Origin of the sequence: Pseudomonas sp. NFACC04-2 (genome assembly GCF_900119265.1) — a bacterium.
GTDB lineage: Bacteria > Pseudomonadota > Gammaproteobacteria > Pseudomonadales > Pseudomonadaceae > Aquipseudomonas > Aquipseudomonas fluorescens_AA.
In genome coordinates this window covers 56,172-110,991 of sequence record NZ_FPJC01000006.1, presented here as the reverse complement: position 1 = coordinate 110,991, position 54,820 = coordinate 56,172, and the positions used below count along the sequence as shown (strand labels likewise).

The 54,820-nt window shown below is 62.0% G+C and carries 59 protein-coding genes (1 of these 59 running past the window's edge); 26 read left to right on the top strand and 33 right to left on the bottom strand.

Annotated elements, in window-relative coordinates; translation table 11 throughout:
* Positions 1–164: 164 nt before the first annotated feature.
* Complete coding sequence (gene icd / locus BT125_RS10870; protein WP_060741560.1) at positions 165–1,421, top strand: NADP-dependent isocitrate dehydrogenase; 1,257 nt, start codon at positions 165–167, stop codon at positions 1,419–1,421.
* Positions 1,422–1,497: 76 nt separating this feature from the next.
* Here icd and cspD read toward each other — a convergent pair whose 3' ends face one another.
* On the bottom strand, positions 1,498–1,773 hold the full coding sequence (gene cspD, locus BT125_RS10865; RefSeq protein WP_072406804.1) for a cold shock domain-containing protein CspD: 276 nt from the start codon (positions 1,771–1,773) through the stop codon (positions 1,498–1,500).
* Between the two features lie 227 nt (positions 1,774–2,000).
* On the opposite strand from cspD, the gene clpS reads away from it, so the two are divergent.
* A complete protein-coding gene (clpS, locus tag BT125_RS10860) occupies positions 2,001–2,363 on the top strand; it encodes an ATP-dependent Clp protease adapter ClpS (protein ID WP_003180089.1) in 363 nt (120 codons plus the stop codon).
* Between the two features lie 29 nt (positions 2,364–2,392).
* Complete coding sequence (gene clpA / locus BT125_RS10855; RefSeq protein WP_072406802.1) at positions 2,393–4,663, top strand: ATP-dependent Clp protease ATP-binding subunit ClpA; 2,271 nt, start codon at positions 2,393–2,395, stop codon at positions 4,661–4,663.
* A 241-nt stretch (positions 4,664–4,904) separates the two neighbouring features.
* Here the strand turns inward: clpA and infA are convergent, their stop codons facing one another.
* From infA to trxB, 4 genes are all read right to left on the bottom strand, one after another.
* Positions 4,905–5,123, bottom strand: coding sequence for a translation initiation factor IF-1 (gene infA / locus BT125_RS10845; protein ID WP_002553999.1), 219 nt, complete (start codon positions 5,121–5,123; stop codon positions 4,905–4,907).
* A 123-nt stretch (positions 5,124–5,246) separates the two neighbouring features.
* The gene (locus BT125_RS10840; RefSeq protein WP_072406798.1) at positions 5,247–5,954 is read right to left on the bottom strand and encodes an arginyltransferase; all 708 of its coding nucleotides are present in this window, start codon (positions 5,952–5,954) and stop codon (positions 5,247–5,249) included.
* A 57-nt stretch (positions 5,955–6,011) separates the two neighbouring features.
* On the bottom strand, positions 6,012–6,692 hold the full coding sequence (aat, locus tag BT125_RS10835) for a leucyl/phenylalanyl-tRNA--protein transferase (protein WP_072406796.1): 681 nt from the start codon (positions 6,690–6,692) through the stop codon (positions 6,012–6,014).
* Positions 6,693–6,772: 80 nt separating this feature from the next.
* On the bottom strand, positions 6,773–7,732 hold the full coding sequence (gene trxB / locus BT125_RS10830; RefSeq protein ID WP_072406794.1) for a thioredoxin-disulfide reductase: 960 nt from the start codon (positions 7,730–7,732) through the stop codon (positions 6,773–6,775).
* A gap of 261 nt (positions 7,733–7,993) precedes the next feature.
* Here trxB and BT125_RS10825 point away from each other — a divergent pair, with 261 nt between their 5' ends.
* The 6 genes from BT125_RS10825 (at position 7,994) to cysG (ending at position 15,650) form a co-directional block, all read left to right on the top strand.
* On the top strand, positions 7,994–10,399 hold the full coding sequence (locus BT125_RS10825) for a DNA translocase FtsK (protein WP_072406792.1): 2,406 nt from the start codon (positions 7,994–7,996) through the stop codon (positions 10,397–10,399).
* 58 nt (positions 10,400–10,457) lie between these two features.
* Positions 10,458–11,081, top strand: coding sequence for an outer membrane lipoprotein periplasmic chaperone LolA (gene lolA / locus BT125_RS10820; RefSeq protein ID WP_003203330.1), 624 nt, complete (start codon positions 10,458–10,460; stop codon positions 11,079–11,081).
* Between the two features lie 181 nt (positions 11,082–11,262).
* Positions 11,263–12,588, top strand: coding sequence for a replication-associated recombination protein A (locus BT125_RS10815; protein ID WP_072406790.1), 1,326 nt, complete (start codon positions 11,263–11,265; stop codon positions 12,586–12,588).
* Entirely contained in the window at positions 12,585–12,959 is a 375-nt protein-coding gene (gene crcB, locus BT125_RS10810) for a fluoride efflux transporter CrcB (RefSeq protein WP_018608522.1), read from the top strand. The genes BT125_RS10815 and crcB overlap by 4 nt, the downstream gene beginning before the upstream one ends.
* A gap of 15 nt (positions 12,960–12,974) precedes the next feature.
* The gene (serS, locus tag BT125_RS10805) at positions 12,975–14,255 is read left to right on the top strand and encodes a serine--tRNA ligase (RefSeq protein ID WP_025213005.1); all 1,281 of its coding nucleotides are present in this window, start codon (positions 12,975–12,977) and stop codon (positions 14,253–14,255) included.
* Positions 14,256–15,650, top strand: a complete 1,395-nt coding sequence (cysG, locus tag BT125_RS10800) for a siroheme synthase CysG (RefSeq protein WP_072406788.1) — start codon at positions 14,256–14,258, stop codon at positions 15,648–15,650.
* 138 nt (positions 15,651–15,788) lie between these two features.
* On the opposite strand, the gene BT125_RS10795 is transcribed toward cysG, so the two are convergent.
* From BT125_RS10795 to BT125_RS10760, 8 genes are all read right to left on the bottom strand, one after another.
* Complete coding sequence (locus BT125_RS10795; RefSeq protein ID WP_072406786.1) at positions 15,789–16,793, bottom strand: glutathione S-transferase family protein; 1,005 nt, start codon at positions 16,791–16,793, stop codon at positions 15,789–15,791.
* Positions 16,794–16,881: 88 nt separating this feature from the next.
* The gene (locus tag BT125_RS10790) at positions 16,882–17,883 is read right to left on the bottom strand and encodes a glycosyl transferase family protein (protein ID WP_072406784.1); all 1,002 of its coding nucleotides are present in this window, start codon (positions 17,881–17,883) and stop codon (positions 16,882–16,884) included.
* Positions 17,880–18,215, bottom strand: a complete 336-nt coding sequence (locus BT125_RS10785) for a TusE/DsrC/DsvC family sulfur relay protein (protein ID WP_072406782.1) — start codon at positions 18,213–18,215, stop codon at positions 17,880–17,882. Before BT125_RS10785 ends, BT125_RS10790 begins: the two co-directional genes overlap by 4 nt.
* Positions 18,212–18,505 carry a sulfurtransferase complex subunit TusB gene (tusB, locus tag BT125_RS10780; protein WP_072406780.1) on the bottom strand — a complete coding sequence of 98 codons (294 nt, stop codon included), beginning with the start codon at positions 18,503–18,505 and terminating at the stop codon, positions 18,212–18,214. Before tusB ends, BT125_RS10785 begins: the two co-directional genes overlap by 4 nt.
* Positions 18,505–18,867, bottom strand: a complete 363-nt coding sequence (tusC, locus tag BT125_RS10775) for a sulfurtransferase complex subunit TusC (RefSeq protein ID WP_060741571.1) — start codon at positions 18,865–18,867, stop codon at positions 18,505–18,507. The genes tusB and tusC overlap by 1 nt, the downstream gene beginning before the upstream one ends.
* On the bottom strand, positions 18,867–19,259 hold the full coding sequence (gene tusD / locus BT125_RS10770) for a sulfurtransferase complex subunit TusD (protein WP_060743167.1): 393 nt from the start codon (positions 19,257–19,259) through the stop codon (positions 18,867–18,869). The genes tusC and tusD overlap by 1 nt, the downstream gene beginning before the upstream one ends.
* Before the next feature lie 281 nt (positions 19,260–19,540).
* Complete coding sequence (locus tag BT125_RS10765; protein WP_072406778.1) at positions 19,541–19,870, bottom strand: DUF6388 family protein; 330 nt, start codon at positions 19,868–19,870, stop codon at positions 19,541–19,543.
* Positions 19,871–19,872: 2 nt separating this feature from the next.
* Positions 19,873–20,133, bottom strand: coding sequence for a hypothetical protein (locus BT125_RS10760; RefSeq protein WP_072406776.1), 261 nt, complete (start codon positions 20,131–20,133; stop codon positions 19,873–19,875).
* 140 nt (positions 20,134–20,273) lie between these two features.
* Between BT125_RS10760 and BT125_RS10755 the strand changes: the two genes are divergently transcribed.
* Entirely contained in the window at positions 20,274–20,624 is a 351-nt protein-coding gene (locus tag BT125_RS10755) for a hypothetical protein (protein ID WP_072406774.1), read from the top strand.
* A 128-nt stretch (positions 20,625–20,752) separates the two neighbouring features.
* Here BT125_RS10755 and BT125_RS10750 read toward each other — a convergent pair whose 3' ends face one another.
* On the bottom strand, positions 20,753–21,181 hold the full coding sequence (locus BT125_RS10750; protein WP_072406772.1) for a GNAT family N-acetyltransferase: 429 nt from the start codon (positions 21,179–21,181) through the stop codon (positions 20,753–20,755).
* A 164-nt stretch (positions 21,182–21,345) separates the two neighbouring features.
* On the opposite strand from BT125_RS10750, the gene ggt reads away from it, so the two are divergent.
* Both ggt and BT125_RS10740 read left to right on the top strand, forming a co-directional pair.
* On the top strand, positions 21,346–23,073 hold the full coding sequence (ggt, locus tag BT125_RS10745; RefSeq protein WP_072406770.1) for a gamma-glutamyltransferase: 1,728 nt from the start codon (positions 21,346–21,348) through the stop codon (positions 23,071–23,073).
* Between the two features lie 40 nt (positions 23,074–23,113).
* On the top strand, positions 23,114–23,647 hold the full coding sequence (locus BT125_RS10740; RefSeq protein WP_072406768.1) for a cysteine hydrolase family protein: 534 nt from the start codon (positions 23,114–23,116) through the stop codon (positions 23,645–23,647).
* A gap of 60 nt (positions 23,648–23,707) precedes the next feature.
* Here the strand turns inward: BT125_RS10740 and BT125_RS10735 are convergent, their stop codons facing one another.
* Positions 23,708–24,568 (bottom strand): CAP domain-containing protein, encoded by an 861-nt coding sequence (locus tag BT125_RS10735; protein WP_072406766.1) that lies wholly within the window; start codon positions 24,566–24,568, stop codon positions 23,708–23,710.
* A 212-nt stretch (positions 24,569–24,780) separates the two neighbouring features.
* Positions 24,781–25,746 (bottom strand): EamA family transporter, encoded by a 966-nt coding sequence (locus tag BT125_RS10730; protein ID WP_072406764.1) that lies wholly within the window; start codon positions 25,744–25,746, stop codon positions 24,781–24,783.
* Between the two features lie 216 nt (positions 25,747–25,962).
* On the opposite strand from BT125_RS10730, the gene BT125_RS10725 reads away from it, so the two are divergent.
* Complete coding sequence (locus BT125_RS10725; RefSeq protein ID WP_072406762.1) at positions 25,963–27,087, top strand: sensor histidine kinase; 1,125 nt, start codon at positions 25,963–25,965, stop codon at positions 27,085–27,087.
* Positions 27,088–27,183: 96 nt separating this feature from the next.
* A complete protein-coding gene (locus BT125_RS10720) occupies positions 27,184–28,275 on the top strand; it encodes an SMP-30/gluconolactonase/LRE family protein (RefSeq protein WP_072406760.1) in 1,092 nt (363 codons plus the stop codon).
* A 173-nt stretch (positions 28,276–28,448) separates the two neighbouring features.
* Here BT125_RS10720 and BT125_RS10715 read toward each other — a convergent pair whose 3' ends face one another.
* The gene (locus BT125_RS10715) at positions 28,449–29,453 is read right to left on the bottom strand and encodes a LacI family DNA-binding transcriptional regulator (protein WP_072406758.1); all 1,005 of its coding nucleotides are present in this window, start codon (positions 29,451–29,453) and stop codon (positions 28,449–28,451) included.
* A gap of 167 nt (positions 29,454–29,620) precedes the next feature.
* On the opposite strand from BT125_RS10715, the gene BT125_RS10710 reads away from it, so the two are divergent.
* The 3 genes from BT125_RS10710 to BT125_RS10700 all read left to right on the top strand — a co-directional run bounded on the left by BT125_RS10710 (position 29,621) and on the right by BT125_RS10700 (position 33,203).
* Positions 29,621–30,796: a Gfo/Idh/MocA family protein gene (locus BT125_RS10710; RefSeq protein ID WP_072406756.1), complete on the top strand. Its 1,176-nt coding sequence runs from the start codon at positions 29,621–29,623 to the stop codon at positions 30,794–30,796.
* A complete protein-coding gene (locus BT125_RS10705; RefSeq protein WP_139271713.1) occupies positions 30,760–31,884 on the top strand; it encodes a sugar phosphate isomerase/epimerase family protein in 1,125 nt (374 codons plus the stop codon). The genes BT125_RS10710 and BT125_RS10705 overlap by 37 nt, the downstream gene beginning before the upstream one ends.
* An 86-nt stretch (positions 31,885–31,970) precedes the next feature.
* A complete protein-coding gene (locus BT125_RS10700) occupies positions 31,971–33,203 on the top strand; it encodes a nucleoside permease (protein WP_072406752.1) in 1,233 nt (410 codons plus the stop codon).
* An 18-nt stretch (positions 33,204–33,221) separates the two neighbouring features.
* Here BT125_RS10700 and BT125_RS10695 read toward each other — a convergent pair whose 3' ends face one another.
* Positions 33,222–33,878 carry a polysaccharide lyase family 7 protein gene (locus BT125_RS10695; protein ID WP_072406750.1) on the bottom strand — a complete coding sequence of 219 codons (657 nt, stop codon included), beginning with the start codon at positions 33,876–33,878 and terminating at the stop codon, positions 33,222–33,224.
* A 246-nt stretch (positions 33,879–34,124) separates the two neighbouring features.
* Between BT125_RS10695 and BT125_RS10690 the strand changes: the two genes are divergently transcribed.
* Positions 34,125–34,460: a hypothetical protein gene (locus BT125_RS10690; protein ID WP_072406748.1), complete on the top strand. Its 336-nt coding sequence runs from the start codon at positions 34,125–34,127 to the stop codon at positions 34,458–34,460.
* A 163-nt stretch (positions 34,461–34,623) separates the two neighbouring features.
* Here the strand turns inward: BT125_RS10690 and BT125_RS10685 are convergent, their stop codons facing one another.
* The 6 genes from BT125_RS10685 to BT125_RS10665 all read right to left on the bottom strand — a co-directional run bounded on the left by BT125_RS10685 (position 34,624) and on the right by BT125_RS10665 (position 39,754).
* Positions 34,624–36,387 carry an L-lactate permease gene (locus BT125_RS10685; protein ID WP_072406746.1) on the bottom strand — a complete coding sequence of 588 codons (1,764 nt, stop codon included), beginning with the start codon at positions 36,385–36,387 and terminating at the stop codon, positions 34,624–34,626.
* A gap of 240 nt (positions 36,388–36,627) precedes the next feature.
* On the bottom strand, positions 36,628–37,179 hold the full coding sequence (locus BT125_RS10680) for a thioesterase family protein (protein WP_072406744.1): 552 nt from the start codon (positions 37,177–37,179) through the stop codon (positions 36,628–36,630).
* Between the two features lie 184 nt (positions 37,180–37,363).
* Entirely contained in the window at positions 37,364–37,744 is a 381-nt protein-coding gene (locus BT125_RS10675) for a RidA family protein (protein WP_072406742.1), read from the bottom strand.
* Between the two features lie 74 nt (positions 37,745–37,818).
* Positions 37,819–37,980, bottom strand: coding sequence for a hypothetical protein (locus BT125_RS28690; RefSeq protein WP_256573754.1), 162 nt, complete (start codon positions 37,978–37,980; stop codon positions 37,819–37,821).
* Positions 37,977–38,657 carry an SOS response-associated peptidase family protein gene (locus tag BT125_RS10670; RefSeq protein ID WP_072406740.1) on the bottom strand — a complete coding sequence of 227 codons (681 nt, stop codon included), beginning with the start codon at positions 38,655–38,657 and terminating at the stop codon, positions 37,977–37,979. The genes BT125_RS28690 and BT125_RS10670 overlap by 4 nt, the downstream gene beginning before the upstream one ends.
* Before the next feature lie 95 nt (positions 38,658–38,752).
* Positions 38,753–39,754, bottom strand: coding sequence for a LysR family transcriptional regulator (locus BT125_RS10665; protein WP_072406738.1), 1,002 nt, complete (start codon positions 39,752–39,754; stop codon positions 38,753–38,755).
* A gap of 100 nt (positions 39,755–39,854) precedes the next feature.
* Between BT125_RS10665 and BT125_RS10660 the strand changes: the two genes are divergently transcribed.
* Positions 39,855–40,718 carry an aldo/keto reductase family oxidoreductase gene (locus BT125_RS10660; RefSeq protein WP_072406736.1) on the top strand — a complete coding sequence of 288 codons (864 nt, stop codon included), beginning with the start codon at positions 39,855–39,857 and terminating at the stop codon, positions 40,716–40,718.
* Here the strand turns inward: BT125_RS10660 and BT125_RS10655 are convergent.
* On the bottom strand, positions 40,657–41,496 hold the full coding sequence (locus tag BT125_RS10655) for an MBL fold metallo-hydrolase (protein ID WP_072406734.1): 840 nt from the start codon (positions 41,494–41,496) through the stop codon (positions 40,657–40,659). The genes BT125_RS10660 and BT125_RS10655 overlap by 62 nt on opposite strands.
* Before the next feature lie 91 nt (positions 41,497–41,587).
* On the opposite strand from BT125_RS10655, the gene BT125_RS10650 reads away from it, so the two are divergent.
* Positions 41,588–42,556 (top strand): GlxA family transcriptional regulator, encoded by a 969-nt coding sequence (locus tag BT125_RS10650; protein WP_083564485.1) that lies wholly within the window; start codon positions 41,588–41,590, stop codon positions 42,554–42,556.
* A gap of 6 nt (positions 42,557–42,562) precedes the next feature.
* Here BT125_RS10650 and kefC read toward each other — a convergent pair whose 3' ends face one another.
* The 4 genes from kefC to BT125_RS10630 form a co-directional block, all read right to left on the bottom strand.
* On the bottom strand, positions 42,563–44,389 hold the full coding sequence (gene kefC, locus BT125_RS10645) for a glutathione-regulated potassium-efflux system protein KefC (protein ID WP_072406731.1): 1,827 nt from the start codon (positions 44,387–44,389) through the stop codon (positions 42,563–42,565).
* 1 nt (position 44,390) lies between these two features.
* Complete coding sequence (gene kefF, locus BT125_RS10640) at positions 44,391–44,912, bottom strand: glutathione-regulated potassium-efflux system oxidoreductase KefF (protein ID WP_060741595.1); 522 nt, start codon at positions 44,910–44,912, stop codon at positions 44,391–44,393.
* Positions 44,913–45,088: 176 nt separating this feature from the next.
* The gene (locus tag BT125_RS10635) at positions 45,089–46,435 is read right to left on the bottom strand and encodes a sensor histidine kinase (RefSeq protein ID WP_072406729.1); all 1,347 of its coding nucleotides are present in this window, start codon (positions 46,433–46,435) and stop codon (positions 45,089–45,091) included.
* On the bottom strand, positions 46,432–47,142 hold the full coding sequence (locus tag BT125_RS10630; RefSeq protein ID WP_072406727.1) for a response regulator: 711 nt from the start codon (positions 47,140–47,142) through the stop codon (positions 46,432–46,434). The genes BT125_RS10635 and BT125_RS10630 overlap by 4 nt, the downstream gene beginning before the upstream one ends.
* Positions 47,143–47,483: 341 nt before the next feature.
* Between BT125_RS10630 and BT125_RS10625 the strand changes: the two genes are divergently transcribed.
* The 4 genes from BT125_RS10625 to BT125_RS10610 all read left to right on the top strand — a co-directional run bounded on the left by BT125_RS10625 (position 47,484) and on the right by BT125_RS10610 (position 50,504).
* Positions 47,484–48,272 (top strand): MlaA family lipoprotein, encoded by a 789-nt coding sequence (locus tag BT125_RS10625; RefSeq protein ID WP_072406725.1) that lies wholly within the window; start codon positions 47,484–47,486, stop codon positions 48,270–48,272.
* Entirely contained in the window at positions 48,265–48,501 is a 237-nt protein-coding gene (locus BT125_RS10620) for a hypothetical protein (RefSeq protein ID WP_072406722.1), read from the top strand. The genes BT125_RS10625 and BT125_RS10620 overlap by 8 nt, the downstream gene beginning before the upstream one ends.
* Before the next feature lie 152 nt (positions 48,502–48,653).
* Positions 48,654–49,955 (top strand): Nramp family divalent metal transporter, encoded by a 1,302-nt coding sequence (locus tag BT125_RS10615; protein ID WP_072406720.1) that lies wholly within the window; start codon positions 48,654–48,656, stop codon positions 49,953–49,955.
* Positions 49,956–50,024: 69 nt separating this feature from the next.
* Complete coding sequence (locus BT125_RS10610) at positions 50,025–50,504, top strand: VOC family protein (protein WP_072406718.1); 480 nt, start codon at positions 50,025–50,027, stop codon at positions 50,502–50,504.
* 118 nt (positions 50,505–50,622) lie between these two features.
* On the opposite strand, the gene BT125_RS10605 is transcribed toward BT125_RS10610, so the two are convergent.
* Positions 50,623–51,024, bottom strand: a complete 402-nt coding sequence (locus tag BT125_RS10605) for a RidA family protein (RefSeq protein WP_060741601.1) — start codon at positions 51,022–51,024, stop codon at positions 50,623–50,625.
* Between the two features lie 133 nt (positions 51,025–51,157).
* Between BT125_RS10605 and BT125_RS10600 the strand changes: the two genes are divergently transcribed.
* Both BT125_RS10600 and BT125_RS10595 read left to right on the top strand, forming a co-directional pair.
* On the top strand, positions 51,158–52,084 hold the full coding sequence (locus BT125_RS10600; RefSeq protein ID WP_072406716.1) for a LysR family transcriptional regulator: 927 nt from the start codon (positions 51,158–51,160) through the stop codon (positions 52,082–52,084).
* A gap of 32 nt (positions 52,085–52,116) precedes the next feature.
* Positions 52,117–52,509, top strand: a complete 393-nt coding sequence (locus tag BT125_RS10595) for a GFA family protein (RefSeq protein ID WP_072406714.1) — start codon at positions 52,117–52,119, stop codon at positions 52,507–52,509.
* A gap of 54 nt (positions 52,510–52,563) precedes the next feature.
* Here the strand turns inward: BT125_RS10595 and BT125_RS10590 are convergent, their stop codons facing one another.
* From BT125_RS10590 to BT125_RS10580, 3 genes are all read right to left on the bottom strand, one after another.
* The gene (locus BT125_RS10590) at positions 52,564–53,517 is read right to left on the bottom strand and encodes an alpha/beta fold hydrolase (RefSeq protein WP_072406712.1); all 954 of its coding nucleotides are present in this window, start codon (positions 53,515–53,517) and stop codon (positions 52,564–52,566) included.
* A 221-nt stretch (positions 53,518–53,738) separates the two neighbouring features.
* Positions 53,739–53,972, bottom strand: a complete 234-nt coding sequence (locus BT125_RS10585) for a hypothetical protein (RefSeq protein WP_072406710.1) — start codon at positions 53,970–53,972, stop codon at positions 53,739–53,741.
* Positions 53,973–54,055: 83 nt separating this feature from the next.
* Positions 54,056–54,820: the 3' portion of a DUF6630 family protein gene (locus BT125_RS10580; protein ID WP_072406708.1), read on the bottom strand. It continues 36 nt past the right edge of the window; 765 of the gene's 801 nt are visible here — the last part of the coding sequence; its start codon lies off the right edge, out of view — the gene reads right to left on this strand; it ends in the stop codon at positions 54,056–54,058.

Here is a 54,820-nt window from a genome sequence, read left to right as displayed (position 1 = left end):
GCGGACTATGCTCATGTTTGGCGTTTTTCCCTTGGTTTTCAGGGTTGTACTCCGCCAAGTGCGACGCTTTGCCGTTGATGGGCCTAACGTAGGGTTTGCGCGCCGATTCAACTGGGGTACGCTCGAATGCAGCCAGATGTTCAATCCAAGCAATGGAGTTCAGCATGGGGTATCAAAAGATTCAGGTTCCAGCCGTCGGTGACAAAATCACCGTCAATGCAGACCATTCTCTTAATGTTCCCGACAACCCGATCATCCCCTTCATCGAAGGCGACGGCATTGGCGTCGATATCAGTCCGGTCATGATCAAGGTTGTGGACGCTGCGGTTCAGAAGGCCTACGGCGGCAAGCGCAAGATTTCCTGGATGGAAGTCTATGCCGGTGAGAAAGCTACCCAGGTTTACGACCAGGACACCTGGCTGCCCCAGGAAACCCTGGATGCGGTCAAGGACTACGTGGTTTCCATCAAGGGCCCGCTGACCACGCCGGTCGGTGGCGGTATCCGTTCGTTGAACGTAGCGCTGCGTCAGCAGCTCGACCTGTATGTCTGCCTGCGTCCGGTGCGCTGGTTCGAAGGTGTGCCAAGCCCGGTCAAGAAGCCTGGCGACGTGGACATGACGATCTTCCGCGAGAACTCCGAGGACATCTACGCCGGTATCGAGTGGAAGGCCGGTTCGCCTGAAGCGACCAAGGTCATCAAGTTCCTGAAAGAAGAGATGGGCGTGACCAAGATCCGTTTCGACGAGGATTGCGGCATTGGCGTCAAGCCGGTTTCCAAGCAGGGCACCAAGCGCCTGGCTCGCAAGGCTCTGCAATATGTGGTCGACAACGACCGCGATTCGCTGACCATCGTGCATAAAGGCAACATCATGAAGTTCACCGAAGGTGCCTTCAAGGAATGGGCCTACGAAGTGGCGGCCGAAGAGTTCGGCGCGACCCTGCTCGACGGCGGGCCGTGGATGCAGTTCAAGAATCCGCGGACCGGGAAGAACGTCATCGTCAAGGACGCCATCGCCGATGCGATGTTGCAGCAGATCCTGTTGCGTCCGGCCGAGTACGACGTGATCGCCACCCTGAACCTCAACGGTGACTATCTGTCCGACGCCCTGGCGGCGGAAGTGGGCGGTATCGGTATCGCGCCGGGCGCCAACCTGTCCGACACCGTGGCGATGTTCGAAGCCACCCACGGTACCGCGCCCAAGTACGCTGGCAAGGACCAGGTCAACCCGGGCTCGCTGATCCTGTCGGCGGAAATGATGCTGCGCCACATGGGTTGGACCGAAGCGGCCGACCTGATCATCAAGGGCACCAACGGCGCGATTTCGGCCAAGACGGTGACCTATGACTTCGAACGCCTGATGGAGGGCGCCAAGCTGGTATCGTCCTCGGGCTTCGGTGATGCCCTGATCTCGCACATGTAAGCGAATCGGCGCTCAGCGCAAATGCCCGGCTCGAGTGATCGAGCCGGGCATTTTCATTCAGGTGGGTGGGGACCGGTCAATGGGTCTCGGTGACCCTGACAACGACATTGACAGGGGCGGGCGCATCTTCGGCGAGGACAACCTTGATATTGACCGCGTGCAGGCCCTTGGGTCCCTGGATGACGTTGAATGTTACCGGTTGTCCGGCCTTCAGGGTCTTGTAGCCGTCCATCTCGATCGCCGAAAAATGGGCGAACAGATCTCCCATATCCTTGCCGTCCGCAAGAATGAAACCGTAACCCTTGGCATTATTGAACCATTTCACCTTACCCTTCATCTTGACGACCGACATAACCCATTTCCCTCTGCAACGCACTCCATCACTGGAGTATCATCCAGTCCATCCGCAGGCTAATCTTGTTAACAGGATAGATTCCACGGACCTTTTTAACCCACGATGGGCTCTATTGGTTGTAACACCGTTTTCCCGATAGTCAAGGTGGCTCCGGTGGTCGTGGTTGAAATCGCCCACAAGCGCCCCCATCACTGTATTCGCCAACTAAACGAACCTTTCTTTCCATGCATGCAGTCAGCCAGATTCGACTAACATTCAATCAGGATCGCCCGGATCTACACGACGACGATTCCGCAGGCATTGCTGTTCAGGAAGCAAAGCCCGCATTACAGGCGCCACCGATGTACAAGGTGGTTTTGTTCAACGATGACTACACACCGATGGATTTCGTCGTCGAAGTGCTCGAGGTGTTTTTCAACCTGAATCGGGAGCTGGCGACCAAGGTCATGCTGGCCGTCCATACAGAGGGACGGGCAGTATGTGGAGTGTTTACCCGCGACATCGCCGAGACGAAGGCCATGCAGGTCAACCAGTACGCCCGGGAAAGCCAGCATCCGCTACTCTGTGAAATCGAGAAGGACGGTTAACGCCGACCACTTGGGTATGAGGTGAAGCTATGTTAAACCGCGAGCTCGAAGTCACCCTCAATCTTGCCTTCAAGGAGGCTCGTTCGAAGCGTCATGAATTCATGACCGTCGAGCACCTGCTGCTGGCCCTATTGGATAACGAGGCTGCCGCCACCGTTTTGCGTGCCTGCGGCGCGAACCTCGATAAACTCAAGCATGATCTGCAGGAGTTCATCGACTCCACCACGCCATTGATCCCCGTGCATGACGAGGATCGTGAAACCCAGCCAACCCTGGGCTTCCAGCGTGTCCTGCAGCGTGCTGTCTTCCACGTGCAGAGCTCGGGCAAGCGTGAAGTCACCGGTGCCAACGTGCTGGTTGCCATCTTCAGCGAGCAGGAAAGCCAGGCGGTGTTCCTGCTCAAGCAGCAGAGCGTTGCGCGTATCGATGTCGTCAACTACATCGCCCATGGCATCTCCAAGGTGCCGGGGCATGGCGATCATTCCGAGGGTGAGCAGGATATGCAGGACGACGAGGGCGGTGAGTCTTCTTCTTCAGGCAACCCATTGGATGCCTATGCCAGCAACCTGAACGAACTGGCGCGCCAGGGTCGGATCGATCCGCTGGTCGGGCGCGAGGCGGAAGTCGAGCGCGTTGCCCAGATCCTGGCCCGGCGTCGCAAGAACAACCCATTGCTGGTGGGCGAGGCGGGCGTGGGCAAGACCGCGATTGCCGAAGGCCTGGCCAAGCGCATCGTCGACAACCAGGTGCCGGACCTGCTGGCCAACAGCGTGGTGTACTCCCTCGACCTGGGCGCCTTGCTGGCCGGTACCAAATACCGCGGCGATTTCGAGAAACGCTTCAAGGCGTTGCTCGGCGAACTGAAAAAGCGTCCGCAGGCGATCCTGTTCATCGACGAAATCCACACCATTATCGGTGCCGGGGCGGCGTCGGGCGGGGTCATGGATGCGTCGAACCTGCTCAAGCCGCTGCTGTCGTCGGGTGATATTCGTTGCATCGGCTCGACCACGTTCCAGGAATTTCGCGGGATCTTCGAGAAAGACCGTGCCCTGGCCCGGCGTTTCCAGAAGGTCGATGTGTCGGAGCCTTCGGTGGAAGACACCATTGGCATCCTGCGCGGCCTGAAGGGGCGTTTCGAGCTGCACCACAACATCGAATACAGCGATGAAGCCTTGCGGGCGGCGGCTGAACTGGCCTCACGCTACATCAACGACCGGCACATGCCGGACAAGGCCATCGATGTCATCGACGAAGCGGGTGCCTACCAGCGCCTGCAGCCCGTGGAGAAACGCGTCAAGCGCATCGAAGTGCCTCAGGTCGAGGACATCGTGGCGAAAATCGCGCGTATTCCGCCCAAGCACGTCACTAGTTCCGACAAGGAGCTGCTGCGTAACCTGGAGCGTGACCTGAAGTTGACGGTGTTCGGCCAGGATGCGGCCATCGACTCGCTGTCGACCGCCATCAAACTGTCCCGCGCAGGTCTCAAGTCGCCGGACAAACCGGTGGGTTCGTTCCTGTTCGCCGGCCCTACCGGTGTCGGCAAGACCGAGGCGGCGCGGCAGTTGGCCAAGGCGATGGGCATCGAGCTGGTGCGCTTCGACATGTCCGAGTACATGGAGCGCCATACCGTATCGCGTCTGATCGGTGCGCCTCCGGGCTATGTCGGTTTCGACCAGGGCGGCCTGTTGACCGAAGCCATCACCAAGCAACCGCACTGCGTATTGCTGCTCGACGAGATCGAGAAGGCGCATCCGGAAGTCTTCAACCTGCTCCTGCAGGTGATGGACCACGGTACGCTGACCGATAACAACGGGCGCAAGGCGGACTTCCGCAACGTGATCCTTATCATGACCACGAACGCCGGTGCCGAAACCGCAGCTCGCGCTTCGATCGGCTTCACCCATCAGGACCACTCGTCCGATGCGATGGAGGTGATCAAGAAGAGCTTCACGCCTGAATTCCGCAACCGCCTGGATACCATTATCCAGTTCGGTCGCCTCAGTCATGAAGTCATCAAGAGCGTGGTGGACAAGTTCCTTACCGAACTTCAGGCGCAGCTCGAAGACAAGCGTGTGTTGCTGGAGGTTACCGATGCGGCCCGCAGTTGGCTGGCCGAAGGTGGTTACGATGTGACGATGGGCGCACGGCCGATGGCTCGCTTGATCCAGGACAAGATCAAGCGTCCGCTGGCGGAGGAGATCCTCTTTGGCGAGCTGGCCGAGCATGGCGGTGTGGTTCACATCGACATCAAGGACGGCGAACTGACCTTCGACTTCGAAACCACTGCCGAAATGGCCTGATCGTTAACCGTTAACTGCAACAAAGCAAAAGGCGCCGAAAGGCGTCTTTTTGCTGTTCCCAGACTTATGTTGAACCCTGTGGGAGCGGGCTTGCTCGCGAATGCGGTTGCACATTCAGCATTGATGCAGGCTGATCCACCGCGTTCGCGAGCAAGCCCGCTCCCACAGGAGATCGGTGGCTCATCAAATCGCAGGCAAACAAAAACGCCCGGCATCTAGCCGGGCGTCTTGTATTGACTTGTTAGCGAGCGCGGTAAGTGATGCGCCCTTTGCTCAAGTCATAGGGCGTCAGCTCGACGCGCACTTTGTCACCGGTAAGAATACGAATGTAGTTCTTGCGCATCTTGCCGGAGATATGCGCGGTTACGACGTGCCCATTTTCCAACTCCACACGAAACATGGTGTTGGGCAGGGTGTCGACGACAGTGCCTTCCATTTCGAAGCTGTCTTCTTTCGACATGCAGTAAAGCCCTCGGTATCCAGTGAATGGCCCGGTGCAACTGCGCCAGGCAAAAGCGGCGTGCATTGTGCCCGAAAAAGGGGGGGCAAGCCAAGGGGTTCTAGCTTTATAAGCCGAAGGGATCTAACTCAGGACAACCCATCGCTGGTTAATCAGCAATTCGATAGGCCGATATTGGGTCTTGTAGTTCATTTTCTTGCAGTTCTTGATCCAGTAGCCCAAGTACACCGCTTCCAGTCCCAGGCGCCGGGCTTCATTGATTTGCCAGAGAATGGCAAAGCGCCCCAGGCTACGCCGTTCTTCTTGCGGCTCATAGAAGGTGTACACCGCTGAAAGACCGTTGGGCAGCAGGTCCGTGACCGCGATGGCGACCAGTCGCTGCTCCAGCCGGAACTCATAGAAGCGGGAAAACGGCAGGTCACGCACCAGGAAGGTCGAGAACTGATCCCGGCTGGGCGGGTACATGTCGCCATCGGCATGGCGTTGTTCGATGTAGCGTTGGTACAGGTCGAAGTATTCCTCGGTGAACTGCGGCTTGGCCGGGCGGACCTGAAGGTCGGCGTTGCGCCTGAAAATGCGTTTCTGCTGGCGATTGGGCAAAAATTGCGCCACGGGAATGCGCGCCGGGACGCAGGCGTTGCAATGCTGGCAATGGGGCCGGTAGAGGTGATCGCCGCTACGCCGAAAGCCCATTTCCGACAGGTCTGCGTAGACATGCACATCCATGGGCTGGCTAGGGTCGAGGAACAGCGTCGTGGCCTGCTCCTCCGGCAGATAACTGCAAGAGTGGGGCTGAGTGGCATAGAACTTCAAACGCGCCAACTCGGTCATGATCGGCCCTCGGAATAAGCTTTGGATTTAATTGTAAGCCAGGAGCGCGAATGTCGCTCAGCAAACCCATGTTGCCTGGTTGGGCAGGTCCAGATGTGCCTTTAGATAGCCGGAAAATTCGGTGCGCGGGATCGATCGCGCGCCCAGGCTGTGCAGGTGCTCGGTGGGCATCTGACAGTCGATCAGCACGAAACCGGCGGCCTTGAGGTGTTGGACCAGGGTGGCGAAGCCGAATTTCGAGGCATTGTCGGCTCGGCTGAACATGGACTCGCCAAAAAACAACTGGCCCATGGCCAAGCCATACAGGCCGCCCACCAGCACCCCCTGGTCCCAGACTTCCACCGAATGGGCGAAACCGCGTCGGTGCAGTTCCAGATAAGCGGTTTGCATGGCGTCGGTGATCCAGGTGCCCTCGGCATAGTCGCGCGGCGCCGCGCAGGCCCGGATGACCGCGGCAAAATCCCGATCGAACGTCACGTCATAGCGCTGTTTGCGCAACAGCTTGCCCAGGCTGCGGGATATATGCAGTTCGTCGGGAAACAACACCGTGCGCGGGTCCGGCGACCACCACAGGATCGGTTGTCCCTCGGAAAACCATGGGAAGCAGCCGTGGCGGTAGGCCTGGATCAGCCGGTCGGCGGATAGATCGCCACCGGCGGCCAATAACCCGTTGGGATCGCGCATGGCTTTTGCCAGTGGCGGAAATTCGAGGCTGTTGCGTTGTAACCAGGTCAGCATGGGTGTCCGGATTTGTAGAAGGGGAGGGCGGCAGATGCGGGGCTCGCCCATCAGCGAGCACCCGCCTGGAAGGTTAACCGTCAAACGGCAGGGATGTCATCGAGATACTTCTCCGCGTCGAGTGCGGCCATGCAGCCGGCGCCAGCGGAGGTGATCGCCTGGCGATAGACATGGTCGGCCACGTCGCCTGCGGCGAATACGCCTTCGATGTCGGTCGCGGTGGCGTTGCCTTCGCTGCCGCCGTGTACGAGCAGGTAGCCGTCGCGCATCGTCAATTGGCCCTGGAACAGGTCGGTGTTGGGTTTGTGGCCGATGGCAATGAACACCCCGGCGAGGGACAAGGTGCTGGTTTCGCCGGTCTCGCTGTGTCGCAGGCGCGCGCCGGTCACGCCGCTGGCGTCGCCCAGGACTTCATCCAGGTTCTGGTTCCAGTGCAGCTTGATATTGCCGCTGTTGGCCTTTTCGAAGAGTTTGTCCTGGAGGATTTTCTCGGCGCGCAGCTTGTCGCGGCGGTGGATCAGGTGCACTTCCCTGGCGATGTTCGACAGGTACAGGGCTTCCTCGACTGCAGTATTGCCGCCGCCGACGACCGCTACCACCTGGTTGCGGTAGAAAAAGCCATCGCACGTCGCACATGCCGAAACCCCTTTGCCGGCGAAGCTTTCTTCCGAAGGTAGCCCCAGGTACTGGGCCGAGGCGCCCGTGGCAATGATCAGCGCATCACAGGTGTAGATCCCGCTGTCGCCGATCAATTCGAACGGGCGCTGCTGCAACTTGGCAGTGTGGATATGGTCGTAGACGATCTGCGTGTCGAAACGCTCGGCGTGCCGTTGCATGCGCTCCATCAGTACCGGGCCGGTCAGGCCGTCGACATCGCCGGGCCAGTTATCGACTTCCACGGTGGTGGTGAGCTGGCCACCGGCCTGCAGGCCAGTAATGACAACGGGTTTGAGGTTGGCGCGGGCGGCGTAGACAGCCGCGCTGTACCCTGCAGGGCCGGAACCCAGAATGATCAGGCGTGAATGCTTCGCTTCGCTCATAAAAACACCTCATAAGCCTTTGTCACAAAAGAGAATGCATGGTCCAATTGGCGCTGACAAACCCGTACAATGCATGGGTTTTGAACGCAGGATGGGCTAAAGATCAAAATTTTCAGCCACGCCTGCAGTTTTCTGGATGCACCTCACAGTGGTAAAAGTAGTACCGGTTGTGCACATTCACTTTTTTACCTGCTCGTCATGGGCAGTTTTTTATAGTCATTCAACAGATGGACGCGCCGTTGGCGCAGGAAAAGAAGCGTTTTGAAGAAATCCACCGCAGCACCCAAACCAGTCGTTCCGCTCTGGCGCCAGCAACTGCACTACCGGCTCAAGGAAGGTGCATTGATCGCCATCGGTGCCCTGTGCCTGTTCCTGATGATGGCCCTGCTGACCTACGGCAAGGACGATCCGGGCTGGAGCCATAACAGCAAGATCGACGACGTGCAGAATTTCGGCGGTCCGGCCGGTTCCTACAGCGCCGACATCCTGTTCATGGTGCTGGGCTATTTCGCCTACATTTTCCCGTTGCTGCTGGCGATCAAGGCCTACCAGATCTTCCGCCAGCGCCACGAGCCGTGGCAGTGGAGCGGCTGGCTGTTCTCCTGGCGCCTGATCGGCCTGGTGTTCCTGGTGTTGTCGGGGGCCGCGCTGGCCCATATCCATTTCCATACGCCCACCGGTTTGCCGGCCGGAGCGGGTGGCGCGCTGGGGGAAAGCCTCGGCGACCTGGCCAGGAACGCCCTGAACATCCAGGGCAGCACGCTGCTGTTCATTGCGCTGTTCCTGTTCGGCTTGACGGTGTTCACCGACCTGTCCTGGTTCAAGGTCATGGACGTGACCGGCAAGATCACCCTCGACCTGATCGAACTGATCCACGGCGCCATGAACCGCTGGTGGGCGGCGCGCACCGAGCGCAAGCAACTGGTGGCGCAACTGCGGGAAGTCGACGACCGCGTCCACGACGTGGTGGCGCCGACCGTGCCGGACAAGCGTGAGCAGGCCAAGGTCAAGGAACGCCTGATCGAGCGTGAGCAGGCGTTGAGCAAGCACATGTCCGAGCGCGAGAAGCAGGTGCCGCCGGTCATCACCATGGCCCCGGCCAAACCGCCGGAGCAGAGCAAGCGGGTGCAGAAAGAGAAACAGGCGCCGCTGTTCGTCGACAGTGCCGTGGAGGGCACCTTGCCGCCGATCTCGATCCTGGACCCGGCCGAGAAGAAACAGCTCAATTATTCCCCCGAATCCCTGGCGGCCGTCGGCCACTTGCTGGAGATCAAGCTCAAGGAGTTCGGGGTCGAGGTGTCGGTGGATTCGATCCACCCGGGCCCGGTGATTACCCGCTACGAAATCCAGCCGGCCGCCGGCGTGAAGGTCAGTCGCATCGCCAACCTGGCGAAGGACCTGGCGCGTTCCCTGGCCGTGACCAGCGTGCGGGTGGTGGAAGTGATTCCTGGCAAGACCACCGTGGGCATCGAGATTCCCAACGAAGACCGGCAGATCGTGCGCTTCTCCGAAGTGCTGTCGACGCCTGAGTATGACAACCACAAGTCGCCGGTCACCCTGGCCCTAGGCCACGACATCGGCGGCAAGCCGGTCATCACCGACCTGGCGAAGATGCCCCACCTGCTGGTGGCCGGTACCACCGGTTCCGGTAAGTCGGTGGGCGTGAACGCGATGATCCTGTCGATTCTGTTCAAGTCCGGCCCGGAAGACGCCAAGCTGATCATGATCGACCCGAAAATGCTCGAATTGTCGATCTACGAGGGCATTCCGCACTTGCTGTGCCCGGTGGTCACCGACATGAAGGACGCCGCCAACGCCCTGCGCTGGAGCGTCGCCGAGATGGAGCGCCGCTACAAGCTGATGGCGAAGATGGGCGTGCGCAACCTGTCGGGCTTCAACGCCAAGGTCAAGGAGGCCGAAGAGGCCGGTACGCCATTGAGCGACCCGTTGTATCACCGTGAGAGCATCCACGACGAAGCGCCGCTGCTGCACAAGCTGCCGACCATCGTGGTGGTGGTGGACGAATTCGCCGACATGATGATGATCGTCGGCAAGAAGGTCGAAGAGCTGATCGCCCGTATCGCCCAGAAGGCCCGTGCGGCCGGTATCCACCTGATCCTCGCCACACAGCGGCCGTCGGTGGACGTGATCACCGGCCTGATCAAGGCCAACATCCCGACCCGCATGGCGTTCCAGGTATCGAGCAAGATCGACTCGCGGACCATCATCGACCAGGGTGGCGCCGAGCAGTTGCTGGGGCATGGTGACATGCTCTACATGCCGCCGGGCACCAGCTTGCCGATTCGTGTGCACGGTGCGTTCGTTTCCGATGACGAAGTGCACCGCGTGGTGGAAGCCTGGAAGTTGCGTGGCGCCCCTGAGTACAACGACGACATCCTCAACGGTGTCGAAGAGGCCGGCAGCGGTTTCGAGGGCAGCAGTGGCGGCGGTGACGACGACGCTGAAACCGATGCGCTCTATGACGAAGCGGTGCAGTTCGTCCTGGAGAGCCGCCGGGCCTCGATTTCCGCCGTCCAGCGCAAGCTGAAGATTGGCTACAACCGCGCCGCCCGCATGATCGAAGCCATGGAAATGGCCGGGGTGGTGACGGCCATGAACACCAACGGTTCGCGCGAAGTACTGGCGCCGGGCCCGATGCGCGACTAATGACCCGGGCGGCCTGCCGAAGCGCCGCTCGACCCTCCACGACTTCATGAGGACTCCCATGCGCCTGATTCGCATGTTGCTGTTGCCCGTACTGGCCTTGTCTACCTTGTCGGCCCACGCCGGCGAAAAGGACGTGGCTCGCTTGACCCAATTGCTTGGCGGCTCCCAGACCCTGACGGCACGTTTCTCCCAGTTGACCCTCGATGGCAGTGGCACCCAATTGCAGGAAACCGCCGGCGACATGGCCCTGCAGCGCCCGGGCCTGTTCTATTGGCACACTGATGCGCCAGCCGAACAATTGATGGTCTCCGACGGTAAGAAAGTCTCCCTGTGGGACCCGGACCTGGAGCAGGTGACCATCAAGACCCTCGACCAGCGCCTGACCCAGACGCCGGCGCTGCTGCTCTCCGGGGACATCTCCGAGATCAGCCAGAGCTTCGAGATCACCTCCAAGGAGGCCGGTGGCGTGATTGACTTCACCCTCAAGCCCAAGACCAAGGACAGCCTGTTCGACAGCCTGCGCCTGTCGTTCCGCAACGGCCTGGTCAACGACATGCAGTTGATCGACAGCGTCGGCCAGCGCACCAACATCCTGTTCACCGGGGTCAAGGCCAACGAGCCGATCGCCGCGTCCAAGTTCAAGTTCGACATCCCCAAGGGTGCCGATGTGATCCAGGAATAACCCCTGTCCCCCTGTGGGAGCGAGCTTGCTCGCGATAGCGGCGGATCAGTTGGAATTGATGCGACTGACACACCGCTATCGTCGGATCGCCGCCCGGAGCAAGCTCGCTCCCACAATGGATTGTGGTGTTCAATTGTTTAACTGATCGGCAACAGGACCCAGCGGAGGTTTTGTAGTAATCATGGACCTGTTTCGAAGTACCCCAATTGCCCAGCCATTGGCCGCCCGCCTGCGCGCGACCAACCTGGATGAGTACGTCGGCCAGGAACATGTGCTCGCCCGCGGCAAGCCTCTGCGCGAGGCCCTGGAGCAGGGTGCCTTGCACTCGATGATTTTCTGGGGCCCGCCGGGCGTGGGCAAGACCACCCTGGCGCGGTTGCTGGCGGAAGTCTCGGACGCTCACTTCGAAACGGTGTCGGCGGTGCTGGCCGGGGTCAAGGAAATCCGCCAGGCGGTGGAAGTGGCCAAGCAGCAGGCTGGACAGTACGGCAAGCGCACGATCCTGTTCGTCGACGAAGTGCACCGGTTCAACAAGTCCCAGCAGGACGCATTCCTGCCCTACGTCGAAGACGGCACGCTGATTTTTATCGGTGCCACCACCGAAAACCCTTCGTTCGAACTCAACAACGCGTTGCTCTCGCGGGCACGGGTCTATGTGCTCAAGAGCCTCGATGAGACGGCGATGCGCAAGCTGGTGCACCGGGCGCTGACCGAGGAGCGCGGCCTGGGCAAGCGGCATTTGAGCCTCAGTGATGAAGGCTTCCAGATCCTGTTTTCAGCCGCCGATGGCGATGGCCGGCGCTTGCTCAACCTGCTGGAAAACGCCTCGGACCTGGCCGAAGACGACAGCGAAATTGGCGTTGAGTTGCTGCAAAGCCTGCTGGGCGATACCCGGCGTCGCTTCGACAAGGGCGGCGAGGCGTTCTACGACCAGATTTCGGCGCTGCATAAATCCATTCGCGGTTCCAACCCCGATGCGGCCCTGTACTGGTTTGCGCGCATGATCGATGGCGGTTGCGATCCGCTGTACCTGGCACGGCGCGTCGTGCGCATGGCCAGCGAAGACATCGGCAACGCCGACCCGCGGGCCCTGAGCCTGTGCCTGGCGGCGTGGGACGTGCAGGAGCGCCTCGGCAGCCCGGAAGGTGAACTCGCCGTGGCCCAGGCCATCACTTACCTGGCCTGTGCGCCGAAGAGCAACGCCGTGTACATGGGGTTCAAGGCGGCGATGCGCAGCGCCACCGAGCACGGCTCCCTCGAAGTGCCGCTGCACCTGCGCAACGCGCCGACCAAGCTCATGAAGCAACTGGGCTATGGCGAAGAATACCGTTATGCCCATGACGAACCGGACGCCTATGCCGCCGGCGAAGATTATTTCCCCGATGAACTCGAACCCCAGCGCTTCTACCAGCCGGTGCCCCGGGGCCTTGAACTGAAGATCGGCGAGAAGCTCAACCACCTGGCACAACTGGATCGCCTGAGTCCACGACAGCGGAGAAAACCTTGATCCCCCTGATACTTGCTGTTTCCGCTGGCGGCGTCGCCGGCACGCTGCTGCGTTTTGCCACGGGCAACTGGATCAACGCAAATTGGCCCCGGCACTTCTATACCGCGACGCTGGCCGTTAATATCGTGGGCTGTCTGCTGATCGGCGTTCTATACGGTCTGTTTTTGATTCGCCCGGAAGTGCCCATCGAGGTGCGGGCCGGGCTGATGGTTGGCTTTCTCGGCGGCCTGACGACTTTTTCATCCTTTTCACTGGATACGGTGCGCCTGCTGGAAAGCGGGCAGGTGCCGCTGGCCCTGGGCTATGCGGCCATCAGCGTATTCGGCGGGCTGCTCGCCACCTGGGCCGGCCTGTCCTTGACCAAACTTTGATAACGAGAGACCGACATGCTCGATTCCAAACTGTTACGTAGCAACCTCCAGGACGTAGCGGACCGCCTGGCTTCCCGTGGCTTTGCCCTGGATGTCGCGCGCATCGAAGCGCTGGAAGAACAGCGCAAGACCGTCCAGACTCGCACCGAAGCCCTGCAGGCTGAACGTAACGCGCGCTCCAAGTCCATCGGCCAGGCCAAGCAGCGTGGCGAAGACATCGCGCCGCTGATGGCCGATGTCGAGCGCATGGCGGGCGAATTGAGCGCGGGCAAGGTCGAGCTGGACGCGATCCAGACCGAGCTGGATTCGATCCTGCTGGGCATCCCGAACCTGCCTCACGAATCGGTGCCGGTCGGTGAAGACGAAGACGGCAACGTCGAAGTGCGCCGCTGGGGCACGCCGACAACTTTCGATTTCCCGGTTCAGGACCACGTGGCCCTGGGCGAGAAGTTCGGCTGGCTGGACTTCGAAACCGCCGCCAAGCTGTCGGGCGCCCGTTTCGCCCTGCTGCGCGGGCCGATCGCGCGCCTGCATCGGGCCCTGGCGCAGTTCATGATCAACCTGCACGTCACCGAGCACGGCTACGAAGAAGCCTACACGCCGTACCTGGTCCAGGCCCCGGCGCTGCAGGGCACCGGTCAGTTGCCGAAGTTCGAGGAAGACCTGTTCAAGATCAGCCGCGACGGCGAGGCCGACCTGTACCTGATCCCGACCGCCGAAGTGTCGCTGACCAACATCGTGGCCGGCGAGATCGTCGACGCCAAGCAACTGCCGATCAAGTTCGTCGCCCACACCCCGTGTTTCCGCAGTGAAGCCGGGGCGTCGGGCCGTGATACCCGCGGCATGATCCGCCAGCACCAGTTCGACAAGGTCGAGATGGTCCAGATTGTCGAACCGTCGAAATCCATGGAAGCGCTGGAGAGCCTGACCGCCAACGCCGAGAAGGTCCTGCAATTGCTGGAACTGCCGTATCGCACCCTGGCCCTGTGCACGGGCGACATGGGCTTCAGCGCGGTCAAGACCTACGACCTGGAAGTCTGGATTCCGAGCCAGGACAAGTACCGCGAGATTTCGTCGTGCTCCAACTGCGGCGACTTCCAGGCCCGCCGCATGCAGGCGCGTTTCCGCAACCCGGAAACCGGCAAGCCGGAACTGGTCCACACCCTCAATGGCTCCGGCCTGGCGGTGGGGCGTACCCTGGTGGCAGTGCTGGAGAACTACCAACAGGCCGACGGTTCGATCCGTGTGCCCGAGGTGTTGAAACCCTACATGGGCGGCATCGAGGTCATCGGTTAAATGGACTATTTGCCACTGTTCCACAACCTGCGCGGCAGCCGCGTGCTGGTGGTCGGCGGCGGGGAGATTGCCTTGCGCAAGTCCCGCCTGCTGGCCGATGCCGGCGCGTTGCTGCGGGTGGTTGCACCCGACATCGAACCGCAGTTGCGGGAGCTGGTCAGTGGCAGCGGCGGTGAGTGTGTCCAGCGCGGTTACCTTGAATCGGATCTGGACGGTTGCGGGCTGATCATTGCCGCCACCGACGACGAACCACTCAATGCCCAGGTCTCGGCCGATGCCCACAAGCGTTGCGTGCCGGTCAACGTGGTGGACGCGCCGGCCCTGTGCAGCGTGATCTTCCCGGCGATTGTCGACCGCTCGCCCTTGGTGATCGCGGTGTCCAGTGGCGGCGACGCGCCGGTGCTGGCGCGGCTGATCCGGGCCAAGCTGGAAACCTGGATTCCTTCGACCTACGGGCAACTGGCCGGGCTGGCGGCGCGTTTTCGCAATCAGGTCAAGCAACTGTTTCCCGATGTCCAGCAGCGCCGGGCATTTTGGGAAGAGGTATTCCAAGGCCCTATCGCTGACCGCCAACTGGCCGGGCAGGGCGGCGAAGCCGAGCGCTTGCTGCGGGAAAAGATCGACGGCCAGGCGCCGAACGCGCCGGGCGAAGTCTATCTGGTGGGGGCCGGGCCAGGTGATCCGGACTTGCTGACCTTCCGCGCCTTGCGCTTGATGCAGCAGGCGGACGTGGTGCTGTACGACCGCCTGGTGGCGCCGGCGATCCTGGAACTGTGCCGGCGTGATGCCGAGCGCATCTACGTTGGCAAGCGCCGCTCCGAACACGCCGTGCCCCAGGACCAGATCAACCAGCAATTGGTGGACTTGGCCCGCCAGGGCAAGCGCGTGGTGCGGTTGAAGGGCGGCGATCCGTTCATCTTCGGTCGCGGCGGTGAAGAGATCGAAGAGCTGGCGGCCCATGGCATCCCGTTCCAGGTCGTCCCGGGTATTACTGCCGCCAGTGGTTGCGCGGCTTACGCCGGGATCCCGCTGACCCATCGCGACTACGCCCAATCGGTGCGTTTCATCACCGGCCATCTCAAGGATGGCACCAGTGACTTGCCGTGGGCCGACTTGGTGTCGCCGGCTCAGACCCTGGTGTTCTATATGGGATTGGTGGGGCTGCCGGTGATCTGCGACGAACTGATCAAGCACGGTCGCGCGGCGGATACGCCAGCGGCGTTGATCCAGCAGGGCACCACGTCGAACCAGCGGGTCTTTACCGGCACTTTGGCGGACTTGCCACGGCTGGTGGCCGAACATGAGGTGCATGCGCCGACGCTGGTGATCGTTGGGGAAGTGGTGCAGTTGCGCGAGAAACTGGCTTGGTTCGAAGGGGCTCAGGGGCAGGTCTAGAGACCGCGTCGCGCCCTTCGCGAGCAAGCCCGCTCCCACATTTGATTGCGTTTAGCCGAAGAATTAAGGCTTACACCGATCCAATGTGGGAGCGGGCTTGTTCGCGAAGAGGCCCTCAACTGCAATAAGGATCCCGGATCAATCCCGGGTCCCACGCCAAATCCCTTTCCCACTCAACCTTTTCCGATCATGGGCGACCGTGAAATCCTGCTTCGGCCCCTTGGGCACGATGCCATTGGGGTTGATGGTCTTGTGGCTGCCGTAGTAGTGGCCCTGGATATGGGTGAAGTCCACGGTTTCGGCAATGCCCGGCCACTGGTACAGCTCCCGCAGCCAGTTCGACAGATTCGGATAATCGGCGATGCGCCGCAGGTTGCATTTGAAGTGACCGAAATACACCGCGTCGAAACGGATCATCGTGGTGAACAGGCGGATATCCGCTTCGGTCAGGTATTCGCCAGCCAAGTAGCGTTTGGTCGCAAGCAAGGTCTCCAGCCGGTCCAGTTCGGCGAATAAAGCGTCGAACGCTTCTTCGTAGGCCCCTTGGGTGGTGGCGAACCCGGCGCGATACACGCCGTTGTTGACCGCCGGGTAGATTCGCTCGTTCAAGGTATCGATATCGCGGCGCAGGTGCTCGGGATACAGGTCCAGGTCGTTGCCAGTCAAACCATCGAAGGCACTGTTGAACATGCGGATGATTTCCGCCGATTCGTTGTTGACGATGCGCTGCTGGCGTTTGTCCCACAGCGCCGGCACGGTGACGCGGCCGGTGTAGTCCGGCGTGTCGGCGGTGTAGCGCTGATGCAGGAATTGCAGATTGTCGAGCTTGTCGCCGCTGGAGCCGTGGTCCTTGTCAAAGGTCCAGCCGTTTTCCAGCATCAGGTAGCTGACCACCGAGACATCGATCAGCGCCTCCAGGCCCTTGAGCTTGCGCACGATCAGCGTGCGGTGGGCCCAGGGGCAAGCCAGGGATACATACAAATGGTAGCGCCCGGCCTCGGCGGCAAAGCCGCTCTCGCCCGAGGGGCCGGCGCTGCCGTCGGCGGTGACCCAATGACGGCGCTGCGCCTGTTCGCGCTGGAAGGTGCCGTCCTTGCTTTCATACCACTGGTCCTGCCAGCGGCCCTTGACCAACAAACCCATCTGGATGTCCTCGCTCAATAATCATTGGAGACGAGTCTATTCCCATAGGTTCGAACTAAAAGCGCAAAGGTTGGGCGTTAATGATCGGTTAAATCGAACGATCCCGAGCGTCCCAATACTGCCGGGCTTTATCGAACGCTTCTTCGCGAGCCAGGCCCAAGCCGCGCAAGGCCAGTGCCATGGTGGCGATCAGCGCCAGTTGCGGGTAGCTGTCCTCGACGTCACCGCGCCAGATCGCCTTCAAATGCTCGGGGTCGAGGCTCTCCGGTTTGACATGGCGCTGCTCGGACAGGCGTGGCCATTCTTCGTCCCAACTGGCGCCGTCGGTGGTGCCGTACAGGTGGCTGTCGGCGTCCGGGTTGATCTCGATTTCGCCGCCGTCGCCCTTGATCACGATGGCGGTGTCACCGAGCAAGCCGCTGGCATCGCGATGCACGGCCTGGTAGCCAGGATGGAAGATGCTTTGCAAGCCACAACGGGCGGCCAGTGGATTGAGAATCCGGGCCAGGGAATGGATCGGCGAGCGCAGGCCCAAGGTGTTGCGCAGGTCGATCATTCGCTGCATTTGCGGCGCCCAGTCCACCAGTGGCATGAAGGCCAGGCCGCCGTTGTCCAGCGCGCTGCCGACCTGTTGCCAATCCCGGCACAGCGGGATCTGCAGCAAGCCCAGCAATTGTTCGGTGTAGAGGCGACCGGCCGTGTGGGCGCCGCCGCCGTGCATGAAAATTCGCACGCCGTTCTGCCCCAGGCACTTGGCCGCCAGCAGGTACCACGGCAAATGGCGCTTCTTGCCGGCGTAGGTCGGCCAGTCGAGGTCCACCGTCAACGCCGGGACCACCAGGCGTTCACGCAGGGCTTCGGTAAAGCCGGCCATTTCCTCGGCGCTTTCTTCCTTGTGCCGCAGCAGCATCAGGAAGGCGCCCAGTTGGGTGTCCTCGACCTTTTCATCGAGCACCATGCCCATGGCTTCGCGGGCTTCTTCGCACGTCAGGTTGCGGGCGCCGCGCTTGCCTTTGCCAAGGATGCGCACGAACTGGGCGAACGGGTGTTCGGCCGGGGTCTCGAGGGTTAGTGCAGGAAAGTCGGTCATAAACAATTCGTCGGTTTGGGCAGGCCCGCCAGCTTGGCGGCGAGTTTGGCGGGAGTGCCTTTGAACAATCGGTTCAGGTGCAGGCTGTTGCCTTTGTCGGCACCCAGTTTCAGCGCCGTGTACTTGATCAGCGGCCGGGTCGCGGGGGAGAGCTGGAATTCGTCGTAGAAACCGCGCAGCAGTTCAAGGATTTCCCAGTGCTCGGGACTCAACTCGATGTTCTCGGCGCTGGCCAGGGCCGTGGCGACTTCGGCCGACCAGTCGTCCAGGTCGGCCAGGTAGCCATCCTTGTCCAGCGCGATGGCGCGGTCGCCCACGTTCAGCGTGTTCATAGCCAGGTGTTGACCTTGTCGTGCTCGATCGATAGCTCGACGAAACCTGAGTAGTCGATGGCTTCGGCCCAGTCTGGCGTGTCCAGGGCGCGGGCCTGGAGGTCCTCGGCGAGCACGAACAGGTTCACGCCGGCGGCCTGCAGCACTGCAAACGGTGGGCTGCCCGGTTGCAACGCGTACGTCGCGTCGCCGCACAGCAGCAGCGCATCCTGATTGCCCAGCACCCGCAGGCAACTGGCGAGGCGGTTATCGCCAAAGGGCGAATGAGACAACACATGCAAAGTCGACATCAGAGGGTGATCACCTGGTCGTAACGGTCGATGAGCGCGGCGATGTCCGGCGCGCTCAGTACTTTCACCTCGCCCAGCGCCAGGGCAGCGCTGGCAACGCCGCGTTCGGCGGCACTGTCGGCGCAGAGGAACAGGTCTTCGACGCCGAACATCGGCAACGCCTGCAGGTTGGCGCTCAGGTCTTTTTGCTGGACCGCCTTGGCGTTCTGGCCGGCGGTGAGCTGGAACACGCCGTCATCGAGAAACAGCAGGCCAATGGGCAGGTCGAACGCGCCGCCGGCCAGGACGATGTCCAGGGCTTCACGGGCGCCGGGGCCGGACCAGGGGGCCTGGCGGCTGATCAGCAATAAAGACTTGGCCATCACGCGCCTCCAAAACAGATCAAGCGGTCGGCGTCCTGGATAGCATCGTGCAACTGGCCCAGCCCGGACAAGGCCCAGGGCGCTTCGACACTGGCCGCCGCCCGCTGGTAGCGCTGGGCTTCTTCCTCGTTCAACACGCCACGACGCAACGCCGCTGCGATGCAGACCACGCCGTCGAGCCGGTTGTCGCTGACGAATGCACGCCACTGTTGGGGCAGGTCCTGTTCGTCCTGGGGCGTGACGACACTGGCGCAGGCGTTATAGACGCCGTCCTGATAGAAAAACAGCCGCACGATCTCATGCCCACCGGCCAGCGCCGCCTGGGCAAACAGCAAGGCACGGCGCGAGGAGGGCGCATGGGCGGCGGAAAACAGCGCAATGGCGAACTTCATGACAGACCCGATCAGCAAAACTGCGGCCATGATAAAGCTTTATGGGCGGTGGGGCGATTGCCAGGAGATTCAACACAAAGGGGCATGCTTTGGATACTTTGTGGCGAGGGGATTTATCCCCGTTGGGTCGCGTAGCGGCCCCTCTTTCAGCCACCGTGGCCTGTCTGATACACCGCGTTGACGGGTCGAGGGGCTGCTTGCAGCCCAGCGGGGATAAATCCCCTCGCCACAGGTGGTCTGCCATGTCCCCGGTCCAAACAGTAGTATTCAATCCATTCGAGCTACTGCTTGAGCCCATGCAACTCGCAATATTCCGCCCACTCCATCCCCGCCATCTCTGCCACTTCCCTGTGCACTTCCAGGCGCTGGGCCTGGTACTCCTCGGGCGAGGGGGCGGTCAACTGCAAAGTCAGTTCCCAGGCAAACAGGCCCAGGCGCTCGGCCTCGGCTTCGAACGCTTCGTGCAAGCGCTCGGCGCGGTACTGCGCGGCGGTCTCGCCCTTGGCCTGGGCCAGCAGGGGGTTGAGGTGGTCCAGTTCGTGGCGCAGTTCGGGGCGCTCATCGAGGAATTTTTCCAGGGCTCGTTCGTGTTGCTGTTCGGTTGCCGCCATGGTCACTCCTTGGGGGATGCAGACTGCTTCTTGCTGGCTTTGGCCGCAGCCGCCAGGCATTCGAGGGCGAATTGTTCGGTGTAGGTCATCTGGATCGGCGTGGTTTCGCCCTTGACGGTGCGTTCGCCGTCGAGGATGTAGCGAATCCGTTTGTCGGTGACGCCGATTCGCTTGGCGATCCACGAAGGTGTCTGGCCGATCTGGCTGATCAGTTTGTCGGCATATTCCGGGGTGGGCTTGTAGAACTCGGCGTTGGGGGTCATGGGGGGGCCGCGTGGCTGGTGGCGATGGCGCGACAGATTGCGTGAATCGGTGCCCGCTGTCGCGGGTAAATTTCAGTAAAGCAGCACGATGGCTCGGGTCGCAGTGCTACAGTCCGTTTTTTTCTCGATGAGTGAACGCAATGCGAATGTTGACGGTGGCCCTGGCCGCCACTTTGCTGGTCGGCTGCGCGGGTTCGGCGATGAACGAGGCGCGGACCCAGGCCCCTTACAAGACCCTGACCTCGGACAAGCCGGAGCAGGTCGTGGCCCAGTGCGTGCAGTTTTCCTGGCAGGACGAAGCGGTATTCGGTGTCGATGCCGGCGCCTACCTGCAACCGGGTAAGAAAGGTGGCTCTACGGTCTACACCCGCTCCGCCGAATCGTTTGTCGATCTGCACGCCGGTGCGACGGGCACCGAGTTGAATTATTACGCCAAGCATGACGACTTCGTGGCCAAGCGCCGATTGGCGGCGTTGGCGACTTGCTTGTAAGCAGCTCGCACTAACGCCCCGGATCCTATGTGGGAGCGAGCTTGCTCGCGATAGCGGCGGGTCAGACGACAGAAATGTTGACCGTTAAATGGCTATCGCGAGCAAGCTCGCTCCCACAGGGCTGCGCCTCAAGCAGTGTCCAGGCGCTTCTGGAAGAAGAAGTGTTGGTGGCCTGGCGGGTAGTCGTCGATCAGGCCGCACTCGGTGAAGCCGTGTCTGCGGTAGAACTCTGGGGCCTGGAAGTCGAAGGTGTCCAGCCAGATGCCCACGCAGTTTTTCTCCCGGGCCAGTGCTTCGGCCATCTGCATCAGGGTCGAGCCGGTGCCCTGGCCCCGGGCCTGTTCCGGCACGATCAGTAACTCGATATACAGCCAGTGAAAAAACACTCGGCCGTAGAGCCCACCGACAATTTCGCCCTGTTCGTCGCGCACCAGCCAGGCCACCAGTTCAGGCACCGTCCCGCCGGTCTTGGCGGTGTTATAGGCACGAAGCGGGGCGAGGATGGCTTGGCGTTCTTCGTCGGTGGGGGTGTCCGTGCGTTCGATGCGTAGCGTCATCGGCGATGTCCCTATTCAGTCAAGATCAAGCGCAGGAGCCTATCCCAAAGGCTGCCGTGACGTCATCCGGTCGGCGGGGAAACAGGCGCATTACGCAAACCAAGCCATACTGCCTAATGCTTTTGAAGCGATCCCTATCCCTAAAAACAAGAAGAGACCGACTCATGAAGTTCGAATCCTTGGCCCGGACCCTCATTGCGACGTCACTGACCCTCGGTTGTTTATCGGCGTACGCCGCTTCCCAGGCGCCGGTGGCGGCCGAGAACGGCATGGTGGTCACCGCCCAGCACCTGGCGACCCATGTGGGTGTCGATGTGCTCAAGAACGGCGGCAATGCCGTGGATGCGGCGGTGGCGGTGGGCTATGCCCTGGCGGTGGTGTATCCGGCGGCGGGCAATCTGGGCGGGGGTGGTTTCATGACCCTGCAATTGGCCGACGGTCGCAAGACGTTCCTGGATTTCCGCGAAAAGGCCCCCCTGGCCGCCACCGCCAACATGTACCTGGACAAGGACGGCAACGTCGTGCCTGAACTCAGCACCCGTGGCCACCTGGCGGTCGGCGTGCCCGGCACCGTGTCCGGCATGGAGCTGGCGTTGAGCAAGTACGGCAGCAAACCGCGGGCGGAATTGATCGCCCCGGCCATCAAGTTCGCCGAGGAAGGCTTCGCCCTGGAGCAGGGTGATGTCGATCTGCTGGAAACCGCCACCGATGTGTTCAGGAAGGACATGCGCGACTCCGGTGCGATCTTCCTGCACAACGGCGAGCCCATGCAGGTCGGCCAGAAGCTGGTGCAAAAAGACCTCGCCAAGACCCTGCGGGAAATCTCCGCCAAGGGTGCCGACGGTTTCTACAAGGGCTGGGTCGCCGATGCCCTGATCACCTCCAGCCAGGCCAACAAAGGCATCATCACCCAGGCCGACCTGGACAAGTACAAGACCCGCGAGCTCGCCCCGGTGGAGTGCGACTACCGTGGCTACCACATCATCTCGGCGCCGCCGCCCAGTTCCGGCGGGGTGGTGCTGTGCCAGATCATGAATATCCTCGACGGCTATCCGATGAAGGAGCTGGGGTTCCATTCGGCCCAGGGCATGCACTATCAGATCGAAGCCATGCGCCACGCCTACGTGGACCGCAACAGCTACCTGGGTGACCCGGATTTCGTGAAGAACCCCATCGACCATCTGCTGGACAAGCACTACGCCGCCAAGCTGCGGGCCGCGATCGAGCCGCAAAAAGCCGGTGACTCGCAGAAAATCAAGCCCGGGGTGGCGCCCCATGAGGGCAGCAATACCACCCATTACTCCATCGTCGACAAGTGGGGCAACGCCGTTTCGGTCACCTACACCTTGAACGACTGGTTCGGCGCGGGCGTCATGGCGAGCAAGACCGGGGTGATCCTCAACGATGAGATGGACGACTTCACCGCCAAGGTTGGCGTGCCCAACATGTATGGCCTGGTGCAGGGCGAGGCCAACGCCATCGCGCCGGGCAAGGCACCGCTGTCATCCATGAGCCCGACCATCGTCACCAAGGACGGCAAGACGGTCATGGTGGTGGGCACTCCGGGTGGCAGCCGGATCATCACCGCGACGTTGCTGACCATCCTCAACGTGATCGACTACGGCATGAACCTTCAGGAGGCGGTCGATGCGCCGCGTTTCCACCAGCAATGGATGCCGGAGGAAACCAACCTGGAGACGTTCGCGGCCAGCCCCGATACCCAGAAACTGCTGGAGAGCTGGGGGCACAAGTTTGCCGGCCCGCAGGACCCCAACCACATCGCCGCGATCCTGGTCGGCGCGCCGTCATTGGGCGGCAAGCCAGTGGGTAAGAACCGCTTCTATGGCGCCAACGACCCCCGTCGCAATACCGGGTTGTCGCTGGGTTACTGATGGGGTGCGCGGCTGCGACACGGTTTGAAGAGGGAAGGTGATGAACACCGCATTGCTGATTATCGATGTCCAGAACGCGCTGTGCAGTGGCGAAGAGGAATGCTTCGACAGCCAGCGCATCATCCGGACCATCAGTGACCTCGGTGCCAGGGCCAGGGCTGCCGGCCGGACGGTGATCTTGATCCAGCATGAAGAGCTGGATGGGGCACTCACCCATGGCGCCGCCGGCTGGCAACTGGCTGCCGGCCTGTCGACCGCGGCGGATGACCTGCGGGTGCGCAAGACCACGGCCGATGCTTTCTACCAGACCGACCTGCAACCGTTGTTGCAGGCCCGGGGCATCGACCGCCTGGTGATCTGCGGGCTGCAAACCGACTATTGCATCAATGCCACCGTGCGCCAGGCCCATGCTCTGGGGTACGACGTGGTCCTGGCGGCCGATGCCCACTCCACCGTGGACAACGGCAGCATGGCGGCCGAGCAGATCATCGCCAACCACAACAACCGGCTGGGGCGGCTGAGCAGTGCGGTATCGCGGATTGATGTAATGCCGGCTGCTGAAATCCGTTTGTAGCCGATACTCGCTGTTTGGGCTGGAGCAGGGGGCCTATGGCTCAGCATCGAGGATGGTTTTTCACGGCGCGCCAAGCACCATCGTCCAGTACACCCCCGCATCGCTGCGCGAGTCGCTGGCCGACGCTGCGCCCATCTGGGTGAACATCGGGTTCATCAGGTTGGCGCAGTGTCCGGGGCTGGCGAGCCAATCGTGCAGGGCCTGGCTCGGTGAGCGTTGGCCGGCGGCGATGTTCTCGCCCAATTTACGCCCGCGAAAGCCGGCGCTCCTGGCGCGATCAGAGGTGGAGCGACCGTCCGGGTCGCGATGAGCGAAATAATTGTCCTGGGCCATCGACCGGCTGTGGCCTTGGGCGGCCGTTCCCAACGCGGCGTTCCAGCTCAGCGGCCGAGCCGCCGCGAAGCGCTGGCGCCCGCACATCCGTGGCTTGGCCCTGGCGGCGTTGACCTGGGCCAGCAGCGTCTTGTCCGCCGAACCCTCGTCGCTCATCCGCGTGCCACCCATGGGCTGCGCCAGCACCAGGCGCCACTCGTCACCGACCCGATTGATGCCGATATCGGCGTACTGGTCGTCCAGCAGCGCCGCGCAATGCTCGTCCGCCAACCTCTCGAAGGCCTCTTCGGCATCCCGTGCATCGGTCAGGCGGATGCTGCGCACGGCCCGGGCTTGATAGCCGGCGTCCTGCAAGGTTTCCCGCAGGCCACCGCGAAAGCCGATCGGCAAAGCCAGGTTCGCACGCAGCACCAGCGGCTGCGTGGCGCGCACCGTGCGCCATTCACAACGGCGGGTCTGGCTGCGGAAGTCGTTGATGGCGTCCACCAGTTGCCTTTCGCCGCGCGCATGGGCGGGGCTGGTGAATAAGGGAAACAAGGCAAGCAGGCACAGCGAAACGAAACGGCAAGAGCGAACAAGGTGGCGCATGGGGCGAACGGCTCAAGAGAGGGAGTTGCTTTAGCGCCAAGCTTGGCGCCGATCAGCTGGAAAAACCGTGGCCGCAGGTTGGCTAGGTTTTCACGGCTGGGGTAGGACTGTGGGTTTGGAAACAAGTTTCCGGAAGACAAAGACTATCTGCGAGCTGGCCCGGCTCATTGTGGCGAGGGGAAAACCCACTCGGCACAATGAGTTCGGTCAGTTCAATTCGCCGTTTCAGCCACAGGCACCTTGGCCCGCTCAACCTTGCGATAGGTCAGCAACACGATGCCGGTCACCACGATCGCGCCGCCCATCACCTGGCCCGGGTTGAGCATCTGGTCCAGCACCAGCCAGCCGATCAGCAGTGTCGCGAGCGGTTCGATGTTCATCACCGGAGCGTTACGTGGCATGTCCAGGCGGGGCACGGAAATGAACAGCACGATGAACCCGGTGCCATAGAGCACCACCAGGGTCGCCAGAGCGAGCCAGCCGGTGCTGCTGGCCGGCAGGTCGAAACCGCCGGGCAGGGCACCGGTCAGGCCGGCGAGGTTGACGCTGCTGAACACGATGAAAATCGTCAACAGGCTGCGTACCGAACCGCGCACCTGGGACAACTTGTGGTCGGTGATCCACAGCGCGCAGGCGAACACGCAGGCGGCGCAGAAGGCCAGGCCCACCCCGAGCAACCATTGCGGGCCGACGTCCTGCCCAGAGGCTAAGCGTGCCGGTACTTCCAGCACGAACACCAGCCCCACCAGGATCATGCCCATCAACGCGGCGGTGCGCGCCGTTGGGCGTGGCCCGCCCAGCGCCCAGGTCAGCAAGGCCAGCAGGATCGGAAACACATTGCCCACCAACAAGGCCAACGCCACCGGCACGCGCGCTACGGCGGAGTACAGGCACAGGCTCTGGGCGCCGATCAACAACCCCAGGGTCAATTGCCAACGCCACGCACCGGGCGGTAGGCGCAGACGCTGGCGTTGCCAGAGTACCATCGCTGTCAACACCAGCAGCGTGCCGCCCGAGCGCAGCAGGATCGCCAGCAGCACCCCGGCACCATCGTCGAAGGCAGCCCGGGCGGCGACATGGTTGCCGGCGAAGGCACAGCCCATGCACAGCAGAACGAGCACCGCGAGGTGGCGGGGTAACGGCGCGGGGGGAGCGGGTATAGCGGTGGAACGGGCCATGGCAGGTGTCTCGAAGGCGGCCGCCAAGGCAAAAGGCCTCGGACCGGCTATTTTTAGTTATGGGTTGTCGTACAACTAAAAACTTTGTACCCCATAGGGTGGTAACAGACAAGCTCCCTCGCCACATCGTATGTCTCGCACATTGTCTGGCGCTTTGCTGTACAACAATCTTGCCGCTGTGTCGTTTACAGCCTTGCCCTTTTTACGGAACAACTCATGCGCCTGGCTGATTTCATTCTCGACAATATCGAGCCGATTCTTCAGGCGTGGGAAGACTTCGCCAAAACCATCACCCCCGCGTCCATTGGCATGGATTCCATTGCCCTGCGCGATCATGCCGAACAGATGCTGCGCACCATCGCTGCCGACCTGCGCACCTCGCAAACGCGCAAAGAGGCGATTGCCAAATCCCACGGGGAGGCGCCGACGACGGACACCGAAACCGCCGCCGAAACCCATGCGGTGATCCGCCAGTCCTCCGGTTTCACCGTGGAGCAAATGGTCTCCGAATACCGGGCCCTGCGCACCAGCGTGCTCATGCTCTGGATGCCGCATACGCAGTTGGATCACAAGCAGGTCATGGACGATCTGATTCGCTTCAACGAGGCCGTGGACCAGGCCTTGGCCGAGTCTCTCGTCAGCTACTCCGGGGCGGTGGACGCGTCGCGCAACATCTTTCTGGGGATTCTCGGGCATGACCTGCGCAGCCCCTTGGGTGCGATCCTGCTGAGTTCCGAAGTGCTGCTGCGGGCGGGGGACCTGCCCGCCAAAGTCACCAAGATTTCTTCGCGCATCTACACCAGCGTCAAGCGGGCCAACAAAATCGTCGGCGATCTGCTGGATTTCACCCGTACCCAACTCGGCTCGGGTATTCCGGTGCGGCGCTTCAACGGCGATCTGGTGGCGGCCTGCGAAGGCATGGTGGAGGAGGCGCGGGCGTATCACCCGGAAAGCGAAATCATCTTTGAAACGACCGGCGCTCTGGAGGGGCTGTTTGATCAGGCCCGCATGGAGCAGGTGTTCTCCAACCTGATCGGCAATGCCGTCCAGCATGGCGCCGAGGGCACGCCGATTACCGTTTCGTTGAGCGCTGAAGAGGATATGGCAGTGATTGCGATCAACAACCAGGGCAAGCCTATCGAGAAAGATGCCATTGCCAGAATCTTCAACCCGATGGTCCGCAATCTGCGTGAAACGCAGTACGGTTCCACGGCCGGGCTCGGACTGGGCCTGCACATCGCCTCGGCGATCGTATCCGCCCATAAGGGCACCATCGACGTGCATTCCAGGGCGCGAGTCGGAACGACCTTTACCGTGCGTATACCGCTGCACCCGGACTGATCGATTATCCGGTTGAGCACGCTGGTGATCTTGTACGATGTCTTATCACAGGGTAAAACTGTCGTCCCGTCCAATAATAATTAACGGAGACGCACGATGGATGTTTCGCACGCTGCAACTGCCGGCGACCAGGGCCGGCGGGTATTCCTGAAAAAAACCTTGGTGGTCTCGGCCGCCGCCGCCACCCTTGGCAACCTGCCCGGGCTCGCCCAGGCCGAGCCCTTGAGCCAGCGTTACCCGGACCCACTCATCAATATCCTTGACCCCAGCTTCATGGACTTGCGTATTTTCAACGCCAGCGTGGAGAAGCTCGCCACCGGCCTGCGTTGGGCCGAAGGGCCCGTGTGGGTCGGTGACGGGCGGTACCTGCTGGTCAGTGACATTCCCAACAACCGCATCGTGCGCTGGGATGAAATCACCGGCGGTCTGTCGGTGTACCGAGAGAATGCCAATTTCTCCAACGGCATGTGCCGCGATCGCCAGGGGCGGCTGCTGGTGTGCGAAGGCTCCACCACCTCCAGCGAAGGCCGACGCATCACCCGCACCGAACACAACGGCACCCTCACCGTGCTGGCGGACAGTTTCGAGGGCAAGCCTTTCAACTCGCCCAACGACATCGTCTGCAAGCGGGACGGTTCGGTCTGGTTCACCGACCCGCCGTTCCAGACCGGCAACAACTACGAGGGGCACAAAGTCACGCCCGTCCAGCCCCACGCGGTGTACCGCATCGACGGCGAAACCGGCAAGGTCAGCCGGGTGATCGACGACCTGGCGGGGCCGAACGGGTTGTGCTTTTCCCCGGACGAAAAAATCCTCTACGTGGTCGAAGGCCGGGCCAAGCCCAACCGCTTGATCTGGGCCATCGCCGTCAAAGACGACGGCACCCTGGGCGAGCGGCGCAAGCACATCGAAGGCTTGGATTACGCGGCGATCGATGGGATCAAGTGCGATGAAAGCGGCAATCTCTGGTGCGGCTGGGGCGGCAACGGCGACCCCAAGGCCGATCTGGAAAAACTCGACGGCGTGCGGGTGTTCAATCCCGAAGGCAAGGCCATCGGGCACATCTCCCTGCCGGAGCGTTGCCCCAACGTCTGCTTCGGCGGTCGGGAAGGCAATCGGTTGTTCATGGCCGGCAGTCACTCGTTGTATTCACTGTTCGTGAATACACGGGGGGCGACGTTTGCCTGAGTGAAACACTCACCCTTGGCGTTGATGGACTTTGTGGCGAGGGAGCTTGCTCCCGCTGGGCTGCGTAGCAGCCCCTCAACCAGGCAGCGCGGTGTGTCTGGTTGATTCAAGCAGCTTCATTCGGGGCCGCTTCGCGCCCCAGCGGGAGCAAGCTCCCTCGCCACGGGTTCCACTTACTGTCTGGCTCTAGGGGCCGTACTGCCCCGCACCGTCAATTCAAACGGCAACACCACATGCCGTTCGGCAATCGGCTTTTTCTCGATCAGGGCAATCAGCATCTCCACCGCTTTTTGCCCAAAGATCTCGGCAGGCTGCGAAATGGTCGTCAGGGGCGGGTCGCAATAGGCGGCGAACGGGATGTCGTCAAAGCCCACCAGGGAAATGTCCTCGGGCACTCGCAAGCCCATTAGCTTGATGCGCCTGAGGGCGCCGATGGCCATTTCGTCGTTTTCACAGAACAGCGCACTGGGTCGATCGGCCAGCGCCAGCATCGCACCGGCACCGTCGTCACCGGCCTTCAAGGTGAAGTCGCCATGGCAGATCAGGCTGGGGTCGACGACGATGCCAGCCTGGTGCAGGGCATCCTGGTAGCCAGCCACGCGGTCCAGGGTCAGGGGGCTGCTGCGTGGTCCCTTGATGATGCCTATGCGGCGATGGCCGAGGCCGATCAGGTGTTCGGTCATGGCCTGGGCGGCGGCTCGGTTGTCGAGGCTGATGGTCGGGTAGGGGGCACCTTTGACCACTTCGCAGGCGTTGACCAGCGGCAGGCTGTCGGCGCCAGTGGGCATCGATTCGAACGGATCGCTGGCACGCAACTGGATCACCCCGTCGGCCTGGTGGGCGTAGACCAGGGCGGCGAATTCCCGCTCGATCTGCGCCCGACCCTGGGTGTCGCACAACAGCAATCGATAACCCGCCGCCTGCGCAGCCTGTTGCGCGCCACTGATGACCCGGGCGAAAAACGTGTTGGCGATGGCCGGTACCAGGATCACTAGGTTGCCGGTCCGGCGGGAGCGGAATTGCACCGCCATCAGGTTGGGCCGATAGCCAGCCTGTTCCACTGCCGCGTTGACCTTGTCCCGTGTTTCGGGGAGTACCCGCTCGGGCGATTTCAGGGTTCTGGACACCGTGGCCACCGAAACACCCGCCAGCCGGGCCACCTCACGAATGTTGGACAAAATCACCTCGGGGAACAGGGGGTACGGTGGGGGAGCTTACCGCAGGTTGAGCGCCTCACAAATATTCCACGGTGAACCCTGTGAGTTTGACACGCGGGAAAACTGAGCCTAGATTTCCGCCATGATGTAACCGGTTACATCATCATCCTGACAGGAAGAGAATCGCGATGAATCCTGTAGCACCGAAAATAAGAATGGGCTTCGTCGGCGGTGGAGAGGGCGCTTTCATCGGCCAGGCTCACCGTCAGGCCGCGGGCCTGGACGGCGGTTTCGAACTGGTGTGCGGCGCGTTCAGCCGCGATCCGCACAACACTCGGCAGGCGGGTACGGCCCTGGGCCTGGCCACGTCCCGTTGTTATCACGACTGGCAGCAAATGCTCGACACCGAAGCGCTGCTGCCGCTTGATCAGCGCATGGAGTTGCTGGTCATCGTCACCCCGAATCATCTTCATGCACCCATCGCCAGCCAGGCCTTGAAAGCCGGTTTCCATGTGTTCAGCGAGAAGCCCGCCGCGCTGGACCTCAAGGAACTGCTGGCCCTGCGCGAGGTGCTGCAGGGCAGCCGTTGTCTCTATGGCCTGGCCCACACCTATCTGGGCTATCCCATGGTGTGGCAGGCCCGGGACATGGTGCGCTCGGGCGTGATCGGCCGGGTGCGCAAAGTGCTGGTCGAGTACCCCCAAGGCTGGCTCAGCCAGGATGTCGCCGCCCAAGGCAATAAGCAGGCCGAGTGGCGCGACGATCCCGGCCAGTCCGGCCTGGGCGGTTGCATCGGCGACATTGGTACCCATGCGTTTTCCCTGGCCGAATTCGTCGCGGACCAACCGATCCAGCAGCTATGCGCGGCGTTGGGCACGCACGTCCCGGGGCGGCAACTGGATGACGATGCGGCGATGCTGTTCAAGATGGCGGGTGGCGCCAGCGGTGTGTTGATCGCAAGTCAGGTCTGCACCGGCGAAGAGAACCCGCTGAAGATTCGCGTCTACGGCGACAAAGGCGCCTTGGAGTGGCGCCAGGAAGAACCGGCGAGCCTGATCCATCGCGCCTTCGACCAGCCTTTGCGCATCCTGCGTAGCGGCGTTGGCCAGCCGTGGCTGTGCGAGGCGGCCACGCGGCGCATGCGTCTGCCGGCCGGGCATCCCGAGGGCTACCTGGAAGCCATGGCCAACCTCTACGGTGATTTCGCCCACGCCATTCGCAGCCATGTCGAAGGCCCCGACGCCCCGGGCGTACCGGGCATCGAGACCGGCTTGCGTGGCATGGCGTTCATCGAGGCCGCCATCCTCAACCACCGTGGCGACGCGAAATGGACCGCCGTGCAAACCGGAGCATCCCTGTTGTGAATACCCTCGACAAGACACCGAGCGGCCTGCGCGGCCCAGGCATTTTCCTGGCGCAGTTCATGTCCGCCGAAGCCCCGTTCGACACCCTGGCCAACATCGCCCAGTGGGCCGCTTCACAAGGCTACAAGGCCATTCAACTGCCGACATCGGGCACGCAATACATTGACTTGGCCCGGGCCGCCGAGAGCCAGGCCTATTGCGATGAGCTCAAGGCCACCTGTGCCCAGGCTGGTGTCGAGATCAGCGAGTTATCGACGCACCTGCAAGGCCAGTTGGTGGCGGTGCACCCGGCGTTCGACGCGCTGTTCGATGACTTCGCCCCGGCCCATTTGCGTGGCCAGCCCCAGGCGCGGACCGAGTGGGCGATCGAGCAACTCAAGCTGGCCGCCCGCGCCAGCCAGCGGCTGGGTCTCAAGGCCCATGCGACGTTTTCCGGCGCGCTGCTGTGGCCGTATCTCTACCCCTGGCCGCAGCGGCCGGCGGGACTGGTGGAGCAGGGCTTCGCCGAACTGGCCCGACGCTGGTTGCCGATTCTCGATGCCTTCGACGCGGCGGGGGTGGACCTGTGCTACGAAATCCACCCCGGCGAAGACCTCCACGACGGCGCCTCGTTCGAACGTTTCCTGGAGGCGGTCGATCATCACCCGCGGGCGGCGATTCTCTACGATCCCAGTCATCTGCTGCTGCAACAAATGGACTACCTGGGCTTCATCGACCGTTACCACTCACGTATCCGCATGTTCCACGTCAAGGACGCCGAGTTCCGCCCCGATGCCCGTTCCGGGGTGTACGGCGGCTACCAGGGCTGGGTCGATCGTCCCGGGCGGTTCCGTTCGTTGGGCGATGGCCAGATCGATTTCAAATCGATTTTCAGCAAGCTGACCCAATACGATTTCAGCGGTTGGGCGGTCCTGGAATGGGAATGTTGCCTGAAGGATTCGCAACAGGGCGCCGCAGAAGGGGCGGCGTTCATCCAGCGGCACATGATCAGCAAGACCGGCAAGGCGTTCGACGATTTCGCCAGCGTCACGGCGGATGAGGATTCCAACCGGCGGTTGTTGGGCTTGCCCCCAATGCCAATGACATAACCCTGTGGCGAGGGGATAAATCCCCTCGCCACAGGGGCTCTGCAAAACTCCATTTCAACAAGAACAACAATAAAACGGTGACGGTCATGACCACGATGAATGCACGCCTCAGCGTGATGATGTTCCTGCAGTTCTTTATCTGGGGTGGCTGGTTCGTCACCCTCGGCACCTTCCTCTCCAGCACCCTGGGCGCCAGCGGTGGGCAGATCGGCATGGCGTTCTCCACGCAATCGTGGGGAGCGATCATTGCGCCGTTCGTCATTGGCCTGATCGCCGACCGCTTCTTCAACGCCGAACGTATCCTGGCGGTGTTGCACCTGCTCGGCGCGGTGTTGCTGTATCAGCTGTATTCGGCGGCGGATTTCAGCGTGTTCTACCCGTACGTGCTGGTGTACATGGTGGTCTACATGCCGACGCTGGCCCTGGTCAATTCCGTGGCCTTCCGGCAGATGCGCGATCCGGCGCTGGAGTTCTCTCGCATCCGGGTGTGGGGCACCCTTGGCTGGATCGTCGCGGGTGTGGTGATCAGCTTCGTGTTCGCCTGGGATTCGCGCGAAGCGATCTCGGCAGGCGGCTTGCGCAATACGTTCCTGATGGCGGCCATCGCGTCTCTGGTCCTGGGGTTCTATAGTTTCTCGCTACCGGCCACGGCGCCGCTCAAGGCACAGGCCAGCGCGGGCGGCGTCAAGCAACTGCTGGGGCTGGACGCGCTGGGGCTGTTGAAGGATCGCAGCTACCTGGTGTTCTTCATCGCCTCGATCCTGATCTGCATTCCCCTGGCGTTCTATTACCAGAATGCCAACCCGTTCCTGGCCGAAACCGGGATGACCAACCCAACGGCGAAAATGGCCATCGGGCAGGTCTCGGAAGTGTTGTTCATGCTGCTGTTGCCGCTGTTCATCCAGCGCTTTGGCATCAAGCTGGCGCTGTTGGTGGGCATGTTGGCGTGGGCGTTGCGCTACGTGTTGTTCGCCTACGGCAATAACGGCGACCTGGCGTTCATGCTGTTCACCGGTATTGCCCTGCATGGCATCTGCTACGACTTCTTTTTTGTCTCGGGGCAGATCTACACCGACGCCAAGGCTCCGGAGCGCTTTCGCAGCTCGGCCCAGGGCCTGATTACCCTGGCGACCTATGGCGTGGGGATGCTGATCGGATTCTGGGTGGCGGGGCAGGTGACCGATCACTTTGTCGTGGCGGGCGGTCATGACTGGCAGAGCATCTGGCTGTTCCCGGCCGGTTTCGCGCTGCTGGTGTTGGTCTGCTTCCTGTTTACCTTCCGTGGCCAGCAGGCGCTCGTTGCGCCGTCAAAGGCTTGAAGCAGGGCTGGGCGTCAGTCATTTGTGACTGACGTCCAGCTTGGTGTAGGTCACTTTCCCGCCTTCGTTGGAATAACCCTTGTTGTCCAAGGTGTAGACACCGGCCTTGAAATAGAAGTTATAGCTGTACCAGGACGGGTCCAACTTCACCTGTTTGCCCGTGCTGCCGATCAGCACGGAGAGCTTGCCTTGCTTGTCCATCTGCAGCGAATAGGAGAAGGCCTTGTTCAGCGGCACGTTTGGCACGGTGTAGATCACCGGGCTTTTCTTGTCCTTGGGCTTGACCCGGTATTCCACGTCGATATTGCCGGTGCCCTTGGCGTAGCGGTACACCAGTTTCAATAACGGCGTGGGGGCATCCTTGGCGTGGATCTGCGCCACCACCACCCGGCCTTCTGAAGGTACCTGGTTCACCGCCAGGGTGCCCTTGAGGGTATTGGTGCCGCTGTTGTAGCGCCAGTTGCGCAGCTTGCCGTCCTTGCCGGTTTCCCGCAGTTCGGAGCGCGGGTACTCGCTTTTACCGGTATGAGAGCCAGTGACCGGCGCCCAGAAGACGATCCGCTGGCCGTTATTGTCGAAATACTTGTTTTTCAGGGTCGGCATGGCTTTGGTCGCCACGACTTGCGCCGGCGTTTGCACGGGCAGGGTAATGTTCCAGACAGTCAGGTCAATCATGATGAAACCCTCCAACGGGACCGGCCGCTACCTGGCGGCCATCAAGACAGAAACTGCCTTCCGTGGCGCAGTTTTCATGTTATCGACGGGGGGCTGCTTCGCTGGAGGCGCACCTGACGGATGGCTCTGCGGCGAGCCTTTCAGGCACTGAATTGGGCGGATTTTCGTGTGTCAATTTGTTGCTGATCGGTTAGAGTACGCGCCGCCCGAGAGACGGATCCCGGGCGTCTTCCCATGGAGCGTCAAATGAATCACATCAGCAAAGTTGTCGCCTGCACACTGTTGGGCCTGGCCCTGGCGGGTTGCACCGGCACCCCGATGAAAACCCAGCAATACGACAGCAGCCAATACACCGTTGTCGGCCACAGTGAAGCCAAGGCCACCGGCCTGCTGCTGTTCGGCCTGATCCCGATCCGCCAGAACAACCGTTTCGTACGCGCCCAGACCGCGGCGATCAAGGCCAAGGGCGGTGACGCCATGATCAACACCCAAGTCCAGGAAAACTGGTTCTGGGCCTGGGTCCTGACCGGCTACACCACCTCGGTGTCCGGTGATGTGGTCAAGCTGAAAAGCGTTCAGTGACACCCTGCTTCAAAGGTAAGCGAGCCTGCCGGTTGTAAAGGCGCTTGCCTGTGGCGAGGGAGCTTGCTCCCGCTCGATCGCGCAGCGATCGCAAAAGGGCCGCTTCGCAGCCCAGCGGGAGCAAGCTCCCTCGCCACAACAGCCCTATCTGCCGGATCCTCGATCACTGTCCTCCCACCACCATATGCGTGAACGGCGCCACATACGCCTGCAACGTCACCAGCCCGCCCACCAGAATCGCCAGCACCACCGAGTGGAAAAACACGTAGCGCAGGATTTCGCCTTCGTGACCGTACCAACGGGTCGCTGTGGAGGCGACCACGATCGACTGCGCGTCGACCATCTTGCCCATCACCCCACCGGAACTGTTGGCTGCAGCCATCAACACCGGGCTGATGCCCAGTTGCTCGGACGTGACCCGTTGCAAGCCGCCAAACAACACGTTGGAGGCGGTGTCCGAGCCGGTCAGTGCCACGCCGAGCCAGCCCAGCAGGGTGCCGAACATGGGGTAGAAAATGCCCGTGGCGGCGAAGGCCAGGCCCATGGTCGCGTCCAGGCCTGAATACCGCGTGAGGAACCCCAGGGCCAACATCGCCACGATGGTGATCAGCGAGTAGCGCACCACCCAGAGCGTTCGCAGGTAGTGGTGCAGCAGTTGTGGAATGGAATAGCCCATCAGCAAGCCACCGAGAATCGCGGCCAGGAAGATGCCGCTGCCCGTGGAGGTGAACCAGTTGAACTTGTAGACCGCTTCCTCGGTTTTAGGCTGGGGCACCACGGGCGGGACTTTTTCGATCTGCTGGTGAATGGTGCCGAAGGTCACCAGGGGCGAGAAGATCGGATTGGCCTCGCGCATTGGCTTGCCTTGGGGATCCAGTCTGGCCGATTGGGTCTGGGGGTCGATGGCCGGACGGGTGTCGAACAGGTTCTTGAAGCCTTGGGTACCCCAGGCGAATACGAACACCGTAAGGATGATCCACGGCATCCAGGCCCGCCCCACGGCGGAGCGGGTGTCGCTGGAAAACGCGGCGCTGGCGACGGGTTTCTCATCCTCGCTGACATCAATCTTCGAGTTGTCGACCCGCCCGGACAGCGCGGCGGAGGTGTGCACCGTGGCCGGTTTCCAGACCTTCAGGAAACCGGTGAGGCAGGCCATGGAAATCAGCGCGGCGATGACGTCCACCAGCATCGGCCCGTGGTAGTTGGACACCAGGAACTGCGGGATGGCGAAGCTGACACCGGCCACCAGGATCGCCGGCCAGACCTCCAGCATCTTGCGCCACCCGGCGAAAGCCCAGATCAACCAGAACGGCACCAGCACCGAGAAAAACGGCAACTGCCGACCGACCATCATGGACAGCTCCATTTCATCCAGCCCGGTGACTTTGGCCAAGGTGATGATGGGCGTGCCCAGGGCGCCGAAGGCCACGGGCGCGGTGTTGGCGATCAGCGCCAGACCCGAGGCGGCCAGGGGGGAGAACCCCAGCCCGATCAGGATCGCCCCGGTCACCGCCACCGGCGTGCCGAAGCCCGCCGCACCCTCGAAAAACGCGCCGAAGCAAAAGGCGATCAACAGCAGTTGCAGACGCCGGTCGTCGGTGATGCGCGCGAGGGAATCCTGCAGGACCTTGAACGAACCGTTTTCGGTGGTCAGCCGGTGCAGGAAAATGATGTTGAGCACGATCCAGCCGATGGGCAGCAGGCCGTTGGCCGCGCCATAAAGCGCCGCAGACCCAGCCATGCCAGCGGGCATGCCGAAGGCGAAAATCGCGATCAGCAAGGCCGAGGCCAGGGCCAGCAAGGCCGCCAGGTGTGCCTTGACATGAAAGAACGCCAGGGACGCCAGCATCACCACCACCGGAACCGCCGCCAGGAGCGTGGACAGCACCGCATTACCGAAGGGATCGTAGACTTGTTGCCAGACCATGTTCCACCTCTGCTTTTTATTGTTGGAAGTGCAGGCCCCAGGGGGGATTGGCAGAGAAGTATAGGCGGGGATTGGCGAGGGGAATGGCGCAGAGGCCTGGGGTAAGACCCTGTGGCGAGGGAGCTTGCTCCCGCTGGACTGCGCAGCAGGCCCAAGTTTTTTGTTTAAGCACAAATTCTTGGGGCGGCTTCGCCACCCAGCGGGAGCAAGCTCCCTCGCCACAGGTAAGTGGTGTGCTGGCTAGCGTGGGGGCTCACCTTCCTCCAGGCGAAGTCCGAGGCTCAAGTCATCGCAGCTTTGCGACCAGGCGACCAGCCAGTCAGGCATGGCTGGCGATTGTTCGGCCAGGCCCAGCTCGCGGATGAACTCAGCCGGTGCAATCGTGCCTTTGGCCGAGCGGAACAGGCCGCGCATGATCACCACCCCGACCACACGTCCCTGGCTGATGAAACGGTGCTCCATGAACGTCCATTTTTCGTCCCAGCCGAGCAGGCGGGTGTGCACCTCGAACGCCTCGAACAGTTTCAACTCCCGCCTGAACTTGCCCCAGACATCCCCCACGATAGGCACCGCCCGGTTGCGCAACGCCACTTTGTAGGCGCCGCTGCGCAGCACGTAATCCATGCGTCCCACATCGGCCAATGTGAAGTAGCGTCCGTTGGTGACATGGCGATTGAGGTCCAGGTCCAGCGGCCATACCCGCATGCGCACCACGGTGGTGCCCAAGGGCGCCGCCGGCTTGCGCCACGGGCGGCGGAACAGCATCAGCAACAGTCGGAACCAGAGATTCATAAGTAGGCCGTGAAGAGGGAAAGCGGCGCACTCTAGACCCCGTGCAGGGAGCGGGCTAGGTGCGAAAATGACGATTTGTGTGGCAATCGCGCATTTGGGGCATGTTCGAGAGGCTTTTGTGGCAGGAAGCAAGCTCCCTCGCCACAAAAAGCAGTGCGGCGCTACAAAAGCGCAACGCGCTCGTTCAGCCCTTCGCCGCCATCGCCGTCACTTCCACTTTCATGCCTTCAACCGCCAGCGCTGCCACACCCACCGCCGCACGAACCGGCCAAGGCTTGGCGAAGAAGCGTTTGTAGACCTCGTTGAATGCGGCGCGGTCAGCCATGTCGGTCAGGTAGATGGTCAGGTGCAGGACCCGGTCCATGGAACTGCCGGCGCCCTCCAGGGCCTTCTTGAGGGCTTGCAGGGTGCATTCACTCTGCCGGGTGATGTCACCCAGTTCCAGGCTGCCGTCGGCGTGGGTGGGGATTTGCGTGGAAACCAGCAGGCCGCCGAAACCGGCGACGTCGGAGGAAATGGAGTCCGCATCCGGATCTGGAATAAACGTGATGTCTGGGTTGCTCATGCAAAGCCTCATGCTGGAAAAGAAAAAGAACCGCCGCAGTTTACCGTCCCTTGCTGCGTCGTTTCTGCATTCCTTTATCCGCGCGCTCCCAGCCCATCGTTTTGCACCAGCGCCTGGAGGTAGGCCTCCAGCGCCAGGGTGCCGTGCAAGGCGTCGTCGTCCACGTCGAAGCCACTGTCGAGGCTGACGGCGCTCATGCGCGCATGGGACTGCGCCGCCGCGGGACTGCGAATCAAAGTCCGCCCTGAGCCGGCCGTTGGGCTGTCATCGTCGGCTCAAGGGCCGGTTGCGCGCCGTTCAGACGTGCGGCCAGTTGTTGTGCCTGCTCCCAACCCAGCTCGGGCTCCAGCCAATCGAGTGCATCTTCGGCGCTGAAGGCCAGCACCCGCTGCTGCTGGTTGGCGATGTCGCCATACGTCACCAGGGCCAGGCCGTCACAGCCAAACGGCGTCTCGCTGGCCTGGGCCAGGGCGGCCAGGAAGATCGGGGTCGACTGCCGGGTGGTCGTATAGAGGAGGCGTTGCGCCTGGGAGGGCGAGGCCGGGGCTTGCGCCTCATACCAGCCTTCCACGGCGACCAGTACGCGGCCTTCGTGCTTGATGGGATCGAAGACCTTGGAGCGCATGACCAAATGCAAGGGCAGATGCGTCAGCGGCGGCATCGTTCCCACCGACCAGATTGGCGACCAGCCCCAACGAACCTTGATGCACTCCAAGTGCCCCCGGCGACGGCGAATGGCGCTGACCTGCATGTTTGGCTTGATCAGGGTGTGCTCCTGGGCCTTGGGCGGCGCTGTCAGGTACAGGTCCAAGGGTGTCACGCTTGTACCGAACCGGCTGCCGGGCGTGTCTCGCTGGGCGAAATACGCCAGGGAGTCCTTTGAAGAACCGTGTTGAACAAGACCGTCGCACATAACGAAAACTCCCGGCAGTGAACCGCAAAGAAGCCTTGATCTACCCCCTGTTCAAGCCGTGACGTCGAAGTGCGTCAGCGTGGCTTTCAGCGGTGTCATGTAGGTCCGAGCCGTCGGGAATGGCTTGGTTCGAAAATCCTCACGGCGGGGAGACGAGCGGGCGATGAGGGACCCTCATCACGAGCAAGCTCGTCCCCACCCCGTTGTGCATGGATGAAGTCCACGAACGCCCGCAACGGCGAGGGCAGATAGCGGCGGCCGGGGTAGTAGAGGAACGGCCCGGTGAAGCGCTGCCACCAGGGTTCGAGTACCGGTTCGAGGGCACCGCTGTCCAGATAGGGTCGCAACCAGTCTTCAAACAGGTAGACGATGCCCAGACCGTCTACAGCGGCTTGCACCGACAGGTCCACCGCACCGCCAATGCGCGTGATCAACGGGCCGCTCGGGTCGACGCTGATGGTTTCGCCGCCACGCTCATACTCCCACAGCGGCATCGCGCCGCTGGGGAACTTGCCCCGCAGGCACGCGTGTTCCAGCAGGTCTCTGGGATGTTCCGGCCTGCCCCGCGCATCGAGATACGCCGGTGCCGCAGCCGTGGCGAAGCGCTGAAAGCGGGGGCCGATGGGGATGGCGATCATGTCTTGCTCAAGGCGTTCGTCGTAGCGAATGCCCGCGTCACAGCCGGCCGCGAGCATGTCGACGAAGCTCTCTTCGGTGACCACCTCCAGGCGGATGTCGGGATAGCTTTTCAGGAACGGCGTGATGATCGCCGGCAACACCAGCCGGGCCGCGCTGACCGGTACGTTCAGCCTGAGGGTGCCCGAAGGACGGTCGCGAAAGTCGTTGACCACGTCCATCGCCGCCTCGACCTCGCCCAAGGCCGGGACGATGCGCTCCATCAACCGGGCACCGGCCTCGGTCGGTACCACGCTGCGGGTGGTGCGGTTGAGCAGGCGCACGCCGAGCCGGCTTTCCATTCGGCGTACAGCATCGCTGAGGCTCGACGCGGACTTGCCGCTCACCCGCGCGCCTTCACGAAAGCCCTTAGCATTGACCACGGCCACAAAGGCCAGCAAGTCTTGAATATCCGTCGCCATTGTTCTATCCGCCGTACAACCCGTGCTGATTGCACCTGATTATCAAGGGAATGGTCAACGCCTATAGTCGGCCCACTCACATTGATCCGAGGGCGACGAGATGAATATTGCAGGCAAGGCAGGCAGCTTTTTACTGGGCGATCGCACGGTCAATCGCATGGGCTATGGTGCGATGCAGTTGGCGGGGCCCCAGGTCTTCGGGCCACCCAAAGACCCGGCGGCCGCCATAGCCGTGTTGCGCGAAGCATTGGCGAGCGGGGTGAACCACATCGACACCGCCGATTTCTACGGGCCCCATGTTACCAACCAACTGATCCGCGAAGCGCTGCACCCTTATGCCCAGGACCTGGTCATCGTAACCAAGGTCGGTGCCGTGCGCGGTGCCGATGCGTCCTGGAACCCGGCCCACAGCCCCGCCGAGCTGACCCGGGCGGTCCACGACAATCTGCGCAACCTGGGAGTGGAGGTCCTGGACGTGGTCAACCTGCGGGTGTGGGGCGATATGCATTCGCCCACGGAAGACTCCATCGAAGAATCGTTCACGACACTGGCGCAGCTACAGAGCCAGGGCCTTATCCGTCACCTGGGCCTGAGCAACGTCACGGCCACGCAGGTCAAGCAGGCCCAGGGCATTGCCAAGGTGGTCTGCGTGCAAAACCACTACAACCTGACCCATCGCGATGACGAACATCTCATCGCCGACCTGGGGCGGCAGGGCATCGCCTACGTGCCGTTCTTCCCCCTGGGCGGCTTCACACCGTTGCAGTCGCAAACCCTCTCCAGCGTGGCGGCGCGCTTGCAGGCGTCACCGCTGTGCGTGGCCCTGGCGTGGTTGCTGCAACGTGCGCCGAATCTGCTGCTGATTCCTGGCACATCGTCCCTGGCGCACCTGCGGGAAAACCTCACGGCGAGTGAGCTGGCGATCCCTGCGTCAATGCTCGCCGAGCTGGACGCGTTGGTTTAGTGGCCTGAAAGACCAACGTCTCGCCATCCTCCGGTATCAATAGCCGGTCTCCAACGCCCGCCTTCATGGCGGCTGCGGCAAGGGCTTTGCGTGTCGTCGGGCAGTGGCTGATCGCTTCCAGGTGATTGGCCACGACGGTCCCGCGGGACAACCGGGTGAATTCCAGCGTCTCGTCGATGCCCATGATGATGTCGCCGCCGATATCGAACCGTGCCCCGCCTGCCGGCACCACGCTGACCTGTGGCTGGTGGCGCAAGACAAATTCGCACACGGTGGGGGTGAGCACGGTGTCGCCGGTGAGGTAGACACTCGGTTCGCCGGGCAACTCGATCAGGTAGCCGACGCCATGCTCCATCAGCTTGCCCACCAGGCCCAGCCCATGGGTACATCGGACGGAGCGAAGGGTGCCGCCCAGGAATGGGTGGGGTTGGTCATGGGCCTGGGCAAGCGGCTGGACATTCAAGCCACGTTTGGTGAGGTACGGGGCGTCACGGGGTGTACAGATGACCGGGATCTGTTTTTCCCTCAGCCACCGCTTGGCCGCGCGGTCCAGATGGTCGAAATGGCCTTTCTGGCAGTGGGTGATCAGGCAATGGGTGACGGTCTCGAGGGCCTGCGCTGTTGAGGCCGGAAGCTCCACCAGCGGATTGCGCTGCGTGGCCCCAAATAGCCGAAGCGGCGGCAACGTGCCCTTGCCAGCCAGCATCGGGTCGACGAGTACACGATACGGGCCGAATTCAAGAATGATCGTGGCGTTACGGATCTGCTGGATGTTCATGAGGCGTTCCTGTTGAGCGAGCGCCTCATGGTGCCGATCCGGTTCCGTGTGCATAATGGCCGGATATGACATCTTTGATTCGTTTCAAGCCATGATCAAAAAACTTCGAGTCGGTCTGCTCCTGTTTCCCGGCTGCATGCCCGCAGGCCTGTTCGCCTTCGCCGATCTGCTGCATGCCGCCAACCGCAGGAGGGGGCGGGCGCTGTTCGAGGCACGCTACATCGCCTTGCAGGCCGGGCCGGTGGTGTGTGCCCATGGCATGACCCTGCACGCGGAAGCGGCCCTGGGCAGCACCGGGCTGGACGCCGTTCTGGTTCCCGGTTTCTGGGCCGAATCGGCCGAGCAGGTGAGTGGGCTGCTGGCTGATCAGACAGCCCTCGTGAGCGCGCTGTCCAAGCATGCCCGAGCGCTGCAGCTCTGGTCGTATTGCACCGGCGTCTGCCTGCTGGCCGCCAGCGGCCGCCTGGACGGGCAGGGCGCGACGGTGACCTGGTGGCTGGCGCAAGCGATGCACCAGCAATATCGAAAAGTCCATTGGCAAAGCGAGCAGAACTGCGTGTTCAACGAACGTACGGCGACGGCGTCCGGGGTGAACGGCTACCTGCCCATTGCCGAAAAACTCATCGAGCGCAGCGTCAGCAGCGACGTGCTGCGGGACATTACTCGGCTCATGGTGCTGCCGCGCCCGGCCATTCCCCATAGGGCGTTCCAGGGCAGCACGCTGATCGAGCAACCCAGCGGATGGTTGCGGCAGTTGCATGGGTTGATCGAACAGATGCCGGCGGAGCGGATCACGGTGCAGGCGCTGGCAAGCGCGCTGGCGGTCTCCGAGCGCACCTTGGCACGCAAGGTCAGCCGTGAGACAGGTCAGGCCGTCGGGGCCTACGCCCGGCGCATCAAGTTGAACCAGGTCAGCGAACGTCTGACGTTGACCACGCTGCCCCTCGCCAGAATCGGCGCTGAGCTGGGTTTCAGCAGCAGCTCCAACTTGCAGCGGATGTTCAAGGCGCTGACCGGGCTGACGCCGGTGCAATACCGGCGCAAGTTCGGGCGTGTATGACGCCGGTCAACCCGGCGTCTTGTCGGTTTCGTTGCGATGGTGTTCCGGCCAGCTATCGACGGGGTGGGCACGGTCTTCGTTGAACATCTCCGTGAGTAGCGCATTGGCGCGTCGGTAGGCGTCGTGGCGGAACTTGAGGTCGTCTTCCGGCTGGGCGACGATCTCCTCCAACATCTTGAGGTTCAGCCGCCGGAACTGATCCGCCCGTTCACGCGCTTCGTAAGCCCCGACCCCCATGTGCTCCAGTGCACTGCGACCCAATGCCAGCGCGCTCTCGAAGGTTTCCCGCTCGGTGGCCTCCACGCCCATCTGTCGCAGGGTGATGAGGTGGCCCATGTCCCGCGCCCGCACGATCAGTTGCAACGCGGGGAAGTGCTCCTGGGCCAGCCGGGTCAGCGTCAGGTTGTCTTCCCGATTGTCGATCGCGTTGATCAACACCACCGCTTGGGCCGCGCCGGCCGCATGCAGCAAGTCGAGGCGGGTGGCATCGCCATAAAAGACTTTCACGCCGAACTTGCGCAGCGTCTCGATGTTGTCAGGGTCGTGATCCAATACCACCACCTCGACGCCGCAGGACATTAGCAGGCGCCCGGCGATCTGCCCGAAGCGGCCGAACCCGGCGATGATCACCCGTGGGTTCTGCTGGTCGACGAGGTCGGATTCGCGTTTGTTTTTCCGGGTGACGGACTCGAAGCGATCCAGCAGCAGGATCAGCAAGGGCGTCAGGCACATGGACAAGGCCACCGCCAGGGTCAGGCTCTTGCCCCATTGATCGGTCAAGATGCCGGCCACGGTCGCCGCGCCAAATACCACGAAGGCGAACTCGCTGCCCTGGCCCAGCAACACCGCCTGCCAGGAGCGCTGGCCGGCGGGGACGTTGAGGAACCGGCCGGCTATCTTGATCACCAGCAGTTTGATCAGGATGAAACCCAGGGTCAGGGTAATGACTTTCAGCGGTGCGTTGACCAGGGTGCCGAAATCGATCGACATGCCGACGCCGATGAAAAACAGGCCCAACAGCAGGCCCTTGAACGGCTCGATGTCGCTCTCCAGGGCATGTCGGTATTCGGAGCTGGCGAGCAGCACCCCGGCGAGGAACGCGCCCATGGCCATCGACAGGCCGGCTTCCTCCAGCAGAAAGCCGAAGCCGAACACCAGAAAAAGCGCGACGGCACTGAAAATCTCCCGCAAGCCTGAGCGTGCGGCGAAGCGCAGCAGCGGTCGCGTCACGTAGCGCCCCAACAGCACGACGATGGCGATGGCGGCGACGATTTTGCCAATCGATAGCAACAGCGCGGTGCCCGAAGGTGTGTCGCCGTGGGCCGACAACAACGGGATCATCGCCACCAGGGGAATCGCCGCGATGTCCTGGAACAGCAGCACGGCAAAGCTGCTGCGCCCGACCGCGGTGGCGGTCAGGTTGCGTTCGCTCATGGCCTGCATGGCGATTGCCGTGGAAGACAGGCTCAGGGTCAGGCCGACCAGCAAGGCTGCCGTCCAGTTCAGGCCCAAGGCCGTGCAGAACAACCCAATGGCAGCGCCACAGGCGAGCATCTGCAGGGCGCCGCCACCAAACACCATCCGGCGCAGGGCCCAAAGCCGTTTGGGGTCGAGCTCGAGGCCGATGATGAACAGCATCAACACCACGCCGATTTCAGCGAACTCCAGGATGGCCTTGACGTCGGTAATCAACTTCAGCCCCCACGGGCCGATGATGCACCCGGCCAATAGATAACCCAACACCGGGCCCAGGCCAAATCGAACGGCAATGGGTACGATCAGCGTCGCCGAGGCCAGGTAGATGAGCATTTCAATCAGGCTGTGAGTTTCCACTTCAATCTTCCTTCCAGGCGGCCAGGCGAGCGGCATAGTGTTCGATTTGGGCGTGCTGGGCATCCGCTTCGGCGGCATAGGCGCCATGCACGACGACCGGCTCCAGCCAGCGCATGCCGCAATAGATGGCCGTCGCGTGGAGGGGTTGGGCCAGCGCGGCAAAGCCTGGGTAGCCGCCGATCTGGAAATGTCCCTGATCGCCGCCGGTGGTCACGGCCCATAGCAGGGACTTGTCCTTGAGAGCCGTGGCGCCTTTGCCATAGGCCCAGCCGTGGGTGAAGACTTTATCGATCCACAGTTTCAGCAAGGGCGGGGAGCTGTACCAGTACATCGGGTGCTGGAGGACGACAAGCTCTGCTTGTTCCACCGCACGCTGTTCCGCCTCGACGTCGATGTCGAAGTCGGGATAAAGCGCATAGAGCGAACGTATGACCACGTCCGGGTGGCTGGATGCTCGCTTGAGCATCTGCTGGTTGACCCGCGATTTGTCGGGGTAGGGGTGCGCGTAAATGATAAGAATCATCGGTGAATTCCTTGGTTTGGCTCCGTCGATTCTTGTCTGTCGTGGGCACGAACGATGGCGCTGGGTCGAGCGATACAAACAAGAGCGCCTTTCCGGGACAGGGTCAGGCCGGAAAGGCCGGACATCCTACCGAGGAAGGCGCCGATTGTTTAGCGCGGATCGACACACCGGGGCCTTCAGTCAAGCGGCAGCGAGACCCTGGCCTCCAATCCGCCACCCTTGCGATTGCGCAGGGTCAGTGTCCCGCCATGCTCCAGCACCGTCGCCCGGGCCGCCGACAGGCCGAGCCCGACGCCGCCAGTGTGCTTGTTGCGGGAACCTTCTATGCGAAAGAACGGCGTGAAGACCTGCTCAAGGTATTGGGCGGCGATGCCAGGTCCTCGGTCCAGGATGCGAATGTCCACACGGTGGGCGTCGGCTTCGAGTCGAACCGTCGGCTGGCCGCCATATTTGATCGCGTTGTCGATCAGGTTGACCAAGGCGCGCTTGATGCCGATGGGCCGACCGACATACACCAAGCGCTGAGCACCTTCGAACCCAACTTCGGTGCCGGCGTCCTTGAGGTCGTCGACGATAGTGTGTAGCAGTTCGGCCAGGTCGAACGCGGTGGCATGTTCAAGCCGGGCATCGTCGCGGAAGAACTCCAGGGCTGAATTGACCATCGCCTGCATTTCGTCCACGTCCCTGAACAAGCGCGATTGCTGCTCGGCATCCTCGATGAACTCCCCGCGCAGGCGCATGCGGGTCAGCGGTGCGCGCAAGTCATGGGAGATAGCGGCGAGCATCTGGGTACGGTCCTGCAGGAAGTGCTTGAGCTGGGCCTGCATGGCATTGAACGCGAGGATCGCCTGGCGGATTTCGTGGGGGCCGATGACCGGAATCGGCGGCGCCTGGTGGTCGACGCCAAAGCGTCGGGCGCCTTCGGCGAAGCGTTCCAGTGGTGCGGCCAGGTGCCGGGTGGCGATCAGCGCGACGATCAGCGTCGAGAGCAGGATCAGTGCGATGATGATCCCGTTGCGCGCCCATTCGCCCAGCCCCCAACTGCGCGACGGTACGGAGAAGATCACCCACGAATGGTCGGCCAATTCGATGATCACTGCGTAGCGTGCACCCGGTTGGCCGACCGGCCAGTCGCCCGGTTCGTAGGCTTCGATCCTGGCGTCCGGCCGGCCCAATTGCTGGCGCAGGAACGCCGAACCTTTACTGAACTGCGGGTCGTCGATCACGGGCAAGCGCGCCTCTTCATGCCGCTGCAACCAGTGCACATCGAACGCCTGGTCGCTGGCGGCCGCGGCGATTGTGGGGCGTTGTTCGGGGGCGACAGAGTCGATGATGCGGGTGATGGCGGCGGCCTTTTCCATCAGGCCGGTTTCCATCAAGGGAGGGCGCGCCCAGGCGCCGGCCAGCAGGCTGAACAGTTCGTTGAGGGCCAGCAAGGTCAGCATGGCGATCATGGTGGTCAGGGCGATCCAGCGCGCCACCGTGTCCCGTGGACGTCGAGTGCCCGGGCGCGAGGGTTTCATCGCTTCACCACGTGAGGGCTGAAGAGGTAGCCGCTGTTGCGCACGGTGCGGATCATCGACGCACCGGTGATGTCGGTCTCCAATTTGCGTCGTAGACGGCTGACCTGGACGTCGATACTTCGGTCGAACGCCTCGAAGGTTTCGCCGCGGGCCAGGTCCAGCAACTGTTGGCGAGTCAGCACCCGGCGCGGGTGCTCGGCAAACACCAGCAGCAGTTCGAACTCGCCGGTGGACAGCGGGATCATGACCTTGTCCGGTGAGCGCAGCTCGCGGCGGGTGACGTCCAGTTGCCAGTTTTCGAACGCCAGGATGGGCCGGGAGGCGTCGCTCGACGTGGCCCTGGCTTCACCGGTGCGCCGTAGCACGGCACGCACCCGGGCCAGCAGCTCCCGCGCATCGAAGGGCTTGGTCAGGTAATCGTCCGCTCCCAGCTCCAGACCGACGACGCGATCACTCAACTCGCCCATGGCGGTGAGCATGATGATGCCGACCGTGTGCTCGGCCCGCAGCCGTTGGCACAGCACCAGCCCGTTGTCCCCCGGCAACATGACGTCGAGGATGATCAGGTCCGGTACCCGGCGCTCCACCGCCTGCCACAGGGCGTTGCCGTCGGCGGCCACATCCACGCTGTAGCCATGTTGTTGGAGGAATTTGCGCAAGAGGGCGAGGACTTCGAGGTCGTCGTCCACCAGTAATAAATGGCTCACGGCGGGCACGCAGGGTAATGAATACAGGAGGGGATACTAGGGTCAATTCAGGGCCGGCGTCATATATTTCAACCCGGTAATAAAGTTTCCGGCGGGCAATATTCTGGAAATCTGCGGGCAAGAAAACGGCGGCAGGATGGCCTTGATGTCGGTCAGTTAAACCACCCACCAACACCGCCCCCTGTGGCGAGGGAGCTTGCTCCCGCTGGGTCGCGAAGCGGCCCCAAAAAAGCGGTGAGTGCTTCGCACTCAAGCGGGAGCAAGCTCCCTCGCCACAGGGGGCGGTGTTTGGTTTTCGACCGGCCCAGGCAACATCCCATTCCTCGCCGAGATAACCCTGTATGCCGATCACCAAGCCCGCTCCGTTGTTCGTTCGATCCACCGTCGTGGTTGTATTGGCGGCACTCGCCAGCGGTTGCTCCAGTACGCCCGCTGCAACGCCGGGCTCGTGTGAAAGCGCGACCTTCACCGTTTACGATCCCGCGGAACCGGTTAATCGCGGCATCTTCGCGTTCAACCGAACCGTGGATGACTATGCGCTGGCCCCGGTGGCCCGTGGTTATCGCAAGCTGCCGGAAATGTTCCAGGCCGGCGTCCACAACTTTGTGGCGAACTTCGGCGAACCCAAGGTCTTCATCAACGACCTGCTGCAAGGCAATGGCCAACGCTCGGTCAACACACTGGGCCGTTTCGTCATCAACACCACTGCGGGCATCGTTGGGCTGATCGATGTGTCGGGCAAGCTGGGCATCGAGCGCCACAAGGCCGATTTCGGCCAGACCTTCGGCGTCTGGAACCTTGCCCCCGGGCCCACCATGGAACTGCCGCTGCTGGGCAGCGCCAACCTGCGGGACGCGACGGGCAAAGTGCTGAGTTTTGCCGTCGACCCCTTCGGCGACAACAGCAGTACCGTCGACACCCTGGGCACGATCAACACCGTCGGCGGCGTTGTCGATGGCCGTGCCGAGGCGTTGCCACTGACCGACGAGCTGCAGGCCGAACCGGATTACTACGTGGCGCTTCGCGATGCCACGGCGCAGCGGCGTGCCGATCTTGTCGCGCAAGGCAAGTTGGGCACGGTGGGGGAGGTCAACCCGCAGTGCCGGGATGGAGCCGCTGCCGATGAATAACCAGCCGTTGGTCCTGCATCGGCGAATGCGCTCGCTCGAGCCGGATGCTTTGCACTGTCGTGAAGTTGAATTGCGCTTGGCCGAGGATGGTCGCCATGTGCTGCTCAACCGTTATGTCGAGTTGTATCGCCATGAGCACGTCAGTTGGTGCGCCATCCAGCAGCATCGGGTGCCGTTGGCGAAGATGGTGCGCTGGTTGGTCGATAACGGCGAACAGGTGAAGGATTAGTGGCGATTTGCTCTTGAGTACGGCGGAATATCGGGGGCGGATACCTGAAACATTTTTACATAATTACACATGAATAATGGTTGTACGACGTCGTATCTAATGTGTTCGACTGTGGCCGTTTCTCACAAAAAAAATAAACGGAGATTCCATCCATGACGAGCATTCCTTCCGCTGAAGGCAAGGTTGCGGCGCCCGCGCAAGGCCGTTTCGTGCGCCTGCTCAAGCTTCTCGGTCCTGGCATTATCGCGGTACTGTCCTGGCTGGGCGCCGGCGACCTGATCACCTCATCCGTGGCCGGGGCGAACTACGGCTACGCAATGATGTGGGTACTGGCAGTCTCTCTGCTGCTGCGCTACCTGATCGTCAACATCATCGCGCGCTTCCAGCTCTGCAATAACCAGGGCATGACCATCCTGCAAGGCTATGCCCAGCTCAATCCGTTTTTCGCCTGGTTCATGCTGGTGTATGCGCTGCTCATGGGGCACCTGATGAATGCCTACATGATCAAGGGGGCTGGCGAAGCCCTGGCCATGTTGCTCAAGGTCGACTATCCACTGCTGTGTTCGGTGGCGGTGGTCTTGGCGGTGTGGATGCTCGTCGGGCGCAATATCTATTCGATGATCGAAGGCGTGATGAAAGGCCTGTTGGCGATCATGACGCTGGCGTTCCTGGCCCTGGCGGTGATGTCCGGCCCGGACGTCGCAGGCATCGTCAAAGGTACCATCGGCTTCAGCATTCCACCCGATGAAGGCGTGCACGGTGCGCTGCTGGTGGCCGTCTCGGTGATCGGCGCGGTGGCCGGCTCCATCGCGAACTTCGTCCATCCGTATGTCATGCGCCAGAAGGGCTGGGTGGGGCCTGAACACAAACGTATCCAGCGTAACGACCTGCTGTTTGCGGTGTTTGTCGGGATCATTATCAACCTGGCGATCTGGATCGTCGGTGCGGAAATCCTGCGACCCAACGGCATTGAGGTCAAAACCCTGGGCGATCTGGGCAAGGCCCTGGAAATGTTCTTCGGCTCGATCGGTTGGTACGTGTTCTTTATCGGCGTGTTCGCCACGCTGTTCGCCAGTATCTCCGGCAAGACCACGGCGTTTCCGATGCTGATCACCGATGCCTTCCAGCACGTGCGGCCCGAGCGCCGGGAGCGTTACGGCAAAGAGTTCCATCATGATCCGATGCACAAATGGTTCATGCTGTTCATTCTCGTGACGCCGCTGATCTGGTCGCTCCCTGGCATGCCGGATTTCGTCACGCTGACCATTGGTGTCAACGCGCTGAATATCGTCGGCTTGCCGGTGATTTCCCTGGGCCTGCTGATCATGTCCAACCAGAAGTCCCTGCTGGGCAAGGAATATCGCAACAACCTGTTCGAGAACATCGCGCTGATGTTTGCCACGGGCCTGGCGTTGTGGGTCGCGTTCCAGCTGGGGGTCGATCTGTTTACCTGAGGTCCGGCCACCTGCAACTTTCGGGGGGACTGCTAGACTTTATCGTCCAGTCCTTTTCGGAGAAGCGGAATGAACAATAAAAACAGGATCTGCCTCTGGTACGACGGCAATGCCCACGAAGCTGCGCAGTTCTACGCCAAAACGTTTCCCGACAGTGCGGTGAACGCCGTCTATCAGGCCCCGAGCGATTATCCGTCGGGCAAGGAGGGGGATGTGATCACGGTGGATTTCACGGTGATCGGCATCCCTTGCATCGGCCTCAACGGCGGGCCAGTGTTCAAGCACAGCGAGGCCTTTTCATTCCAGATTGCAACTGAAGACCAGGCCGAAACGGACCGCTTGTGGTACGCGATCATCGACAACGGCGGCCAGGCCAGTGCCTGTGGCTGGTGCAAGGACAAGTGGGGCTTGTCGTGGCAGATCAGCCCGCGTGTGTTGCTTGAAGCGGTCGCCAGTCCTGATAAGGCCGTCGCCAAGCGTGCCTTCGAAGCCATGATGACGATGACCAAGATCGACATCGCGGCGATTGAAGCGGCGGTGAAAGGTTAGCCGGCGCAACTTCCATTCCCTTGTTGGAGCGAACTGGCTCGCGATGGCGTCGGCACAGCCAACAATGATGCAAGCTGACCCACCGCTATCGCGAGCAGGCTCGCTCCCACACTCGATATCACGAGGTGGCTTCAGGCAACCGGGCAATCACCTTGATCTCGAACTGAAAACCATACAACCACGTCACGCCCACCGCGGTCAGTGTCGGGTGCGGCGCGCTGCCCCAGAACTCGGGCACAACGCTCCAGACCCGCTCGAAGGTCGACTCGGGATCCACCATGAACACCGTCACATCCACCACATCGTCAAAGCTGCAGTCGGCCGCGGCGAGGATCGCCTTCAGGTTGTTGAACGCCAGCCGCACCTGAGCTTCCAGGTCGGGTTCCGGCGAACCGTCGGCGGTGCTGCCGACTTGCCCCGACACGAACAGGAAACCATTGGAACGAATCGCCGGTGAATAGCGATTGCGCTCATACAGTGCCTGGCGTCCGGGCGGGAAAACTACATCGCGCTGCGTCATTAAATACCTCCATCAAAGAGTGGGTTCCAAACGATGAACTCACTCTAGGGGCTTGTGTCCGGGCGATAAACGAGCAACCTTGGCGATCACTGTTTGTAAACTCCAAACAATCGGATCGATACCCGGGGCAGAAATGGATCGTTTTGATGCGATGCAAGCGTTCGTGCGAGTCGTGGAGGCGGGCAGCTTCACCAAGGCGGCCGAAACCCTGCACATGAGCAAGACCACCGTGACCCAATTGGTGCAGCAGCTCGAAGCGCGGTTGCGAGTGAAGTTGCTCAACCGCACCACGCGCAAGGTCAATGTCACCGCCGACGGTGCCATTTATTACGAACGGGTGATCCGTTTGCTGGCCGACATGGACGATGCCGAGACCAGCGTCTCCAGCGCCCAGGCGCTACCCCGCGGGCGCTTGCGGGTGGACGTGCCGAGCCCGCTGGCAGTCATGATCCTGGTACCGGCCCTGCCGGCGTTCTATGAACGCTATCCGGACATCCAGATCGACATGGGCGTCAGTGATCGCATCGTCGACATGATCGATGAAAGTGTCGATTGCGTGGTGCGCGGCGGTGAGCTGATGGATCAGTCGCTGGTGGCCCGGCGCGTCGGCGATCTTGCCCTCGGGGTCTTCGCCGCCCCGAGTTACCTGGCACGGTTCGGCCGGCCCGCGCATCCGCGCGAACTGGAAGATTCGCCCCATCGCACCGTGGGTTTCCTGTGGGCGCGCACCGGTAAATCCTTGCCTTACGCCATGCGCCGTGGCAGTGAGCTGCTTCACGTCAAAGGGCGCTACGCCCTGGCCATCGACGACGGCAACGCCTACCTCGCCGCCGGTCTGGCGGGGCTGGGCGTGCTCTGGTTGCCGGCGTACATGTCCCGGCGTTACCAGGCGCAAGGCGAGTTGGTGCCGCTGTTCGAAGACTGGCGCCTCGACCCGATGCCGCTCTACGTGGCGTACCCTCCGAATCGCCACGTCAATGCCAAGCTGCGGGTGTTCATTGATTGGGTGGTGGAGCTGATGGCGCAGCATGCGCCTATCATTGATCGACCGGTTTCGTGAAATTGTCTGTCCAGTTGTAGAGGAGATGCACAATGGACCCACTCACTGGCGGTTGCCTATGCGGCAACGTTCGACTTGAAGCCTCAGGGCGCCCGTATCGCGTCGGTGTCTGTCATTGCCTCGATTGTCGCAAGCATCACGGGGCACTTTTCTACGCGGCGGCCGTGTTCCCCCAGGACGCGGTGACGATCGAGGGTGAAACCCGGGACTACGCCGGGCGTTTTTTCTGCCCTCGCTGTGGCTCGTCGCTGTTCGCCCGCTTTGGCGACGAAATCGAAGTGCACCTGGGGGCCTTGGATGCGCCCAATCAACTGATGCCCAGCTACGAATGCTGGAGCGTGCGCCGTGAGTCGTGGTTGCCGGCGTTTCCGTTCACCCGATGCTATGCCCATGATCGTGAGGGTGCGGGGCGGTCTGAGGAATAGATGCAATCAGGCCCGCCGCTTTCGCGAGCAGGCCCCCCACAACCGATCCAGATGTTACTCCTTGAGGAATGTCAGCAGATCCTGGTTCAGTCGGTCCTTGTGCGTTTCGGTCAAACCGTGCGGTGCGCCAGGGTAGACGATCAGTCGGGCGCCTTTGATCAGCGCCGCCGAGGCCCGGCCTGCAGCGTCGATGGGCACGATCTGATCGTCATCACCATGGATGACCAGGGTCGGCACGTCGAACTTCTTCAAATCGCCGCGGAAATCTGTCGCCGAGAACGCCGCAATCGAGTCATAGGTATTCTTGCTGCCACCCTGCATGCCCTGCATCCAGAACGATTGGATCAGCCCCTGGGATGGTTTGGCACCCTTGCGGTTGTAGCCGTAGAACGGGCCTGAGGCGATGTCCAGGTACAGCTGCGAACGGTTCTCCAGGGACGCCTTGCGCAGGCCGTCGAACACCTCGATAGGCAAGCCGCCGGGATTGGTGTCTGTCTTGAGCATCAACGGTGGCACCGAAGAAACCAGTACGGCTTTCTTCACTCGACTGGTACCGTGGCGACCGATGTAACGCGCCACTTCACCACCCCCCGTCGAGAAGCCCACCAGCGTCACGTTCTTGAGGTCCAGCGCTTCAATCACCGCCGCCAGGTCGTCGGCGTAGTGGTCCATGTCGTTGCCTTCCCAAGGTTGGCTGGAGCGACCATGCCCGCGACGGTCGTGAGCAATCACCCGATAGCCTTTCGAGGCGAGGAACATCATCTGGCCCTCCCAGCTGTCGGAGTCCAGCGGCCAACCGTGGCTGAAGGTCACGACCTGGCCGTCACGCGGGCCCCAGTCCTTGTAATACAGCTGAACGCCATCCTTGGTGGTGATGTAGCTGGCGGACTGGACCACGCTGCCGACCGCAGACACGCTTGCAGCGGCCTGGACCGACGATGCGGCCTCGGCGCTGAGAGTGGCCAATGCCAGGGTCGCGACAGCCAGGGTGCGGTTGAAGGTGTTCATCGTGTCTCTCTCCATAAGGTCGGTTTGATCTGCGGCGATCGTCATCGATCGCGTTGGTGGTCAGATTAGAGAGAGAGGCCGATGACGAGAACGGCGTGGGCATCGATAGCAACTATGGGAAAATCGGATAGCTGCGTTTCGCTTCGGTTGCCGTGATCATTTGTGGCGAGAGAGCAAGCTCCCTCGCCACAAAGTACTGTTCTAGCGCCCTGAAGTCGTTCTCAACCAAAAGAGGGCATCGGCCCCAACGAATTAAAGATCCACACGACCACCGCCACGGCCGCCAGCACCGCAACCACCGTGCTGATAAACACCCATTTAAGGATTTTCAACCCTTTCGACGGCTGGGACGTAAGGGCGAGAGCCTCCTCCGAGCGCCTCATTTTTTCGGCGCAGCGCGGGCAAGCAGCGTTTTCGTCAGAAATGACGGACCTGCATTGATCACAGATTTTCATGGGGCGAGGCTCATAAGAAGGGTGGCCCATCCTGGGCGGGTAAAAGCAGACGGTGCCCGAGCAAAACCCGTGGCAGCCGTCGCTTAATATTTGTAGACAATGCCCAGCCTGCCCATGATCTCCAGGACATTGACCAGGCCCAAGCCATTCATGGGCAGGCAGGCGAAAGCTTGGTATTCATCGAAGTGCGTACCAATGGCCAGCAACTTCAAGTCATGGGCCTCCAACTGTGCGTTGAAATACTGCAGGAGGGCGCGCTCCCAATCGTTGGCGCGGTTGACGGCATCGATGGCTTTACGTTCAGGCGAAGAGATTTCAATGCCCAGTTGCCGCAGCGGGGCCAGGGCATTGATCGCATCGACGCCGCAGGACGACCACTCCTTCCATTCGAACCCAGCCAATCGATTGGCCTCGGTGAGCGCTGACTCGACTTGCGTCCAGGCCCAATCCCACTGCCCGGTAGGCGTCGACAGGTTCTGAATGAGTGCTTGCGCGTGTGCCTCGTCGAACAGGCCTTCGAACAGATCGGCCAGGGTATCGGCCAAATCGGGCTGCGGCCCTTGCCCCAGGGTATCCAAGTCGTGGCTCAAGCGCTGCCACAGACTGCCCAGCTCGTCCCAGTCCTCGTCATCCATGTCGTCCTCGATCACCTGGGCCTTATGGCCGCGCAGGTAATTATCCAGCCGCGTCTTGCGCACACGCACGTGGCCCTCGGCGAGATCGACCTCATAGCTGCGGTAATCCAGATAGTTGGTCTGGAACACGATGCGGTCGAGGAACAGATCATGGGCGAGGCTTTCCTCCACGTCGAAATACGCTGCGCCTTCGACGTTGCCATGAGCGGTGAT

Excerpts from the sequence above, each read along its gene's own strand:
- icd (WP_060741560.1), top strand. The coding sequence starts at position 165 with ATGGGGTATCAAAAGATTCAGGTTCCAGCCGTCGGTGACAAAATCACC.
- cspD (WP_072406804.1), bottom strand. The coding sequence starts at position 1,773 with ATGTCGGTCGTCAAGATGAAGGGTAAGGTGAAATGGTTCAATAATGCC.
- clpS (WP_003180089.1), top strand. The coding sequence starts at position 2,001 with ATGCATGCAGTCAGCCAGATTCGACTAACATTCAATCAGGATCGCCCG.
- clpA (WP_072406802.1), top strand. The coding sequence starts at position 2,393 with ATGTTAAACCGCGAGCTCGAAGTCACCCTCAATCTTGCCTTCAAGGAG.
- infA (WP_002553999.1), bottom strand. The coding sequence starts at position 5,123 with ATGTCGAAAGAAGACAGCTTCGAAATGGAAGGCACTGTCGTCGACACC.
- BT125_RS10840 (WP_072406798.1), bottom strand. The coding sequence starts at position 5,954 with ATGACCGAGTTGGCGCGTTTGAAGTTCTATGCCACTCAGCCCCACTCT.
- aat (WP_072406796.1), bottom strand. The coding sequence starts at position 6,692 with ATGCTGACCTGGTTACAACGCAACAGCCTCGAATTTCCGCCACTGGCA.
- trxB (WP_072406794.1), bottom strand. The coding sequence starts at position 7,732 with ATGAGCGAAGCGAAGCATTCACGCCTGATCATTCTGGGTTCCGGCCCT.
- lolA (WP_003203330.1), top strand. The coding sequence starts at position 10,458 with ATGCGCCTGATTCGCATGTTGCTGTTGCCCGTACTGGCCTTGTCTACC.
- BT125_RS10815 (WP_072406790.1), top strand. The coding sequence starts at position 11,263 with ATGGACCTGTTTCGAAGTACCCCAATTGCCCAGCCATTGGCCGCCCGC.
- serS (WP_025213005.1), top strand. The coding sequence starts at position 12,975 with ATGCTCGATTCCAAACTGTTACGTAGCAACCTCCAGGACGTAGCGGAC.
- cysG (WP_072406788.1), top strand. The coding sequence starts at position 14,256 with ATGGACTATTTGCCACTGTTCCACAACCTGCGCGGCAGCCGCGTGCTG.
- BT125_RS10795 (WP_072406786.1), bottom strand. The coding sequence starts at position 16,793 with ATGGGTTTGTTGGTCAAGGGCCGCTGGCAGGACCAGTGGTATGAAAGC.
- BT125_RS10790 (WP_072406784.1), bottom strand. The coding sequence starts at position 17,883 with ATGACCGACTTTCCTGCACTAACCCTCGAGACCCCGGCCGAACACCCG.
- BT125_RS10785 (WP_072406782.1), bottom strand. The coding sequence starts at position 18,215 with ATGAACACGCTGAACGTGGGCGACCGCGCCATCGCGCTGGACAAGGAT.
- tusB (WP_072406780.1), bottom strand. The coding sequence starts at position 18,505 with ATGTCGACTTTGCATGTGTTGTCTCATTCGCCCTTTGGCGATAACCGC.
- tusC (WP_060741571.1), bottom strand. The coding sequence starts at position 18,867 with ATGGCCAAGTCTTTATTGCTGATCAGCCGCCAGGCCCCCTGGTCCGGC.
- tusD (WP_060743167.1), bottom strand. The coding sequence starts at position 19,259 with ATGAAGTTCGCCATTGCGCTGTTTTCCGCCGCCCATGCGCCCTCCTCG.
- BT125_RS10765 (WP_072406778.1), bottom strand. The coding sequence starts at position 19,870 with ATGGCGGCAACCGAACAGCAACACGAACGAGCCCTGGAAAAATTCCTC.
- BT125_RS10760 (WP_072406776.1), bottom strand. The coding sequence starts at position 20,133 with ATGACCCCCAACGCCGAGTTCTACAAGCCCACCCCGGAATATGCCGAC.
- BT125_RS10755 (WP_072406774.1), top strand. The coding sequence starts at position 20,274 with ATGCGAATGTTGACGGTGGCCCTGGCCGCCACTTTGCTGGTCGGCTGC.
- BT125_RS10750 (WP_072406772.1), bottom strand. The coding sequence starts at position 21,181 with ATGACGCTACGCATCGAACGCACGGACACCCCCACCGACGAAGAACGC.
- ggt (WP_072406770.1), top strand. The coding sequence starts at position 21,346 with ATGAAGTTCGAATCCTTGGCCCGGACCCTCATTGCGACGTCACTGACC.
- BT125_RS10740 (WP_072406768.1), top strand. The coding sequence starts at position 23,114 with ATGAACACCGCATTGCTGATTATCGATGTCCAGAACGCGCTGTGCAGT.
- BT125_RS10735 (WP_072406766.1), bottom strand. The coding sequence starts at position 24,568 with ATGCGCCACCTTGTTCGCTCTTGCCGTTTCGTTTCGCTGTGCCTGCTT.
- BT125_RS10730 (WP_072406764.1), bottom strand. The coding sequence starts at position 25,746 with ATGGCCCGTTCCACCGCTATACCCGCTCCCCCCGCGCCGTTACCCCGC.
- BT125_RS10725 (WP_072406762.1), top strand. The coding sequence starts at position 25,963 with ATGCGCCTGGCTGATTTCATTCTCGACAATATCGAGCCGATTCTTCAG.
- BT125_RS10720 (WP_072406760.1), top strand. The coding sequence starts at position 27,184 with ATGGATGTTTCGCACGCTGCAACTGCCGGCGACCAGGGCCGGCGGGTA.
- BT125_RS10710 (WP_072406756.1), top strand. The coding sequence starts at position 29,621 with ATGAATCCTGTAGCACCGAAAATAAGAATGGGCTTCGTCGGCGGTGGA.
- BT125_RS10705 (WP_139271713.1), top strand. The coding sequence starts at position 30,760 with ATGGACCGCCGTGCAAACCGGAGCATCCCTGTTGTGAATACCCTCGAC.
- BT125_RS10700 (WP_072406752.1), top strand. The coding sequence starts at position 31,971 with ATGACCACGATGAATGCACGCCTCAGCGTGATGATGTTCCTGCAGTTC.
- BT125_RS10695 (WP_072406750.1), bottom strand. The coding sequence starts at position 33,878 with ATGATTGACCTGACTGTCTGGAACATTACCCTGCCCGTGCAAACGCCG.
- BT125_RS10690 (WP_072406748.1), top strand. The coding sequence starts at position 34,125 with ATGAATCACATCAGCAAAGTTGTCGCCTGCACACTGTTGGGCCTGGCC.
- BT125_RS10685 (WP_072406746.1), bottom strand. The coding sequence starts at position 36,387 with ATGGTCTGGCAACAAGTCTACGATCCCTTCGGTAATGCGGTGCTGTCC.
- BT125_RS10680 (WP_072406744.1), bottom strand. The coding sequence starts at position 37,179 with ATGAATCTCTGGTTCCGACTGTTGCTGATGCTGTTCCGCCGCCCGTGG.
- BT125_RS10675 (WP_072406742.1), bottom strand. The coding sequence starts at position 37,744 with ATGAGCAACCCAGACATCACGTTTATTCCAGATCCGGATGCGGACTCC.
- BT125_RS10670 (WP_072406740.1), bottom strand. The coding sequence starts at position 38,657 with ATGTGCGACGGTCTTGTTCAACACGGTTCTTCAAAGGACTCCCTGGCG.
- BT125_RS10665 (WP_072406738.1), bottom strand. The coding sequence starts at position 39,754 with ATGGCGACGGATATTCAAGACTTGCTGGCCTTTGTGGCCGTGGTCAAT.
- BT125_RS10660 (WP_072406736.1), top strand. The coding sequence starts at position 39,855 with ATGAATATTGCAGGCAAGGCAGGCAGCTTTTTACTGGGCGATCGCACG.
- BT125_RS10655 (WP_072406734.1), bottom strand. The coding sequence starts at position 41,496 with ATGAACATCCAGCAGATCCGTAACGCCACGATCATTCTTGAATTCGGC.
- BT125_RS10650 (WP_083564485.1), top strand. The coding sequence starts at position 41,588 with ATGATCAAAAAACTTCGAGTCGGTCTGCTCCTGTTTCCCGGCTGCATG.
- kefF (WP_060741595.1), bottom strand. The coding sequence starts at position 44,912 with ATGATTCTTATCATTTACGCGCACCCCTACCCCGACAAATCGCGGGTC.
- BT125_RS10635 (WP_072406729.1), bottom strand. The coding sequence starts at position 46,435 with ATGAAACCCTCGCGCCCGGGCACTCGACGTCCACGGGACACGGTGGCG.
- BT125_RS10625 (WP_072406725.1), top strand. The coding sequence starts at position 47,484 with ATGCCGATCACCAAGCCCGCTCCGTTGTTCGTTCGATCCACCGTCGTG.
- BT125_RS10620 (WP_072406722.1), top strand. The coding sequence starts at position 48,265 with ATGAATAACCAGCCGTTGGTCCTGCATCGGCGAATGCGCTCGCTCGAG.
- BT125_RS10615 (WP_072406720.1), top strand. The coding sequence starts at position 48,654 with ATGACGAGCATTCCTTCCGCTGAAGGCAAGGTTGCGGCGCCCGCGCAA.
- BT125_RS10610 (WP_072406718.1), top strand. The coding sequence starts at position 50,025 with ATGAACAATAAAAACAGGATCTGCCTCTGGTACGACGGCAATGCCCAC.
- BT125_RS10605 (WP_060741601.1), bottom strand. The coding sequence starts at position 51,024 with ATGACGCAGCGCGATGTAGTTTTCCCGCCCGGACGCCAGGCACTGTAT.
- BT125_RS10600 (WP_072406716.1), top strand. The coding sequence starts at position 51,158 with ATGGATCGTTTTGATGCGATGCAAGCGTTCGTGCGAGTCGTGGAGGCG.
- BT125_RS10595 (WP_072406714.1), top strand. The coding sequence starts at position 52,117 with ATGGACCCACTCACTGGCGGTTGCCTATGCGGCAACGTTCGACTTGAA.
- BT125_RS10590 (WP_072406712.1), bottom strand. The coding sequence starts at position 53,517 with ATGAACACCTTCAACCGCACCCTGGCTGTCGCGACCCTGGCATTGGCC.
- BT125_RS10585 (WP_072406710.1), bottom strand. The coding sequence starts at position 53,972 with ATGAAAATCTGTGATCAATGCAGGTCCGTCATTTCTGACGAAAACGCT.